We start from the raw sequence: 57,671 nt of genomic DNA on the forward strand, positions 1-57,671 counted from the left end.
GCCTCTGTGCTAAACGGCTTAACTTATGTGGGCTTAATTATGAGTTCGGTTCGGGTTATGCCACAAACCTATAAAACACTGCGAACAGGGAATATTAGTAACCTGAGTGCGCGCTATTTTAGTTTGCAATTTATAGCAGGTATCTGTGGTTTGTTTGCAGAGCTAGCCATGCCAGTGCAAAGTACTTCGCATATATTAATGTTTATTATGATATTGCTAACTAATGCGCTGCAATTTGCGTGTATGCAGTATTATCGCGTACGTCCTGTGTTGGCATAAAATTATAGTGACCGTTAATTTCATTTGTGGCACTTTGAGTGACCAATAAATAAAAAGTGCCCACTATGAAATTAACTATCCATCAAATCGATGCGTTCAGCAGTGAACTGTTTAAAGGTAATTATGCTGCCGTGATCCCATTGGAGTCTTGGCTTAGTGATGATCTTATGCTGAATATAGCTTCGGAAAACAATGTGTCTGAAACCGCTTTTACTTGTCAGTCGGCAGATGGAAGCTTTTCGATACGTTGGTTTTCGCCATTAATGGAGATTGATTTTTGCGGCCATGCTACTTTAGCGGCGGCCTATGTGCTTTGTGAGCAACATAGTATATCGCAGGTGTGCTTTAGCGGAGAGGCGGTGGGCAAACTGATTGTTAATAAAAATAACGATGGCAGCTTTGCTATGACCTTTCCTAAACAAGCCCCTGAAGAGGTTCAGCTCATCCCTGATGCTCTATTAGCTGGCCTGTCTATACAACCTGTTAAAGTGCTGAAAAACCGCCAAGCTTATTTTGCTATTTATGATAATGAGCAGCAGGTTGTAGATCTGAAAACAACCAATGAACAACTAAAAAAATTAGCCCCATTAGATGTGGTTGCAACAGCACCGAGTGTTGAGTATGACTTTATTTCTCGTTATTTTTGGCCTGCCAGTGGGGGTGATGAAGACTTTGTAACCGGCTCAATTCATACTGGGCTTGCCCCTTATTGGGCAGGGCAGTTTGGAAAAAATTCTCTCAGTGCTTATCAAGCCTCACAACGAGGTGGGAAGCTACACTGTGAAGTGGGCAATACAACAGTGACATTAACGGGTCATGCCGTAAGGTACCTTAAAGGCACTATTTACCTTTGAGTTAGTGTAAAAAAGGCCACGTATGACGTGGCCTTGGTTTACTCAGTGTTATTTATGCTTCTAGCGCTTTGCTAATTAAGCGGTCGATATATTTTTTATGTGCTTTGGTTGCGGTATCAGCGCCCCATGCAACCTTTTTATCGGCTATTTGAGTTAGCTGATATAGCGCGGCTGTTTTCGCTAAGTTATCGTATTTACTTGCTTTTTCTAGGCCTGCAATCGCAATTAACTGATTAACATATTCAATCTGTAAATTATGACTGACTGAATTAGCGGTTTTACTATCAACAAAGATACTTGCAGTTAAATCCTCCATAAATTGCATAAGGCTGTATTCATTACCATATAAAGCAGTATCTGAAATACGCAGTAACACAGCAGGATGTAGTAGTTGCGCTAGTACACTCTTTTGCATACCTAAAATCATTTTATGCGGTTTAGGGTCTTCGTTTTTACCGTAATGATTAAACCCACGACGCTGCTGCTGCATAAAGTTATACAATGGCTGCATGCTTTGCAGTACATTTGGAGCAAACACATACTCAGCTAAAATAGCCATTGCTTGGGTTTGACGCTCAAGTGGTACCGGTGTAAAAGGCTTTGCTGCATTTTCATCGCCCACGACGGCACGCTCTACATACACGCCACCAATTTGACGAGATACCACGCCTGCTTGTGCACGATACTGGCCAAATAGGCTGTTAGCTGAAGTAACAAGCTGTTGGTAAGACTCACCTTTTACTGTAGCTTTGTCTTTAAGTTCTGAAAAGAGTGTATTGATCAGTGCCATTCTATCTGCGCCGTAAGCTGCAGGGTTAGACGACAAGTCACCTATCATCACGCGAGGGTCTATGTGGCGGCCAGGGGCACGCATGTCGTCGGCATCGTTACCAAAGGAAAGCGCATGTTCGCTTGAGCGAGCGAGTATTTTATCAAGGCGAGCTTGCTCTGCAGCTTCATCTTTAAGCGCTGCGCTGTAGCCGTAATTTATTGCCCAATCATCGTATGGACCTGGTTTAGTTTGGAAAATATCGCCTTGAGTCACACCCGTTGGCGCTATATTTGCTGGCGCATAGTCCATTACCGAGCCGGTAACTATGCCTTGGGTTTTACTTTTGTCGTGAACTTCTTTCTCATCCCACAAAATAGAAGACTTCATGTTGTGATTAAGGCCTAGAGTATGCCCTACTTCATGTAAAACCAGCTGAGTTAAGCCTTGGCGTAACATTTGGGTATCTTCAATATCAGCGCCATTTGCTAAGCCCTTGGCCATTATTAGGCTTTGCTGTAATTCATGACCTAAAGAGCAATTGAGTTCTGAATAGTTGGTTGGCTGTGTATGGCTCATCGTGCCTTGAGTATACAGTGTGTCGTATATCCAGCGGTTTTTCATAAATACAAACTCAAGCATAATGTCTGAGCCTAAAATTTCACCGGTTAACGGGTTCGCTAATGCTGGCCCATACCCACCAAACGGTGGTTTGGGTGATGAAGTCCAACGTAGTACGTTATAGTTAATATCGCCGGCATCCCAATCGGCATCGTCAGGTTGTATTTTTACTTCGAGCGCATTTTTAAAGCCTGCTTTTTCAAATGAGGTGTTCCAAGCAAGTACGGCATCACGCACGGTGTCACGCCATTCAACCGGTGTGGTGTTTTCTATCCACCAGGTAATCGGTTTTACTGGTTCTGAAAGTGCAGCGTTTGGATCTTTCTTTTGTAAATCCCAGCGCTTAATGACATCTTGGTATGGCGCCCAGTCGGTTGACGTCATTTTATCAAACTGATTGGTGAAATAACCAATACGTGCATCATCAAAGCGAGGTTGGTAATTGTTTTTTGGTAAAGCCACAAATGAATGTTGTACTTTTACCGACACACTTCGGGGGTCGCTTATCGCACCTGAACCTCGAACGGTTGGGCTGCTATTGGTAAAAACATAATCAACAACCACATCTAGGTTGTTAGGGTATGGGCGCTGTTTGATGATGCGTGATTTTTTATCGTCTAATTTACCTACTTTAAAACGCTTTTTAGCATTTTTATCGTTCGGGTTAGGCGTAGGAGACACTTTATGTAGCGCTTCACTTAAAAAAAGCTTATTTACATTAAAGGCTATTTTACCTTCTTCTTGTTTTTCTATTTTTATACTTGCAAGCACGGCTTCGCTGATATTAGCTTCACTGGCTTTGGCAAGTGCGCTATTTTCGTTAAATAAGTAGCGAGGGGTTTTACTAATAATATCAATACGATCAAAGTATTTTCTAAATTCAATCAGCTTTGTTTCACGATACGACCCACGAAAATGACCCGCATCAGTTACACCATCAATGGTATGCGCAAAGTACACAAAGGGCGTATCGAGCTGTGACTCATTTATCACCATTAAGTGATCGCCGGTTTTTTCATCTTGGTAAAGATTAAAAATACCCGCAAATTCGGTTTGCCCTTTAATCATTTCAGTTAATGTTTGTGGTTTCTTTTCTTCTTTTTTTTCTGCTGCAACAGCATAGCTGCCACTAAGCGCTATACTCAGCGCCAAGGTAAGTGTGGTTAATTTCATCGTTTAGTCTTTTTTAGTTGTTAATGTAATTTTACTGTACGGTGTGTCATGCTTTTTCGCACAGTATGATTAATAAATACTAACCTAAAGTGATTAGCTTTATGATTTATAATGGTAAAAGATTGTAACAATACATTTATAAAGCGGCTTAACAGTGCTTTTGACTTACCTTTTATTTGCTGAAGAAGACCTTATTTATACCTTTTTGTAACAGTTGCTTACAAATGTCACGTTAATGTTTCATTAAGCTTTGGTATCATAGTGCTAATAGTAATTTGGGAGAAATAAACAGATGCAAGGTAATGTACTTAGATGGGCTTTTCCATTTGTAGCACTGGCATTAGGTGTTGCTGGTTTTGTTGCAATTAATGCGATTGCAAAAGAGTCAGACAAAAAAGAAGTCATAGACACTCGACCAACGGTGCAAGTTGAAGCCGTTTCCGCTAACGATCATCAAGTTATCATTAATAGTTATGGTGAAGTGCAGCCACTAGAAAATACCCAACTTTCAGCGCAAGTGTCAGGTGAAGTTGTCAGCTGGCATCCAAGCTTTGTGGCGGGTGGTGTTGTGGGTCGCGGCGAAACCTTATTTACTATTGAAAAAGATAACTACGAGGCTGCGGTATTGCAAGCTGAAGCTGAACTTGCCCGCGCTCAAGCGATGTTAATTGAAGAGCAAGCGCAAGCCAAAGTCGCAGAAGACGAAGCAAAACGTTTCCCAAATAAAGCACGTACAGATTTATTTTTACGCAAACCACAAGTGCTGAGTGCGCAAGCATCAGTTAAGTCGGCGCAAGCAGCATTAAAAAGAGCCCAACGCGATTTAGACAATTGTGAAATCACCGCACCTTACGATGCATTAGTGGTTAGTCGGAATGTGGGGGTTGGCCAGTTTGTTAGTATGGGCGCTCAAGTTGCTGAGCTGAATAATATTGAAACCGCTGAAGTGATTATTCCGATCGCTGGCTTTGACAGTGTGTTTTTACCTGAGCGCGTTAAAGGGGTAACGGCAACCGTTATCAAAACAGGATTCAATGGGTTTACTCGCCAAGCAGTAATAGACCGCGATTTAGGGATTGTTGATAACGCGACTCGCATGAGCAGTTTAGTGGTAAGAATTGAAGATCCTTACGGACTGACTAATCAGCAGCCTGCAATTAAATTTGGCACTTATGTACAAGTAAACTTTGCCGGCACTATGCTCAATAATATTTATCGTTTACCGCAAGAGTTAGTAAATAACCAAACCGTGTGGATAGTTAATGATGAGCAACAGTTAGAGCCGCGTAAAGTAAAAGTGATTCGTGAAGAAGGCGAATATTTTTATATTAGCGATGGCTTACAAGCCAACGATAAGCTCGTTACCACCTTACCGGAATACCCTCAAAAAGGCATGGCAGTAAAAATAGCCGGTTTAACAGAGACTAAAAATACAGATGCAGCAGAAAATGCATCCACTGAAAAACTTTAAGGTAGGGTGAGTTATGAATAACACAGAACAGCCCAATACAACCAAACAAACAGGGTTAATTGCTTATTTTGCTAACAACTCTGTTGCTGCCAATTTAATGATGTTTTTTATTATTGTAATGGGGCTTATAAGCTACTTTACCATTCAGCGACAAATGTTCCCTAATATAGAAGTTAACTATATTACTGTAAATGCAAACTACCCGGGGGCGTCGCCACAAGAAATTGAAGAAAGTATCTTAATAAAAATTGAAGAGTCGCTAAAAGATATAACTGAGATAAAAAAAGGGGTATATCGCGCTTTTCGTAATGGGGGTTCTGCCAGCCTTGAAATTAATACTGACGCAGAGCTTACCGACGTTCTCGATAAGGTAAAACTGCGAGTAGATGGTATCGCGACTTTTCCTGCAGGAATGGAGCCGGTTACCATTAGCCAAATAGAGTTTCGCCAAGATGTAATTGGCATGACGCTCGTTGCCGACCTACCGCTAAATGAGCTTAAGCCAATCGCAAATCAGGTTGAAGATGAACTCTTGCAGTTATCGAATGTATCTTTAGTGGTAAACGATGTGCCACTGGATGAAATTGCCATAGAAATAGAACCCGATACATTGCGCCAATATAATTTAACCTTATCGGATGTAGCGAACGCGGTACGTCGTTATTCGGCTAACTTTTCAGCCGGACAATTAAAAACTGATGCGGGTGTTATTTCGGTTCGAGTAGAAAATCAGTTTTATTCTGGTGAAGAGTTTAGGCAAATTCCGGTAAAAATTGGCGCCAATGGTGCCAAAGTGTTGCTACAAGATATTGCTATAATCAAAGATCAGTTCGTTGAAGGTGAGCGTTACTTTAAATTTAATGGCGAAAACGCGGTTTATTTATCGGTAAAAGCCACCGAAGATCAAAACATTATTCCGGTGGCCGATTCGGTTAAAGCGTATATTGATAAAAAAAATAAAGAACTGCCATTGGGTGTACGTATAGAGCCGCTAATGGACTTTACTTACTATCTAAATGCACGCTTAGACATGATGAAAGCTAATTTGCTGCAAGGTGCAATTTTAGTCGCTATTATGCTTTCGTTATTTTTACGTTTTAAGCTCGCACTGTGGGTAATGATTGGTTTACCAGTGTGCTTTTTAGGTGCGATGATGCTGATGCCGTTATTTGGTATCACAATTAATATTGTGTCTTTATTTGCCTTTATTATGGTGCTGGGGATTGTGGTGGACGATGCCATTGTCATAGGTGAAAGTGCCTACACCGAAATAGAAAAAAAAGGCGGCGGTGTTGTTAATGTGGTTAATGGCGCTAAACGAGTGGCAACCCCTGCCACCTTTGGTGTACTAACAACCATTGCGGTATTTGCGCCGTTTACGCTTTCAAGCGGCCCTGAAAGTTCCTTTTTTATAGGTATTTCAGTGGTGGTGATTTTATGTTTAATATTTAGCTTGATTGAATCTAAGCTGATATTACCGGCGCACATTGCGCATACTCACTTTTCTCCTATTAACCCTGACGGTTGGCGAGCACGCTTTAATAAGCGCTTTTTTGGCTTTGTAAATGGGCCGTATAGGCAGTTTATTGTTAATTGTATAAAGTGGCGTTGGACGGTGCTGTTTAGTTTTATTGCGCTACTAATTTTCACCTTTGCGTTAATATCGTCAAATCAGGTGAGAATGATCCCATCGCCTAAAGTGCCGCATGACTTCCCGCAAATTAATGTTGAGATGAACGATAACGTATCAGACATCCAAACTATTAATGCTATTCGCCAAATCGAAGCCATGGTGCTTGAAATAGATAAGCAAACCGAGCGCGAAGAAGGGCAAAAGATGATTCGCGATGTATTGGTATTTAACCAAGGTCGTACAGAGGCGCAGTTATTAGCGCCATTGGTTGATGAAGATTTACGCCCTTATAATGCCTTTGAGCTTTCGCGCCGCTGGCGTGAAGCGATGCCTAATATTGCGGGCGTTAAATCGTTAACTATTCAGGATGATGTTGGCGGTGGAGGTGGCGGCGGTAACGGTGAGTTTGGTTACTTACTGTATGGCTCTGATATCGATACATTGAATGAAGCAGGGCGTCGCTTTATTGGATTATTGCAGCAGCAAGAAGGCTTATTTGATATAAGCTCTACCATTGACCCTGCTAGCAAAGAAGTACAAATGAGCTTAAAACCAGTCGCCTTTGACTTAGGGTTAGATTTGGCCTCAATTGCAAATCAAGTCGGTGCCAGTTTTTATGGTGGCGAGGCGCAACGTGTTATTCGTCGCGGTGAAGAAGTACGGGTGATGGTACGTTACCCTAAGCTTACTCGCGAAGCGTTTTCATCGCTTAAACACGCGGTTATCACTACGCCCCAAGGCAAAGAAGTATTGCTAGGAGATGTGGTTGAGCTAACTGAAACCCCTGGTATTAGTTATATTCGTCGTGAAGGCGGTTATCGCACTGTTTATGTGTATGGCAACATTGATGAGGAAGTGATTGAGCCAGGCGAAGTGGTTAAGCAAGTAAAAGAAAATTTACTACCACAACTGTTGGACGAATACCCAAGTGTTAAGTCAGAACTAGGTGGCGCAATTGAAGAACAACAGGCGCAAGCTAATGAGCAACTGCTATTTTTTGCTGGTGGTATGATTTTAGTTTATATACTACTTGCCGTACCGTTAAAAAGTTACTCACAACCTCTCATTGTAATGTCGGTTATTCCATTTAGTTTAACGGGGGCAATATGGGGTCATTTTTGGTTTGGTTTAGATATTAGCTTAATGTCGGGCTTTGGTTTAATTGCTGCTGCAGGGGTGGTTATTAACGACTCCTTAGTGATGACTGATTTTATTAATCAGGCGCGTCGTGCTGGTATCAGTATAAAAGATGCGGTTATTGAAGCAGGCTGTGCACGCTTTAGGCCCATATTACTTACCTCAATTACGACCTTTGCAGGGGTATTGCCGATTATGTTTGAAACCAGTTTACAAGCCAAATTTGTAATACCTATGGCGGTAGCTCTGGGCTTTGCGGTTATGTTTGCAACACTGATCACCCTTATTTTGGTGCCGTGTTTGTATATTATTTTAACCGACATAGGCGCGCTATTTAAGCGCCCGTTCGCAAGTAAAAAAGCGAGCGTAAGTTAACATCACCCAGATCATGTAGCTGAAAAAAGCCAACCGTTTATAAAGCGGTTGGCTTTTTTGTTTTATGCTCATTAGTGCAAACTTTAGTATTGTTTTTAAACTCTGGTTACATTCTTTTGTTTGATTATTGCAACATTGCGAATTACAATCAGTCGGTATTGGTATTACACAATGGTTTTTAACCTAATACTTTAGTTAACGCATATTAGCTCATGAGCTAGTTTGCCTGTTGAAAGCCATATGATATGGGCGACGTTTGACTCTTTAAGGTGTTGCAGTGTTTATACATTCATCATTAACATGTGGAGAATGGTTAACTATTGGCTGTCTTGGGCTCGATCAGTATAGCCAGCTCTTTGTTGGTGATACGGTTAGTGTGAGCTTTTACGATGAGCATGGCGAATTAACTCAGCTAGCGTTTGATTATGAAATACTCTCTCCAGAGCAGGGCGAACCGCATGCTTGGAGTTTGCTGGTGGTTGAGCATATTAATATGCATATTCCGCTTGTGTGCGCTGGTAGAATGACAGAGCAAGGATTGGTGGTTGCGTACCGACATAACAAAATATTTGCACTTGAAAGTAGTGGTATTTGTAGCGCGGTGGTTCACTTTAATCGCGCTGAAAAAAATAAAAAATTAATCACAGTCAATAGCCTTGGATACGACGCGGTTTATCCTCAAAATGGCGATATGTACAGTGCGGGCACCAAAGTATTACAGCCAAAAACAGGGCATATATACCAGTGTAAGGCATGGCCATTTAGTGAGTTTTGCCGTGTGAATGAGAATAGCGCTATGTTTGAGCCAGGCGTTGGTGAAAGCTGGGCGATGGCTTGGCAGCAAATACAGTAAATCAACTTCCCTTAGGTATAACGACAACAATAAAAATTCTCGTAGTTTTTAGTTATCGAATTTATACCGCTTTAGCCCACTCAACTATGAGTGGGCTTTTTTATTTTTATGATAAACTGACCGCCATTGTTATTTTTTAAGCGGTTTTTTTGTGTCTTCTTCTGATTATTCTTTAAGCTTATTACCTAATTTCCCTGTTGCTAAAAAGCAAGCTCATGCGCTGACTACTCATGCTAAAACACGCAGTGATGATTATTATTGGATGCGCGATGATGAGCGAAAAAATGCCGATATACTCGCACATTTAGCGCAAGAAAATACCTATTGTGATGCACAATTAGCTGCCATTAAGCCACTACAAAATACATTATTTGACGAGCTTAAAGGTCGTATTGTAAAAGACGATAACACTGTACCGGTAAAAGACGGCCAGTATTGGTATCACTCAGAGGTTCGCGGAGATGATGAATATGCGCGTCATTATCGCAGCCGCAGTATGGCAATGGTTGATAAAGAACTACTACTTGATGTTAATGAACTTGCCAATGGCTATGAATTTTATGAGTTAGGGGAAGTGGCACTGAGCCCCAACGAGCAATTAATGGCTTACTCTGAAGATACCGACGGCAGACGTATATACACAGTACGGTTTAAAGATTTAAGCAGCAATAAAATGCTCGACGATGTACTTGAGATTACCGAGGGGCAAGTGGTTTGGGCGAACGACAATAAAACCGTATTTTATGTAAAAAAGGATTTAAAAACCTTATTGGGTTATCAAGTTTTTAGACATGAACTAGGGACTGAGCAACACCAAGATGTACTGGTATACGAAGAGCAAGACAGCAGCTTTTTTATGGGCTTAGGTAAAAGCCGTGATGAAAGCTTAATTATTATTGATTTGGCGAGCACAGAAACTAACGACATGTGGGTGCTTGATGCCAATCAACCGCAAGGTGAGTTTACCGCTTTAATGCCGCGCGAAGAGGGGCATGAATTTGATATCGATAAGCTTGGTGATATTTTTTATATAGTAACTAACTGGCAGGCCAAAAACTTTAGATTAATGACCGCAACAAGCGACACCATTGCTGATAAAAACCAGTGGCAAACACATACCCCTCATCGTGAAACTGTATTATTAGAAGGCGTTGAACTATTTAACGACTTTTTAGTGCTTAGCGAGCGCGAACAAGGCCAAGCACGCTTTGTTGTGGTTAATAAAAACGGCGAGCGAATGAACCTTGAGTTTGATGATCCTTGTTATTACGCCGCTATTGCGATGAACCCAGAGCCAAGTGTAACCCATGCACGCATTTACTATTCAAGCTTAACAACGCCAGGTTCGCTCTATAATGTTGATTTAACCACAGGCGAAAAAACCTTACTTAAACAACAAAAAGTACTCGGTGATTTTAACGCAGAAGACTACCAGTCAGAGCGGCTTATGGTAAGCGCTCGAGATGGAGTAAAAGTACCCGTGTCGTTGGTATATCGTAAAGATAGCTTTAACAAAGATGGCTCAAATCCGTTGTTTCAATATGGTTATGGCGCGTATGGGATCACCATAGATCCTAGTTTTTCGAGTACATCACTGAGTTTACTAGACCGTGGCTTTGTGTATGCGATTGCGCATGTGCGTGGAAGCGAAATGCTAGGACGTTCATGGTACGAACATGGTAAAAAACAGCATAAACAAAATAGCTTTAATGACTTTATAGATGTAACCAAAGCGCTCACTGAGCAAGGATATGGCAACAAAAGTAAAGTGTTTGCCTCTGGTGGCAGTGCTGGGGGGTTATTAATGGGAGCTGTGGTAAATCAAGCGCCTGAGCTTTACTGTGGAGTGGGCTGCCATGTGCCATTTTTAGATGTACTCACCACAATGTTAGATGAAAGCATTCCGCTTACAACAAATGAGTATGATGAATGGGGTAACCCAAATGACCCCCATTTTTACGACATTATTGAAGCGTATTCACCGTACGACAATATTAGTGCGCAACACTACCCCAATATACTGGTGACAACCGGTTTGCACGACTCACAAGTACAGTATTGGGAACCAATGAAATGGGTGGCTAAAATGCGTGAATATAAAACCGATGATAATATTTTAGTGTTTAAAACCGACATGGATGCAGGACATGGTGGGGCATCGGGTCGCTTTAAGAGCTTAGAGGAAAAAGCGCTAGAAATGGCCTTTTTTATCGCTTTGTCATAGCCCGTAAATGATTTTTACAAAAAAGCCTCAGTAATAACTGAGGCTTTCTATTTTTTAAAATAACTTAATCTAGGTAGGCTTTTAACATCCACACTAGTTTTTCTTGCTCTTTAATGTAGTCACTCATTAATGACGCGGTACCTTCATCATCAGCTTCAGCGGCTTGTGCAAGAATATCGCGCTGCATTTTAATTAAGCTGCTGTATCCGGCAAGTAAGTTCTCTACTGCGGTTACGCCATCGCTGATCCCTTTTGCTTCTTTAATTTCACTTACTTCTAAGTAATCTGAAAATGCATGTAGCGGTGCACCATCAAGCGTTAAAATACGTTCTGCGATTTCATCTACTTTTAACAGTAGTAAGTTATAAATTTCTTCAAACTTTAAATGTAATTCAAAAAAGTTTCGGCCTTTAATATTCCAGTGAAAACCACGCGCATTCATATATTGAATTTGATAGCTGCTTAAAAGCGTATTCAGTGACTTAATAATATCTTCACTTTTTGTACTGTTTAAACCAATTGCATTTACTTGCGACATACATTGCTCCTTAAAGAACCGTTTTATGAATTTGTTTACACCTTGCTCAATACAGTCAGTATTACCTAAGATGGTGTATTAATAAAATCGTTTATACATATTGGTGTCATAGCTAAAAGCTATCACCGTAGCTCGACTTTTTAAATAAGTTAGCTAACGCTGTTCAATAGATATGGGTTGTGTTTATAAAAATACTACCTTGAGCAGCGAAATTGTTTATTTTGTGAGTACAAAATATGATCTAAAACAAGCTTTTGACAGGCGCAGCGCACACTTATTTTATTTATTGATGTAGGTCAAAAAACGCTCATAAGTAAAGCGCATAATCACTATAACCCAACTTGATAGGGATCACTTTATTGAGTTAAGGGGCTACTTGATTAGATGCGGAGAGAAATTATGGAAGCTAAAACACGTAAAGAAAATAAAGCTGAACTCATCGTTATTGGTATTGCTTTGCTAGGGTTTGTATTAGGGTTAGTTGCGCACTTAGCGGGTGCAAGTTTTGCAAACTCTGATGCCTTTGGCTATATTGCTGCACCAATGCCCTTAGTGCTAGGTATTATATTTTTGATCAGCTACAAAGTGGCGGCTGCAGCCGAGGACTAAATGTCCTCATTCAAGCGCTCAAGAATATAATTAACGACTTGGCGTGAGTAAATCATACTGGTATGGCTTAAGTGAAATACCTTATGTTCGGCCATACCCTTTAGCTTGGTTTCATCTAGTAATACGGTGCCATCAGAGCGGCTGCCTTTTACAATGAGTGGCATTAAGCCAATCGGTAAGTCGCCGGCAATGCTATATAGCTTGGCTTTAAAAGGCCAATCACCATTCTTAGAGAGTAAAAACTCAACGCTATTTTTTAATAATAGCTCGAACCCTTTTTGCTGCATTTTTTCAGCAATATGGCTGCCAGTATGTGGCGTTCCTAAGGTGATTACCTTTTCAACATGATGACTTGGCGCTGAGTTTGCCTCTAAATAGGCGCGAGCAACTAAGCCCCCCATAGAGTGACACACTAAAGCAGAAGGCTCGTTGCCAATAAATTCATCTATTTGCGAAAAAATAGCATCCCGATTAGGGTCACGCGTATTGTAGGTTAGGTTTAAAACTTTCACCCCCGACTCCTCCAAGCGTGAGCACAACGGGCGCATCACCAAGCCAGACATATATAAGCCATGTAAAACAATAACGTGTTTAACTTTCATACGCCCCCTAATACCAATTTTATTAAAAACATGATCATTCTAGCGTATTAAATAATCCGCTACCTACGTTAAAAATTATTTATATAGAACAACTATATGTCACAATTTTCGCCTTGTTACCGACTTATTTATTTGTCGCTATAATAGATAACTAATTTAATGTAATCAGGGTCTGTTGACCTTTCAAGGTTGAATTTGCAGCAGTGTGTTTGGTATTTAGGCAAGGCAGAGCCTATGTGGTGTGGTTATTCCCCATAAATAGGCGATAACGCAGCATCAATGCCAAACATCCGTTGCCCTTCGGGTTCTGCCTAGGAGCGATTTACTCTTTGTTACTCGGTTTTTACTTAGCCCACTAGGTTACAAACCTCGCGCCGCGATTAAACCGCTCCTAGTTTGAACAAATTGTAATCCGCAAAGGTCAACAAACCCTAGTATAACTACCGCAATTACATTAATTGCTGAGGTTTTATCTCAATGTTAGTGGTGTCGGTATTAACCCAAACTTCACCATCTTGAATGGTAATTGCCAATTTAATATTACGATCAATCAACGCAGCTAATAGCTGAGTAGCAGCATAATCAAGACTAAAAATGCTTAAGTTTTTAAACTCATACAATTTAGGCTGATGCTTTTGCCACCAAATAGCTTGGTTATTCTCGCCATAGGTATATAAAATTACTTTTTTAGCTTTATTACAGGCTTTTTTAAGGCGCTTTTCATCTGGTAACCCCAGCTCAATCCACAGCTCTATTTCTTCACTGTAATTGACATGCCAAAGCTCCGGCTCATCATCAGCGCTTAACCCTTTGGTAAACTCTAAACCATCACAGCTATTAAGTGCAAAAGCGAGTAAGCGGATCATCAACCGCTGACCTGTTTCTGATGGGTGTTGTGCCAAGGTCAGGTTAAAGTCTTGGTATACGTGACGGTCCATATCGCTAAGCGATAACTGCGCCTTCATGATGGTAGATTTGAGAGCCATAGTGTCTTATATGAAAAAATTTGCGTCAGTATAGCGCAATTAAATGAATTGCCAGTTAAAATAGCTACAAATTATATGTTAGGAGTTAAAAATGGCTATCCAGTGGTTCCCTGGGCACATGAATAAAGCCCGAAATGAAATTAAAGAAATAATGCCACAAATGGATGTGATCATTGAAGTGCTAGATGCGCGCATTCCTTACAGTAGCGAAAACCCGATGGTGGCTACCTTACGAGAAGGTAAGCCGGTCATCAAAATTCTCAATAAAGCCGATTTAGCTGATCCTAAAATGACGCAAACCTGGAAAGACTATTTTGAGCAAGAAAATGGCGTAAAAGCCATTGCGTTTGGTAACGATAAAGCCGCAGAAGTGCATCGAATTAATGAGCTGTGTAAAAAGTTAGTGCCGCATAAAGTCGGTGCCGATAAGCAAATTAAAGCCATGATCATGGGTATTCCTAACGTAGGTAAATCAACACTCATTAATGTGCTTGCTGGGCGTATAGTGGCTAAAACGGGTAACGAGCCCGCAGTTACTAAGGCGCAGCAACGTATTAAACTTGATGATGGCATTATGCTTTACGATACGCCAGGGATGCTGTGGCCAAAAGTAGAGAACGAAAACTCAGGTTATCGTTTAGGCGCAACCGGTGCGATACGTGATACCGCTATTGAGTACGAAGAAGTGGCAAGTTACACCGCTGAGTATTTATTGCATGCTTATCCTGAGCTTTTAAAAGCGCGCTATAAATTAGATGAACTGCCAGAAAGCGATTGGGAGTTTGTTGAAATGGCGGGTAAAAAGCGCGGCTGTATTCGCGGTGGTAACCAAATCGATACGTATAAAATGTCGGAAATTCTAATTAATGAATTACGAGATGGCATTATTGGTCGTATTACCATGGAAACACCTGCCATGCGTGAAGAAGAAGAAATAATGGTGGCTGAATTGCGCGCGGCAGCAGAGGCGAAAAAGCAAGCCAAAGAAGAAGAGAAAAAACAACGCCGAGCACGTGCACGAAAAAACCGTCGTTAATTTATAAAAGCGCAGGTTAAGGCCTTACGCACTAAATTACAGACATAAAAAAAGCCCGTAAGGGCTTTTTTAGTTTCATATCTACCGTCACCGATATGAGCAATGTAGCAAGTAAATGAGTAGGGCGGAAACAGGTCATAAACAGCAAGGGGCGTTGTGGTTTATAACAGGTTTCCATAGCTGTTAACGTGCGCCACACGTTGTTTCAGGGTCGAGAAACAAATGAACTTTTCCGTCACAAGAAGTATGCTTCGTCTTGTTGATAGTGATTATCAATTAGATTTAAATAACTGTCAATACCTAAATGCAAATAATTCTTATTTTACCTTTTTGTTCATTTATAGCACTAAAGTAAGGGCTGCTTTTTGCTACACATCCCCTTATGCTAAGTTAAGTATTATAAAAATAATAACAAGAACAAAAATATGTTTTCAATTTGGTTTATTAGCCTTATTGCTGTGGTGTATCTAGGGATATTATTTGCAGTTGCGGGCTGGGCGGATAGGCGTAAGGTACTTCCTTTCAAAGGTTTAACCTACGGGCTGTCATTGGGTGTTTATTGTACCTCATGGGCTTTTTACGGCACCACAGCACAAGCGGCTAGTAATGGCTGGTGGTTGGCACCTACCTATGCGGGCACGATTATATTATTTATTTTTGGCTGGCAGCTGTATTGTCGTATTGCGCATATTTGTCGACAGCAAAAGCTTACCTCTATGGCTGACTTTATTGCTACTCGCTATGGGCAGTCGTCGAGTTTGTCAGGGCTTATCTCACTTATTTCAGTGATAGCAATTGTACCGTATATTTCTTTACAACTTAGTGCGACCGCACAAAGTATTAATTTACTCACCGACCGAGCCCCCACTCAAAGTAACCAAGTATGGGCAGACAGTACGTTTTATATTACGTTATTGCTGGCTTTATTTGCTATTTTATTTGGCGCTCGCAGGCTTAAGCCCAGTGAGCATAACCCCGGGTTAATTGCCAGTATCGCCTTTGAATCAATTGTTAAGTTACTTGCCTTTATTGCGGTGGGCTTGTATGTGTGTTTTTCTATATTTGATAGCCCTATAGCTCTGTATGAACAGGCGCAAGCGCTAAACATACCAACACACGTTGCCGCGACTCAAAGCCCCGTTTATGTCTATGTTGCACATACCTTGTTGGGGATACTAGCAACGTTATGTTTGCCGCGTCAGTTTCATATGAGCTTTATTGAAAACAATAACAATAATGAGCTGGCAACTGCTCGCTGGTTATTTCCGTTGTATTTATTACTGATCAACTTATTTATTTTACCTATAGCTTACGCTGGGCTGGTTTATTTTAGTGATAGTAGCGTTGGTCAAGATACCTTCGTATTAGCGCTGCCAATGGCGACAGATAATAGCGGGGTAACCTTACTGGCCTTTTTAGGTGGCTTTTCAGCGGCCACAAGTATGGTGATTGTGTCGGCAATTGTGCTGTCGGTGATGATCACTAATGATTTTATTAATCAGTTTATTTTGCGTCGCTCACAGTTAACGTCAAGCAGCCGAGGATTGGATAAAAACAACTTATTGCATGCGCGTAAAATTGTAATTGTACTTATTTTATTACTCAGCTATTTCACTCATAGAGTGCTGGCAGAAACCACCACTCTTGCAACCGTTGGGCTTATGTCGTTTACCTTGGTTGCACAATTTGCTCCTGCGATGATTATTGGTTTATGGTGGCGCCACGCATCGTGTCGTGGTGCACAGCTCGGTATTTTAAGTGGCTTTGTAATTTGGGGTTACACTTTACTGCTACCTAATTTAGCCAGTGGTTTTGGCAGCCAAAGTAGTTGGTTAATAGAAGGGCCATGGCAAGTTGCTTGGTTAGCGCCCACTAATTTACTTTCATTGAATTTAGAAAGTATTAGCCAATCATTACTGTTGTCGTTAGGGGTTAATACGTTAGTGTATTTGCTTGTACCACTATTTAGTCGTGCAACGCTTGCTGAGCGCCTGCAAAGCAATAAGTTCATATCTCAATTAAACGACTCGCGATTAAACACCACATTACAGCCACTCAATTATGAAGATTTAGGGGCATTATTACAGCGTTTTGCTGAAAAAGACGCGAGCCATTCTTTAGTGCAGCAGTATTTTCCGCATGACAAAAGCCAATGGAAACGGATTGCTAATGTTGAGCTTGAGTTATTAGTTGAGCGTGAAATGTCAGCGGTTATTGGTGGTGCATCAGCACGGCTAATTTTAGATGTAGCGAAAAATGAGCAGCGCCAGCCTTTAGAGCAAGTTGCTGAGTTTGTCGATGAAGCTAGCCAAGTGCTTAAATTTAATCGTGATTTACTGCAATCTACCATTGAAAACATTCAACAAGGGATTAGCGTAGTTGATAGTGAGTTGCGTTTGGTGGCATGGAATCAAGGCTATAAGCACATGTTTAATTACCCCGATAGTGCTTTGTATATAGGTCGACCCGTTGCCGATATTATTCGCTTTAACGCTGAGCGAGGCTTATTTCGTGGTGAGGATATTAATACAGAAGTCGATAAGCGTTTAGCTTATTTAAAACAAGGCAGTGCGTATAAATATCAACGCGCACATAGTGATGGCAGAGTATTTGAAATGCAAGGAAATCCCTTGCCTGGTGGCGGGTTTGTAACGACCTACACCGACATAAGTGAGTTTGTAAAACAACAAAAAGCACTCACCGAAGCGAATGTTAGTCTTGAAGAAAAAGTGGCTACGCGCACTGCAGCATTAACACAGGCTAACCAAGCGCTTTCTAAAGCTAAGCAAGTAGCAGAGCAGGCAACAGTAAGTAAAACGCGTTTTTTTGCCGCGGCGAGTCACGATTTATTGCAGCCATTTAATGCCGCAAGTTTATTTTGTTCGCTAATGAACGAAAAAGCCCAAGATACTGAGCTTAAAGATCTAGCTATGAATATTAAAAATTCCTTAGCAAGTGCAGAAGAGCTACTTTCGAGTATTTTAGAGTTAACTAAACTCGATTCAGGTTCGTTTAAAGTACAGTTAACGGAATTTAATGTGAGTAGTTTAATAGAGCCACTGCGTAATGATTATTTAGCACTAGCTCAAGAAAAAGGCCTCAGTTTTATCGTTGAGTCGTGCGATGCGCGAATTTATACCGACAAAGCATTACTTAAGCGTGTACTAAGAAACTTACTTAGTAATGCTATACGCTACACAGAGTATGGTGAAGTACGTTTAAAAGTTTTACTTGATGAACATCATGTATCGTTTGTGATTGAAGATACAGGCATAGGCATTGCTACCAGTGATCAGCAGAGTATTTATCAAGAATTTAAGCAGCTGGGCGATAAACCTAACGCCGAGGGATTAGGATTGGGGCTTTCTATCACCAAACGTATTTGTGATTTATTAAATATTCCTTTGGTAATGGGCTCTCAGCTTAATAAAGGCACTCAATTTACTTTAACCATGCCATGCAAACCTAGTTTAAAAACACCAGCCACTGCGCATGTACCTGCCAATTCAGAAACTGAATTGGGTCGTTTATGTATTTGGCTTGTGGATAACGATCGTAATGTACTTGAAGCGCTAAAACAGTTGCTAGAAAACTGGGGCTGTGAAATTGCCACCGCCACTAACTTAATTGAACTTGAGCAACTCAAAGCAGAAAATACACTACCACAACTACTTATTGTTGATTATCAATTGGATGATGGTGTAACGGGGCTTGAGGTGATTGAACAAGCAGGATTAATGACGTTGCCTGCCATTGTTAATACTGCAAACCACGATGAGCAAATACGCGAGCGCGTACTCGATGCAGGTTATCCTTTATTGTACAAACCACTTAAAGCACCGGCATTAAAAAGAATGATAAAACGACTGACTTTACTTTAAGGCAAGTGGGTTAATAACACACCAGAGCCTTGTTTTTCATGATTTTTAGCTATGTTTGAATCACTAATTGCGGGTGAAAGGCATGACTTGCTAATTATTATCGATTAATTAAACTTACTCGATAACATATCACAGGTTTGCTGATAATGTTGCCAGTAGCCAATACTCTTACTATTGAGTGGTTGGCGAATTTGCACTTTGCTAGCAGTAGCCGAGGCGCTGTTGCTTTTATAAAACGCTAAGCAGCTGGGCTGCCATTGTAAATTACAAAAATTAAATAATGTTTGAGTTTGCAAGGTGGCATCTGTTACTAGCTCTTCATAGTGTTGAATCATTACATTATTAGGATACTTTTTCTGAAAGTGGTTGATAAGTAACTTATAATCTTGATAAAAATGAGCAATATCTTGTAAGTCATAGCTGTAATGATGAAATGCACTGTGCGGGCTATATAGCTGCCTGTAATTTGCAATACAGCTATCCACAGGATCGCGCAGCATACAGACTATTTTTGCCTCTGGAAACGCAGCTAAAATAAAATCAATAAAGTAAAAATTAAAGGGTTGCTTGTCACAGCTTCTAGGTGAAGTCATCATGCTTTCGCAGCGCGATTGGTAGCCATTTAAGGGGTTATCAAGCTTAAGCTTTTGAAATGCCTGCTCAATCATACGGATATCTAAAACATGTTTTGACGCCGCAGTGCTTTGTAGTAACTGTGCAATGTCATTTAGCTCCCCAAGGCCGGTCACCTCGGTACTTTGATTAATAATTTTTTCTACTAATGTGGTACCAGAGCGAGGCATACCCATGACAAATATGGGTGAGAAGTCAGCGTTTTTTGCTGTTAATTGAATCTTTTCACTTAATGCTATTAATTGTTGGCAAAATATTTGGTGTTTGCTGGCTTCATAGTTTATCTGATGTTTTATAGCCAATTTACTATCACGAAAGTAACTAAAAGCTTGTTCATAATCACCAATATGTTCGTGATTTAGTGCCAAACTGTGATAAATCATTTGCTGTTCTGTTGCAGTTAAGCTACTACTAAGTCGTTTTTTTAGCTCGGTAATGTGTGTTTTTGCTTCAGTTGAGGTATTTAGTTCTGCAAGAGAGTAATGTGCTTGTAAGTAACTTGGCTCGCGTTTTATAAGCGCTAATAATAGCGTTTTTGCGTGATCTAATTGGCCATTTATTTTATAGGCAATGGCTAAGTTGTAATTAATTTTGGGGTGTATAGGTGCGGCTTCATAAGCTATTTTTTGCCATGCTAAAGCATGTTTATAGTCACCAAGTCGAGTCGCTATATTAGCTAAGGTATCCCACTCTAGAGGCCCATAACCTTGATACTTGATAGCTTCCTGATAGTAACTGGTCGCCATTGTTACGTCACCCTTTAGTATCATTAGCTTAGATAAATGCAGCACATATAAAGGATGGTTATTGATTGTTAAGGCTTTTTCTATCAGTTGTATGGCTTTGTAGTTGTCGCCTGCAGCAATATTCACTTCGGCTAGTAGGTAATAGCAAAAATGGTCTGTCGCATCGTACTGTAATTGCTTAACTAGCAGTTGGTGAGCGGCGGATAACTGGTTATTGTTTATTGCTGTAAATACCTGTGTTTTTAACTGATGTTGATGTGCTGTTAGCATAAATAACCTTAACGAGAGGTAATAATAAAGCCTTGCTGATTATCAACAAGGCTTTTAACTATCGCTCAGTTTTATAGTTCAAAGTTATAAGTAAACTTCATACCAATAGTGCGAGGCGTTGTTGTATAGTGAGCGTATACGCGTTGTAATTCAGGTAACGCTTTATTAGCGCCAGAGGTCGACATACCAGCCCATGACTTATCACGGCGTACCGAAGTAAAAGCATACTTATCGAACAGGTTGTCGATATATAATGTAGCTGACCACATATCACCTGTTAACTTAGCTGATAAGTTGCTTAATGAATAGCCAGCTAATGTCTCACCATCGTCTCTTAAGCCCACTTTGGTAATCATATCGCTTTGTGCAGTCATACCGTAGTTAACGCTCAGTAGTTTATCGTCGAGCACATCTTGCTCATAACGAAGGCCGAATGAAAACTGATGCTCAGGGGCGCCGGGTAATCGATCCCCATTCATAGCGCCAATGCCAATACCAAATAAATCTGGTGCATCTTCAGTTAGTTCTGCTTTTGCATAAGCGTAAGTCGCGTAAGCTGTCCAGTGATCGCCAATGATTGCACGAGATGAAATTTCTACGCCTTTTGAGTTTGCTGAGCCTGCATTTGATGTAATAAGCTCTTGGCCATTAACAGTAGAGCTACCGACTTGGGCGTCATTCCAGTCAACATTAAAGAGTGCAGCATTAAAGTGCAATCGATTTCTGAGCCAGGTTGATTTAAAGCCAAGTTCATAGTTTACCGTGGTATCAGCCTTATAGTCTTCTTCACTTGGAAGAGCACAAACAATTTGCTGTTCTGGTAACACATCTGGACACGGCGCAATACCATTACCGCCACCAATTCGAAACCCTTCACTGACAGTAAAGTAAGCGAGTACACCAGAATCAAACGTATAGTTTGCATTAAACTTAAATAGATTACCGTTATCATTGGCGCTAACATTTTCCATCTCAATTTGGTCAAGAGACGAGAAATTGCCAGAATAAAGTGGTGTAGCTGACCCTGCATTGGTGGAGATATCATATTCATATAAACGCGCGCCCAAAGTGATATCAAACTGATCAGTAAAGCTATAGCCAGCCTCACCAAATAATGCTTTTTCTGTTATTTCTGAATTACTAAGGGCGATATATTCTAGATCTTTTTGTACGTTCGCAATACCACCGCCCCAAAAGTCAGTTAAGCCTGGGGTATATTCGCGGTCATCTGATAAGTTTTCTTGCTTATTATAGTAGCCGCCTACAATCCAACTTAATGGGCCCTCTGAAGCCGATACTAAACGCAATTCTTGAGTGAAGTTATCTTGATCTGAAGTATCTAAAGTTTGACCAACAAATGCAGGAAAATCAGCGTAACCAGTCCAAATATCATAAAGTAAGTCGGTTTGATCTCGCTGCCCAGACTGCTCATAGCTTGACCAACCAGAGGCTGATACAAGTTCAGCAAAGCCTAAATCAGCTTTGATTTCTAAGCTAAGTAAATCGTTTTCTTGCTCGCCCGGTTCAAGCACGCGAGCTGCGTTTTCATATTTACCTACAGTACCTTGAAGTGCGCTGCTATTTGCTAATGCGCCATATTGTGACGTTGAGTTGCCGCCATTTTCTTGTTTTTGATAAAAGTAATTGAGTGTTGCATCAATTGATGAGTTTGGCTGCCAACGAACAGAAAAGCGTCCCGTAGTGATTTGCTCATCGTTAACGTCATTAACGCGTTGTAAGTTTTCATCAATATCATCTTGGTTTGTAAAATCTGGATTAGGGTTTGAGACCCCTGGGTTTCGTACTACGTATTTATAATCAATATAACCAGGTCTGTCATAATGATTAACGCTGGCACGAACGGCTAATACGTCATCGATAAGCGGGGTATTAAATACCAGACCAAACTCACCCCCAGTATCATCGCTTTCATTAATTGCGAATAAATCGCCACTCACGCTACCTTCAGTAATGTCTAATTGTGGTTGCTTTAATAAATAGCGTATAGCACCACCTAAAGTACCAGCACCATATAAGGTACCTTGCGGGCCAATTAATACTTCGACTCGATCAATATCAGTCAAGCGAAGATTAATATTAAGCGGTATTTCACCAACATAAGTAGCTACAGTGCCCCCATCAGAGCCGCGATCTGACGAGTTAGTATTTAAACCTCGAACAATAATTGGAGAGCCTTCACGACCACCTTGATCTGAAACTGTTAGGCCTGGGACCCAACGAGCTACATCTTCTAAATCACCAATGTTTTGATCCTTTATGACATCACTATTAAGCGCTGTAATATTTAAAGGAGCCTCTTGAATTGAACCTGAGCGACGTGTAGCAGTAACCTCAATCTGTTCAATTTCTTTATCAACTTTAGGCTTTTCTTCTGCTGAGGCATGATAAGAGGTGATTAATTGAGTTGTAATTGCGCAAGCAAGAATTTTTCTTTTAAACTTTTTCATTTTGACCCTGTGAATGTTTGTTTGATTATTGTTTTATACCAAGAAAGCATGTTAATGAAGTGTAATCAAGTGCGGTGAGTGCGGCTTTAAAATCAATATTCATTAATCTAGGGAGGTTATTCATTAAAAAGGTTTTTTCGGTGTTTTTTAGTTTTTTATTGCATAAAAATATCAACATGAAATTTTTTAAATTTGGTTTGTTTTTTGCAATTTTACATCATTTGTTAACTTTTTGGTTGGCGCGTTTGGTGGGCAGTACAGTCCGCATATGAGCCAGCTAGTTGCCAGTGCTAATGTATGTATTAATAATTTCAGCTAGACAGCCTTAAAAAAGATTATAAAGAAATACTTAAAGTGTATTAATTTATATTAGCTCGCCTCTAACTTACCAACTTGAGATAGCTGATTAAACAAAATGCCTGCTTGGGTACGGTTATACACATTCAGCTTTCGCAAAATGGCCGATACATGTTGTTTTATGGTGGTTTCTTGAATCGACATTTCAAAGGCAATTTGTTTGTTCAAGAGCCCGTCGGCTATCATCGCGAGTACACGGTATTGCTGTGGAGTGAGTTTTTCTAGGTTGCGGGCAAAATTGCTCTGTTCGTCATTAACAACCACATCAGTTAAGTCAATATCTGTTGGCAACCAAGAGTCTCCATTGAGTACATGTTCAATGGCTTCACTGATCACATCAAGGGATGATGACTTTGGAATATAGCCTGCAGCACCTAAGCTCATGGCTTGTTTTATGATAGTGGGGGTTTCGTTAGCCGATACCATAATAATTAATATATCAGGGTATTGATTTCTTAGTTGCGAGAGCGCTTGTAAACCATTGGCGCCAGGAATTGTTAAATCTAAAAATATCAGCTCTATCTCGGGGTGTGATTTTAATAAGCTAAATAACCCATCGATATCGCTGGTTTCTTTTATATATTGTTCTGGTACTGAAGTCGCTGCTGCTTGACGTAGCGCACTTCTGAATAAAGGGTGGTCATCAGCAATTATGGTATTCACAGCACAAGCCATTTCAAATAGTCTCCAATGCATTAAGTTATATGTGATTTTGCGATGTGAAACAAGGTTTGTCTGTGGGGATATACAGACAAACCTTAACGCTTAAATTAAATTTTAAAAACGATAGCCCACAGTGAGTGATATTGTGCGGGGGTCACCGTAATAACCAATTAAGGTATTATCGCCACCAAGACCCGGTGTGTATTTGCTGGTATCAGTTGGATCTGACGGGTCGGGTGCTACAAACTGGTAACCTCCAATCATGTATTCTTCATCGGTTAAGTTTTTACCATAAATACCCGCAGTCCAATGGCCATCTGCGCTATACCAAGTAACACCAATATTTAATAATCCGTAGGCGTCTTGTGTTAAGAGGCTATCTTCTTCGAACAGTGCGTAATCACCTCGGTGATAATAATTACCGTTTATAACGAAGTCGCCCATTTCTGTGTATAAACGATAGGTAGCGCCCAAGTTAAAAGTTAGATCTGGGGTGTTTGAAACACTAAAACGGTCTGATTTATCAAATGTTTCACCGGTATCAGGATTGGTATCAATTACATTTTCAAAACTACTGTCGATGTAACCTATTGACGCGTCAATAGTTAGTGCATCGTTTGCAACATAGCTAAGTTCTAATTCAACGCCATCAGACTTAGACTCGCCAATATTACCTAAGCGCTGGTTTAAATCGGCGGCGCTGTCACCGGGTAATACCGATATGTATTGACGGTCTTTATGATCAAGTGTGAATACAGTTAAATTTGCGCGTAAATTATCATTCCATTCGCTTTTCATGCCTAACTCAATAGAGTCAACCACTTCGGGCCTTGCTGCAGGTTCTGCTGTTGTAGCTCGTGGATTAAATGTCCCTGACTTAAACCCTTGCGAGTAACTAGCAAAAAACATGATGTCGTTATTATATTGATATTCAACACCCGCACGAGGCGTAAAGCGTGACCAATCTTCGCTGTCATCTAGTACCGTAGGCACGAGTTGTCCTTCTGGGCGAACATAACCCGGGATCCAACCTGATTCAGGGTAAACAATGTCAAAAATAAGACCATTATTTACAATCGCTTCTTTGCTGTCTTTGGTATAGCGAGCGCCAAGTGTCATTGACCATTTTTCATCAAAGTCGTAGCTTCCTTGTATATAAGCCGCTTTACTGGTGGAATTGCTGCAACCGCTTACTTCACGCGTAAGCCCTGGGGCACCTAAACTTTGACCAAGCACACCTAATATTGCTTCAAACTGGCCACACGATTCGCCATCATAGTAATAAAGCCCTGAGACCATTTTATAGTTATCGCCATTGTGATTTAGCTGCAACTCATGCGTGGTTTGTTCATCGTCATAAATGGCTGGAACATCAAAAATAGGTAAAGAGGTATTATCAAAGTCGATGTTAGTTGGTGAATAGCTCTCTCTTGTTGCTGCAACGTATTTAATACTCGTGTTTGCACTCATATCCCAACGAGCAGTTAAGCTCATACCTTCAAGCTCTACTTTGTTCCATGTAGGTAAACTAGTATAAGAGTCATACACGCTATCGGGTACAGGCGCATTCGTTAATAAGCTTGGAAGTAAGCGATACCCGCCTTTCGCGTTGGAGTCATCATCAGTTTTATCCCACGCGAAACGAAAGAATAAGTCATCCGTAGGGGTGTACTCTAACGTAACCCGTGCTGCGGTAACATCTTTGTTATAGTTTTCGCGGTCTTGATTATCAAGCGCTGACGTTAAAAATTCACCATAGCCATCACGGTTCAATGTGGCAAAACCAAAACCAACATAGAGTTTTTCGTCAATAAGCGGGAGCTGCCCAGTGACTTTTAAATCTTTTTGGCTGTAGCTGCCTACGGTGCCTTGAATATTTAGCGTTGCATCTCCGCTCATTTCTTTGGTGACATACTTTACTGCACCACCAATAGTGTTTTTGCCATATAGCGTACCTTGTGGGCCACGTAACACCTCAATTTGTTGTACATCAAGTAAGTCGAGCACGGCACCTTGCGGGCGGGCGATGTATACATCATCAATGTAAATACCTACGCCAGGTTCATAGCCCCAAAGCGGGTCTTGCTGACCTACACCGCGAATAAACGCAGTGATGGTAGAGTTAGTGCCTCGGCTTGATTGTAGCGTAGTGTTGGGTGAAAACTGCTGTACTTCAGTCATTACGCTGATGCCGTTTTCTGCTAATTCCTGTGCGCCAATTGAGGTCACCGCAACCGGAACTTCTTGTAAGTTTTCAACGGTTTTGCGAGCGGTTACTTCTATTCGCTCTAACTCTGCTTTTTTTACTTTAGGCGCTTGTTCAGCTGCCACACTTGTTGCACTTAATAAGGCGAGTGAAACAGCGAGTGTAACGGGTGTGATATTTTGTTTGAGCTTTATCATTGGTGTGTTCCTGTTGTTATTAGTTGATTATTTGTTTGCTCATGTCACCTGCACTTAATGTAGAAGATAGTGTTAAAAAATGAATTAGTACCATAGTGCTATAAAAGCTTAACACCTTGACTTATATGATTTTTATGTAAGTTTTATAACGTATAGTACCTTAGTGCTATGTCTTTATTTGCGCTGAGCGATAAAACTAACAACAGTTACTGCGATGTCACCTCATCTGGGTAATAACAATAATTATAGGAATGTCTATGCTGAGCATGATAGGGCTGTTAGGCGGTTTAATACTGCTAATAATTTTAACTTTGCGCGGGGTCAATTTATTTATTGCCGCGCCAATATGTGCATTGTTGGTGGCACTAACAAGCGGGATGGCTATATTCCCGGTGACTGCCGACAGTAATTTTATTAACGCGTACATGGATGGCTTTGCTGGATTTTTAAGTGCATGGTTTTTTATGTTTTTACTGGGCTCGTTGTTCGGTAAGTTTATGGAAGATACTGGTGCAGCAGATAGTGTAGCCAGTTACATTGTTGGCAAGTTAGGTATGAAGCATGCGGTGCTGGCGGTGGTGATTGCTTGTGCCGTGCTGACTTATGGCGGAGTCAGTGTATTTATTGTGGCGTTTTCGGTTTACCCGATGGCGCTCAGTTTATTTAAAGATGCCGATTTGCCGCGGCGCTTTATACCCGCAACATTAGCGTTTGGCTCAGTGACATTCACTATGACCTCTGCGGGCTCGCCTGAAATTCAAAATTGGATACCCGTAAAGCATTTAGGTACCTCACCCTATGCGGCATGGGAAGTAAGCTTAGTAGTGGCCATTTTTATGGCAACAGTCGGTTACTTTTGGCTAAATAAAATGATTAAAAAGGCGGTTGCCAAAGGTGAGCGTTTTGATGCTAGAGAAGACGACCCAATTATTTTAGAGCGTGAACGCCCTCATCCAATCACCGGCGTAATTCCTTTGCTGGTGGTGCTACTCTTATCATTTATGTTGCATGATGTTTTACAACAAACCGCACTAATTGTGGCGTTGCTTGGTGGTGTTTTAAGTATTGTGGTCATCAATTATAAGTATTTTCATAACATGGCAAATGCCATCAATATGGGGACCACTGGCGCCTTAGTTGCTATAGGTAACACTGCTGCTGTAGTAGGGTTTGGCGCAGTGGCTAAAGTATCACCGGCGTTTATAGCTGCTGTTGATGCTATGACTCATATGCCAGGTAATGAGTTGGTGGGGGCTGCTGTTGCCGTGAGCGTAATAGCCGGATTAACGGGTTCAGCATCCGGCGGGCAAGCGATTGCACTACCGCTTGTGGCTCCTGGATATTTGGATATGGGGGTTAATCCAGAGCAATTACACAGAGTGGTTGCTATTAGTTCTGGTGCATTAGACAGCCTGCCACATAATGGTTACGTGGTCACAACTATACGTGCCATTTGTAAAGAAACACATCAACGCGCTTATTGGCCATTAGCCGCATTGACGGTGGTTATCCCATTGGTTGGGGTGGCTCTTGCGCTGAGCTTATTCATCACTTTTTAAGGAATTGCAATGAAAACAATATTAATAATAGGGTTGCTGTTTTTATTTAGTAGTACGGTGTCTGGCGCTGATAAAGCAGAGCCGTTACTAGTAGAAAAGCAACATTTCAGCACAGAAAACTTCACAACGGTTTCTGGCACAACGTTGCCACAGGTTGATATTGGTTGGGAAAGTTATGGTGAGCTTAACAAAGCCAAAGATAATGTAATCTTGATCACTCATTATTTTTCAGGAACCTCTCATGCAGCAGGTAAATATTCAGCCGACGACGCCGTAGCAGGCTACTGGGATGCGTTAATTGGCCCAGGAAAAGCCATAGATACTAACAAGTATTTTGTGATCAGCTCTGACACCTTAGTCAATGCTAATTGGCATGACCCACACGTAATCACTACGGGGCCTGCATCAATTAACCCTGCGACAGGTAAGCCTTATGGCTTGGATTTTCCAGTGGTCACTATTAGTGATTTTGTTAACGTACAAAAACGCTTATTAGAGAGTTTGGGTATTACTAAATTACATGCCGTGATGGGCGCATCTATGGGCTCTTTTCAGGCGTTAGAGTGGGCAACGCGTTATCCAGATCAGGTTGAACGCCTAATCCATGTTATTGGTGCAGCAACCATGGATGCATGGACTGTCGCTGCGCTTGAAAAATGGGCTCTACCCATTCGTTTAGATAAAAACTGGCAGCAAGGTAATTACTACGACAAGGAGCGCCCATTAGATGGACTTGCCGCAACCATGCTAAATATTACCCAAGATGCGATGCATCCAATTATTTATAACGCTAGCTTCCCTGACTTTAACGTACTTGATGAAGGCGCGTTAAAAGACATTCGTACCTTGCCTAAGTTAAACCAAGTACTAGCACAGCGTGCAATGGCGCGTGCAAAAACCCAAGATGCAAATCATGTGCTGTATTTGGTACGGGCATCGCAACTATTTACTGCCGGTATGGAAGGCAACTTAAGCGCAGCACTTAAAAAAATTAGCGCTAAAACACTGTTATTGCCTGCAACCAATGATTTACTGCTACGCCCTGAAAATATGCGCACTGTATATGAGTCAATGAAGTCGCTTGGGAAAGAGGTTCAGCTTTCTGAAATTGAAGGCGGCTGGGGGCATCTCGATGGAATTTTTTCAATCTCGCCTAAAGCGCAGCTGATCAGTGAATTTTTAGAGGAGTAGCAGTATGAGTAAAAACGTATTAATCACCGGCGCGGCTAGTGGTATAGGGCTACACATTGCTGAGCAGCTAGCCCGAGCTGGGCATAGCATTATTGTGACCGACCTTAATGAACAGGTAGCTCAACAGGCAGCACAAAAAATAGTTAATCAGGGCGGTACTGCTCGGGGCTATGCATTGAATGTGGCAGATAGCCAAGCGATTGAAGATTTTTTTAGCACTTTTACGCAACCTGTGGATGTATTAATTAATAATGCAGGAATACAGCATGTAGCTAAATTAGAAGACTTTCCTGCAGATAAGTGGCTGCTTTTACAGCAAGTGATGTTGGTAGGTCCCGCAATGATGAGTAAAGCGGTACTGCCACGCATGCGTGAGCAAGATTTTGGCCGCATCATTAATATAGGTTCTATTCACGCCATGGTGGCCTCTAAGTATAAATCTGCTTATATCGCCGCGAAGCATGGCTTAATTGGCTTTGCTAAAACCATGGCATTAGAAACAGGTGATGCCAATATTACTATTAATACAGTGTGCCCAGCGTATGTAAAAACGCCATTAGTGGAGCAGCAAATTGCCGCACAAGCCAAAGAGCATGGTATTTCTGAGCAGCAAGTAATTGACACCATTATGCTGGCACCCATGCCGAAAAAGGCATTTATCGGCTTAGACGAAATCTTGCATACCGTGAGTTTTTTAATGGCAGATGCTGCACGCAACATTACCGCTCAAGCAATCGCCATTGATGGCGGTTGGACTGCACAATAAGGGGGAGCCAATGGCAGGTTTTGATAAAGTAGTAACAAGCTACAGTGACGCTATGACTGGGCTTGAAGATGGCATGACCGTGATTGCTGGTGGTTTTGGTTTGTGTGGTATTCCTGAAGGCTTGATTGCACAAATTAAACGTCAAGGGACACGTAATTTAACCGTAGTATCTAATAATTGTGGTGTTGATGGTTTTGGGCTTGGATTACTACTTGAAGATAAACAAATTAGTAAAATGGTCGCTTCTTACGTCGGTGAAAACGCACTTTTCGAGCAACAATTACTTAGTGGCGAGTTAGATGTTGAACTAACGCCACAAGGGACGCTAGCCGAAAAAATGCGCGCAGGCGGCGCCGGAATTCCAGCGTTTTATACCGCAACGGGTGTCGGTACGCCTGTGGCTGAAGGTAAAGAAACCCGTTCAATCAAGGGGCGCGAATATTTATTAGAGCCCAGTATAATCGGTGACTTTGCCATTGTTAAAGCATGGAAAGCGGATCGCTACGGTAATTGTATTTATCGTCATACAGCGATGAACTTTAATCCTATGGCAGCCACCGCTGGTAAAATTACCGTATTAGAGGTTGAAGAAATTGTCGAGCCCGGAGAGCTTGAGCCAAGCCAAATTCATACGCCAGGTATTTATATCGATCGCGTTATTAAAGGTGAGTTTGAAAAGCGTATTGAAAAAACCACTACTCGAGCGGCAAAGTCCTAAGGAGCACATAATGGCATTAACACGAGAGCAAATAGCAAAACGCGTGGCAATGGAATTACAAGATGGCTACTACGTTAACTTAGGAATAGGGATACCTACATTGGTGGCCAATTATGTGCCTAAGGGCATTGAGGTAATGCTGCAATCAGAAAATGGGTTACTGGGCATGGGGCCCTATCCTACCGCTGAAAATGTAGATGCCGATATGATCAACGCAGGAAAAGAAACAGTAACCGCAGCTACGGGTGCCGCTATTTTTAGCTCTGCTGAGAGCTTTGCCATGATCCGCGGTGGGCATGTTGATTTAACCGTGCTGGGTGCGTTTGAAGTGGACCAAAGCGGCAACATTGCCAGTTGGATGATCCCTAATAAATTGGTCAAAGGTATGGGCGGGGCGATGGATTTAGTGGCGGGGGCAAAAAACATTATTTGCACTATGACCCATGCTAATAAACACGGTGAATCAAAGCTACTGAATGAATGCAACCTACCGTTAACCGGTGTTGGTTGTATCAATAAAGTAATTACTGATTTGGCTCTATTAGAAATAAAAGATGGCGCTTTTCATTTATTAGAATGTGCACCCGGTGTGACTATTGATGAAATCAAAGCCAAAACTGCGGGTAATTTAGTTATTAGCGACAAAGTCAAAACTATGAGTTTTGAGTGATTTTACTAACGATTTGCATGGGGCAAAATAATTGTATTTGCTTCATGCCATTACTCAGTTGCGCTTTTGATGTTCAACAATGACGCTGATAAAGACTTAAGTCGTTAAAATACAGTTTATAATATGCCTCTTTTAAGCCCATCTCATACCTCAAAATATCTTTAAAGCAAGTTTTTTATAAATTGATTGCATTTTAAGCGACTTCTATGGTGATGTTCGCTTTAAGTAATGCTATACTCCCGCCGAATAATTTATCGACTTTATTAAGAGTAAAATTAATGGCAGATTTATCGAAGTACAGAAACATTGGTATTTTCGCGCACGTTGATGCGGGTAAAACCACAACTACTGAGCGTATCCTAAAGCTTACAGGTACTATCCACAAAACAGGTGAGGTTCATGATGGTGAATCGACTACCGATTTCATGGATCAAGAAGCTGAGCGCGGTATTACTATCCAGTCTGCGGCAGTAAGCTGTTTCTGGAAAGATCACCGTTTTAACGTTATCGATACTCCTGGACACGTTGACTTCACCGTTGAAGTTTACCGTTCACTTAAAGTATTAGATGGCGGTGTGGGTGTATTCTGTGGTTCTGGTGGTGTTGAGCCACAATCAGAAACTAACTGGCGCTACGCGAATGAGTCAGGTGTTGCACGTATCATCTTCGTAAACAAATTAGACCGTATGGGTGCTGATTTTTTCCGTGTAACAGCGCAAGTACAAAAAGTACTTGGTGCTACTCCACTTATCATGACTTTACCAATCGGTATCGAAGATGAGTTCTGTGGTGTTGTTGATGTTTTAAACAAAAAAGCATACATCTGGGATGAGACAGGTCTTCCAGAAAACTACACTATTGAAGACGTTCCTGCAGACATGGTAGAGAAAACTGATGAATACCATGAAATGCTTATCGAAACTGCTGTAGAGCAAGACGATGACCTAATGGAAGCGTACATGGAAGGTGAAATCCCTTCAATCGAAGACATCAAGCGTTGTATCCGTAAAGGTACTCGTGACCTTGCGTTCTTCCCTACATTCTGTGGTTCTGCATTCAAAAACAAAGGTATGCAACTTGTACTTGACGCAGTAGTAGATTACCTACCTGCTCCTACAGAAGTTGATCCTCAACCTCTTATGGATGAAGAAGGTAACGAAAACGGCGAGCATGCAATCGTATCTGCTGACGAACCTTTCAAAGCGTTAGCATTTAAGATCATGGATGACCGTTTCGGTGCATTAACATTCGTACGTATCTACTCTGGTGTGCTTAACAAGGGTGACACTATCCTTAATGCATTTACTGGTAAAACTGAGCGTGTTGGCCGTATGGTTGAGATGCAAGCAGATGAGCGTAAAGAGCTTACTTCAGCGCAAGCGGGCGATATCATCGCTATCGTTGGTATGAAGAACGTGCAAACTGGTCACACTCTTTGTGATCCTAAGCACCCAGTAACACTTGAGCCAATGGTATTCCCAACTCCAGTAATCTCGATTGCTGTACAGCCTAAAGATAAAGGCGGTAATGAGAAAATGGGTGTTGCTATCGGTAAAATGGTTGCAGAAGATCCATCTTTCCAAGTTGAAACTGATGAAGATTCAGGTGAAACTATCCTTAAAGGTATGGGTGAGCTTCACTTAGATATCAAAGTAGATATCCTTAAGCGTACTTACGGTGTAGACCTTATCGTTGGTCAACCACAGGTTGCTTACCGTGAAACTATCACTCGTGAAATCGAAGATAGCTACACGCATAAGAAACAATCTGGTGGTTCTGGTCAATTCGGTAAAATCGATTACCGTATCAAGCCTGGCGAAGTGGGTTCTGGTTTCACGTTCACATCTTCAGTTGTTGGTGGTAACGTACCTAAAGAATTCTGGCCTGCAGTTGAGAAAGGCTTTAAGTCAATGATGAACGAAGGTGTTCTAGCTGGCTTCCCAGTACTTGACGTTGAAGTTGAACTTTTCGACGGTGGCTTCCACGCCGTGGATTCATCAGCAATCGCATTCGAAATCGCAGCTAAAGGCGCTTTCCGTCAGTCTATCCCTAAAGCGGGTGCACAACTTCTTGAGCCAATCATGAAAGTTGACGTGTTCACGCCAGAAGATCACGTAGGTGACGTAATCGGTGACCTTAACCGTCGTCGTGGTATGTTAAGCGACCAAGAAGCTGGTTTAACTGGCGTTCGCATTAAAGCAGACGTACCGTTATCAGAAATGTTCGGTTACATCGGTTCACTACGTACAATGACATCAGGTCGTGGTCAGTTCTCTATGGAGTTCTCACACTACGCACCATGTCCACAAAACGTAGCTGACACAGTAATCGCTGCAGAAAAAGAGAAAAAAGCAGCTAAGTAATTAGCACTTTAACTCTTTAAAAAAACCCGTACTTGTTGCGGGTTTTTTATTGTCTGAAGGTTATTAAGCTCGAAAATTAAAACGTGCGGTCATAAAAAAGGAGCAACAGTTAGTTGCTCCTTTTTTATTTATTATGACTATACCAATCTTCAAAATAGCTGACTTAATTAAGCGAATTGGTATTAATTTAGCTTATTAGCTGTTTTTGTAATGAGTGCTTTAAACTTCTTACGATGTGATTCACTACTAAAGCTCTGAATAGGCATGGTTACTTTATGTTCTTGTGGTAACAGCGGTATTGCTGTTGAATAACGCCCTGCAGGTGGAACGGTTATCTCTTTGAGGTGTACTTTAAGTGCCGCTAATGTTGCATCATTATCGACTTCACTCGGGCAGAGAAAAATCCCCCATTGTCTGAGCTTAACGCCTAGCTTGATACTACTTGAATAGCGCACAATAGGTGCAGCGAGTATGAGCCCTAATAAAATAGGAGATAACCACCAAAAAAAGACTGGCGTAAAGTAATAAGCAACGCTACCCCATACAATGGCAATCAGCGAAGAAAGCAATGTATAACTAAACGCTTCTTTCCATGGCACCATTCTGCCTTCACGCGGTTGAGCGTCCCATTTTACTTTTTTACCTAAAAATACACAGACTACAAAATATGCATGAAAAACCATCATTAATGGTGCCACAATAATGGCAAACACGGTTTCAATTATAGACCCTAAAGTAAGTTTTAATGCACCACCAAAGCGCTGCTTACGGTGTACTAAGGTAACAATCACGCCCATGAGTTTAGGCAATAATAAAATAATGATAGTTAGGTAAAGTAATGAGTCAATGAGTTCTGTTTTGGCTATTTGCCAAGTTGGAAATAGTTGATAGGCGCGATTAAAATAGACATCGCTATTTAAAGCGCGTGTTACCGCATCTATGGTACTTAACGCCAGCATAGATAACCAAATGAGTGATGATATATACGCGGTTGCACCCAGTAAAAAATGCAGCTTACTCATTAGCTTTAATTTTGCTGATGATAATAAGCCAAGGTGTTGAATATTACCTTGAACCCAGCGTCTATCGCGTACAGCATAATCTAATATGTTGCTCGGAACTTCCTCGTAACTGCCTTCAATATCGGCAAGTAATAATACGTCCCAATTCGCGCTATGTAATAAAGAGGCTTCCACAAAATCATGACTTAAAATTTCACCACCAAAAGGCGCTTTACCTTTTAGTGTTGGCAAGCCACAGCAATCAATAAATGCTTTGACGCGAATAATGGCATTATGGCCCCAGTAATTGGCTTTGTCGGTCTGCCAAAAAGCAGAGCCGGTAGCTAACATTGGACTATAAAGAATCGAAGCGAACTGTAAAAAGCGTCCAAAAAAGGTATCTTGGCGCACAGGAATAGGGATAGTCTGAATCAATCCCGCTTGTGGATTATTTAGCATACTGGTAGTGAGCTCTAGCATGCATTGACCCGTCATTACACTATCGGCATCCAATACAATCATATGCTCGTATTGGCTACCCCAGCGCTCACAAAAGTCGGTTAAGTTACCTACTTTACGATGTTTGTTATCTTCACGGCGACGATAAAATACCTGCTTTGCAGTATCACCTAAGCGCTCACGTAACGCATGCCATGCACTTAATTCATTACTAGCAATAGCTGTATCTTGTGTATCGCTTAGTAAATAAAAATCAAAGTGTTTTAATTGCCCAGTTGCTTTTAATGATTGTAAACTGACTTCAAAGCCTGCAATCACTCTGTGCGTATCTTCGTTATATATAGGCATAACCACAGCTGTTTTTTGCTGTGATAGTGCTTCACTGTTAATAGAGACCGGCTTTATTTTTTTAAGTGTGAGTGGATCTATCCGAAATAGCTGCAGTATAAAACCAATACAACCACTACAAAATGCGGTGACTATCCACGCAAAAGTAATAGAAAATAAAGCAAGAAGTGCATACTCAAGCAAGGTCATGCCATTTGAGTTTAAAATTTCAAACATAATTGAAATGCCATAGCCTGAAAGACCAATAGCAGCGATAGCAAATAACCACACACGAAGTGTTTTAAAAGGCATCGGCGTGCCTGTGCTTTGTTTACTTGATGTCATTTGGATACCAAACATAGCTCCATACCTCGCTCACTTCTTTATTACGTAGCTTTAGCGATAAACGCATATCTACAGGATCACTACCTTGGGGAGCGACTTTAAAAGCAACACGCCAACCTAATGATTTTGGTAATTTTTGCACTGTAATATCGCGGGCTTCACCGGTAGTCAGCTGAAGATCTGCGCTAAGTGCTAATTTTGCTGATAACTGATTGATATCAGGGCCGGTAAAGTCAACAGTAAATTGACGATGGCTTTTTGGCGGTGGATTATCTTCACCAGGTAATGCGGCACTACCAATACGCGTTCTAGCTACTTTGGCTAAATTATTTTGGCTTAGATAATCATTAAACGTCGTCATCTTATAGCTAAACTTTAATGCCTCTCCTGCTTTGAACGGCTTTTCAGGAACCCAATAACTTACAATATTATCGTTTGTTTCAGTATCTGTTGGAATTTCTACTAGCTCAACACGGCCATTACCCCATTCACCTTGTGGTTCTATCCAAAGGCTAGGGCGGTCATGGTAATGCGCTTCGATATCAAAGTAGTTATTGAAGTCACGGTCACGTTGCACAAGGCCAAAGCCTTTTGGATTCTCATATGAAAAAGAGGTTACACTGAGTTGGGATGGATTATTAAGCGGACGCCATACCCAATTACTCTCTTGTGACTGCGTGAGCAAACCATCTGAATCATGTACTTCAGGGCGGTAATCATCAAAAAACTTAGTGCTATTTTCACCGTGATAAAACATGCTCGTTAATGGCGCTATACCTAGCTTTTTAACATCTTTACGCGCAAAAATTTGCATGTCGACGTTAACTCGTGTCTGTGTGTTTGGGTCTATTTCAAACTTGTAGGCTCCCGCTACCGATGGGCTATCGAGTAAAGCAAAAATAGTAATATTAGTTTGCTCTGGTGTTGGTTTTACTAACCAAAACTCTTTGAATGAAGGAAACTCTTCACCAGATGTTTGTGCGGTATCAATTGCCAATCCGCGTGCTGATAAGCCATAAACTTGATTAGGTCCAACTAGGCGAAAATAAGAAGCGCCCTGAAACACCATAATTTCATCTTTATAGTCATCGTTATTTAGTGGGTAGTGCAATCTAAAACCAGCATGCCCTAACTGTGTACCTTCAACACTTTTCGCTATTTCATCTTTTAGGTGTGCTGCTGTTCCATCATATTGATAAAAGTCTGTGCTAAATGGGAGACGGCTAAGCTTGGCATCTTGATCAACGATATTGATTTTGACTGGGGTTTTATATAAAAAACCTGGGTGAAACAGTTGCAGCTCATAAAGCCCTTCATCTTTCCATACCGATTGATCGTGTTTGAAGCGGATTGAGCGGTAGTCTTGATAATCAATACTATTGAGCGCTTCTATTTGTATGTTTTTTGGTGCAATGTAATCTTGCTCAGCAAGCTTTTTAGCACGCGCACTTATCACATCAAATAAGCTGCCTTGTGGTATTGCCGCTTCTAATGAGGTTGCTGCAATGGCGTTGTTCGTTCCCCACAGTGAAAAAACTATCAACATCCCTACCAAAGGTTTAAAAGCCCTTTGACAAGTTGATATAAGGTGAATGCGTTCTTTCATTTTGAATCCTTTATAAAAATATATTTACAGCGAGAGTAACGTCTGTCTCAATGGTTTTTATATGGGTTAGCAGGACTGGGCAATTATCGTTTTAGCGCAGGTGTAGTAACGCAGCTTCACACTTTGTATTTATTAAACAATAAATGAAAGGTGTGAAATTTGATAAAGGCCATATCAAGGTTTGCATAGATAGTAAGCAATGTTTGCTGAAGCTTGTCTGAATTACATTTGTATAAAAAATAAAAAAGCCGCGAAAGCGGCTTTTGAGTAACTATATAGATATTTTAGGTCACAATACCTAATTGTTAACCGACTAATTAAGCTTAATCAGCATACTTTGTTGCTTTGTACGTTAATTTAACATTACCAAAAGGAATGGCGCCGTTTACACGCACTCGCCACTTACCTTCTTTAGGGTTGGTAAATGAACAGCTTTCACTATTACCGAAGCTTATTGAGGCGCAATCTTTTCTGAAAAGAGTCGGGTTTCTTTTATGGCGTACAAATAAGTTTGCATCACCCCAGCCACCGTCAAGGCTAACCGTTAGCTCGTCATAACCTTGTGGGATTTCAAAGCTGTAGCTTTTCCACCAAAACCACCCGCCAATATTATTAATTTCGCCAATAATTACTTCAGGTTCTGGCTCAGGTGGCGCGATAATGGTCGAGCGAATATCGACAATAACAGGGTCATGATCTGACGCTCTGTAAGGACCTTGAGCATATAAGGTTGATTGTTGTGCGTCAGATTTAAACTCAACGTTATAATCAAGCGAGATAGGCTCATCGGCATTAATGTGCCAATCGGTTGCACTGACTACTTTATTTAATAAGCTTGGACTGACTAGGGCGTGATCTAAACTACCCGCTCGGCCAGAAAAGCTATAAGAGTAACCTAAAGTGTTGCCATCTAGCTCAGCAACCACATTTTTAAGGCCTTTATCAGCAAATGCACGGATAGGATCTTCCATTGCATAGGCGTTCATGTCACCAACAAGAATGATATCTTCATCATCAACCCCTGTTGGTTTGCTATTTAACCAATCAGCAAATGCATTGGCGCCAGCAGTTCGAATTTCGTTCCAACATGCTTGGCCGTCATTTTGATCAGCGTTTCCACCAGTTGCACTTCCACAACCACCTTTAGATTTTAAGTGAGCAACGGCAACAGTAAAGACTTCTTCTGTCTCTAAAGACTTAAAGCTTTGCGCAATAGGTGCGCGATTGCTGTAGTCAAAAGGCGCGTCAGTTGTAATCGCTGCTGTTCCTACTTGCTGTACTTTATCAGCACGATAAATAAGCGCGGTAGTAATAGCGTCGGTGCCGATTTTATCAACGCCAAAGTCCACAAATGCATATTGATTTTGACTGTCGGCATCATTAAGTGCATTTACTAAGCTTGCAACTGCGCTAAATTCGCCAAAGCCGTCATTTTCAATTTCCATTAAGCCAATCACATCAGCTTGCATAGCACTGATAGCACTAACTAGTTTGGCCTGCTGACGAATTAATTCTACTTCTGAGTCAGCGCCTCGGCTAGTTGGGAAACCGCCGCCTTGGCCGTCGCCATTAAAGTAGTTAAGTACGTTAAAGCTGGCAACACGTAAATCAGCGTCAGGGTTTAACTCTGGTGCATCGGTACGCGGATTCGTTGCTATAAACTGAGGTGTGACCGTTGGGTGAATACGGTAAGTGCTAAAACTGTACGCTAGGGCGCCAGTAACGGTATTTACTGTATCGCCAGTACGCAGCGTATTCTCTGCCGATAATCCAGGTACAGGGTAAGCAATATGGTCGCGATTTTGACGAGTTGAGCCATCATCTACGAGTATTTTTTTAGTTAGATTTTGCGCTTCAACCGCATTTGCTGCCTCACCAGGAAGTGCAACTTGTGTCCCTTGATATAAACGTTCGGTGGCAAGCTCTAATTCACCGTAACGACCTAAACCATAGTTATTCGTGACAACTAATGGCTGCTCTAGGGTCACCAACATACCTTCAAATGCTTCTAACTCACTTTGATCGATAACGGGTAAAGTGATTTTAGTCGGATAAGCTGAAAGGCCGGTATCACAAATAGCAACTTGGCTAACATTACCAATTTGGGTGGCATCAAAGTACTCTTCAACAGTACCTTGTACGCGAACATGGTCGCCAACATTAACATCAGTATTGGTAAAGTAAACAAATACACCTTCAGAAGTAAGGGGATTTGCATCTTCATCACTATTAAGTGAATTTACAAAAAAGCCTTTGAGCTGATCATCTGCTTGGAAATCAGCTGTCACAACGCCTTCAAATTCAACCACAGTGTTAACCAGTGGACTGCTTGCGCCTTCACCTTGAATACTGCTAATTAATGTTTTATCAGCGCCACATAGTAAAGGATCTTCAGGTTCTGGCTCAGGATCTGGATTAGGTGAAGAATTCCCTGCAAAGATACCTAGATCACTAAAATCATCTTGATCAAATTGCAGCCATAGCTCACTTGGATTAAAAGCGCCATCGGCATCAGTGCGTCCGTTTAATTGAGTTTCTTTACGGCGCAGTGTTTTATTTTGCGTTTGTACGCCACCTTCAGACCAAAATGAACCTGGATCTACGCCGCGTTGACCAAAGCTGTCAATAACGGTTGAGCCTTGCGTAAGTACCAGTGCGTCATCACCATTAAAGTTAGTGACGGCGCTGAGTTGATCTGCTTTTTCTTTTAATTCAACTGAAGCATTACCATTAACAATGACATACGTGCTATTAGCAGCAAGTTCACCGGTTAAATCGAGCGTATTGTTTGCCTCTGTATTGCCATTTGAATAGAGACTTAGGGTGTAGCCATCCAATGACAGTGGGGTTGTCGAATTATTAAATAGTTCTACTGCTTTATTATAGCTACTGCCCTCTACGTATTCTGATATAACGAGGTTAGCGGTAGCGGGTGCACTGAGGCTTGCTAACACAAGCGCCAATGGCGTTATTTTTGTTTTCAACATTATTATTTTTTCCCGTGTTTTTGTTTCCCCAAATGGGACGCTTAGTGTAATGAAAAATGATTACAAATAGAATACAGAATGTTAACAATATTAAGTTTTGTTATTTTTTGAGGTTGAACGTACAGTTGTGTGTTTGGTTTTAGGTAAGGCAGAGCCTGTGTAGTGTGATTACTATCTATAAAAATAGGGGGTAACGCTGCATAAATGCCAACTATGTGTTGTTCTTAAACATAAAAAAAGGGCAATAAAGCCCTTTTATATCAATATGCTTTTATTACTTATTTAAATAGCGGGCTGCCTGCTTTGCAAAGTAAGTCAGAATGCCATCAGCACCTGCACGTTTAAATGCTAATAGAGACTCCATAATAGTGGCTTCCTCACTCAGCCAGCCGTTATCAATAGCGGCTTTATGCATCGCGTACTCACCACTTACCTGATAAGCAAATGTTGGTACACCAAATTCATCTTTAACGCGGCGTACAATGTCTAAATAAGGCATACCTGGCTTAACCATTACCATATCGGCGCCTTCTTGCAAATCAAGAGCCACTTCGCGAATAGCTTCATCAGAGTTGGCAGGATCCATTTGGTAAGTTTTTTTATCAGCGCCTTTTAAGTTTCCTGCTGAACCGACAGCATCTCTAAATGGGCCATAGTAGCTTGATGCATACTTTGCTGAATAGGCCATAATGCGAGTGTGAATAAAGCCATCGGCTTCAAGGGCTTCACGAATTGCACCAATACGCCCGTCCATCATGTCCGATGGGGCAACAACATCAGCACCTGCATGTGCGTGTGATAGCGCCTGCTTCACCAAAATTTCAGTAGTGACGTCATTAATCACATAACCTGCATCATCAATAATGCCGTCTTGACCATGCACAGTAAATGGATCAAGTGCAACATCGGTGATCACGCCAAGCTCTGGAAAGGTTTCTTTTAATGCACGTACAGTTCTTTGTGCTAAGCCATCATCGTTATACGCTTCTTCAGCGAGTAGAGATTTTTTATCTGCAGGGGTAACAGGGAAAATAGCGAGCGCAGGGACGCCTAAATCAACTAATTCTTTAGCTTCTTCTAGCAGTAAATCAATTGATAAACGTTCAATGCCGGGCATCGATTCAATGCTTTCACGACGGTTTTTACCTTCAAGCACAAAAACAGGATAAATAAGATCATTAACACTCAGCTGGTTTTCAGCCATAAGGCGACGAGAGAAATCATTACGGCGCATTCTACGCATGCGAGTATATGGGAAAAGGTCTAGTCCAGATTGGGCCATAAGTTATACGCTCCTACTGTGAGATTGGAAAATTAACCACTTGATTGCGGCCATGTTGTTTTGCTAGATAGAGTGCCTTATCGGCACGCTCAGTAAATGTTTCAGGGTTATGAACATCATCGGCAATATGAGTATAAACACCGGCACTAATGGTGTATTTAATCGTAGTACCTGCAACACTGACAGTGTTTTTTTCTATTGCGCACCGTATTTGCTCGGCAATAGCTAACGCACCTTGATTATTAGTATTGGGTAGCAGGACGACAAATTCTTCACCACCATAACGCGCCACTTCATCAAGAGGACGTTTTAATTGTTGTTTAATAACATCACAGACTGCTCGAATTACCTGATCGCCGGTTAAGTGGCCATACGTATCGTTGATTGCTTTAAACTTATCTATATCAAGCATAATGATGCTCAAGGGTGTTTGCTCACGGCGTGAACGGCGAATTTCCATGATTATTTTTTTATCAAAAAAGCGTCTATTTTTTACCCCTGTTAGAGCATCTTCCATATTGAGTTGTTCAAGCTCGCGGTTTTTATCTTCAAGTTCCCTAAGTGTGACTTGTAACTCAAAGGTGCGCTCATCAACTTGGTTTTCAAGTTCATGACGAGTGCGCTCTTGTAATTCAATCCGCTCATTTAAGAGCGCATCTTGCGCTGCACTTTTTGCAATCAACGCCTGTTGCGTTGTGACTTGCTCATCGCGTTGTAATATAAATAATTTTATGACGGTGTAGCTTAAGCAAAATGAGCAGCTTAATGAGGCTGCGAAGGTGAGTATTAAGCTGGATCTAGTGACGGTATACAGGCCTGTTAACGCAACGGAAAAATGAATGACTACAATTAAAAAGAACCCGAGTGCCATAAATAGAGATTTATTGGGGCTCGTGGGGTTTTTTCGTAGGTAAAATAATGTTGTGACAACATGATAACTTAAAATGACAGGAATGCTTAAAATAGCAAACAAAGCCACGCTTGGAGTAGGCAGCAACCCTATAAGTACAATAACCAATGCATATAAGGTGGTAATTATTGTTTGCCCTTTAACTAAGTTGGATTTAATGGGTATGCAAACATGGCGCTGTAAAGGAAGAAACAATACCGTGATCAGCATTAGCAAAATAGGCAGCATTAACTGTTGCAAGGCTGCTATGCTTGGGGGGGCATAACGAAACCCAAACCCGCCTAAATATGCTAAAAATAGGCTAAGCATCAGTGTAATCACACCGGCATAGGCAAAATAATGTTTACGTGAAAAAGCAAATAAAACCAAGCTACTGATAGCCAAAGAAAAAATAAATCCAATCAGTAATCCATAGTGCAAGTTAAGCATACTTTTATGGGCTAATAATGTATCTTGTTGCCATAAGGTGAGGGGGACGCGAAGCCCGATTCCCGCATTATTATTAACGTTAAGATAAACGGTGGTTTCGCTGTTAGCGGGAAGTGTTAATTTAACCAGCAAAGACTCACTTTTAATCGCTCTATTAGATAAAGGAAGAGCATCACCAAGATGTTCCGATTTTAGTTGCTTCTCACCCATAAAGTGGTACAGGTATACATTGTTTAGAAGTGGGTTATCTAACGATAAAATTGGCTCTGTTGGCTTATTAAGATAATTATTTAGTTGAAATTGAATCCACACAGGGCGAGTTTCAAGACCTAAATTAAGCGGTTTATTATTAAGTGACTGCCATTGTTGTAAGTTGCTTTGTTGTGCATCTTCTAGTGAGTTGGGGGTAAACGAATAATGAATCGACTCTATTTTTTTTGAGCTAAATTCGCTATTTATATCAATTGCAGTTGCAGGGAAACAGGATGTAAAAAACACCATGATGAATGCCAGCAAGGTGCTAAAGATGCGCATTATTTTTTCTCTAATCCAAATAAGCGATTAAAGTTTTCACGAGTATGTTTTGCCACTTCAGATGCCGGAATGCCATAAAGTTGAGCAAGCGTGTCACACACATAATGCAGCAATGCTGGCTCGTTTCGTCTTGATTTTGGCTTTGGTTTAACAGTTCGAGGAATTAAAAATGGCGAATCGGTTTCTATTAATAAACGTTCAATAGGAATACTCGGTATAAGTTGTTGTAACTCCTCGCCACGTCTTTCGTCACATACCCAGCCGGTAATACCAATATAAAGTCCTAAGTTTAAGTAACCTGAGAGTGCTTGTGCATTACCTGTAAAGCAGTGCAGTACACCGCGAACAGTAAATTCTTTTAAAATAGTGAGCATATCCTCACTGGCATCACGTTCATGCAAATAAACAGGCAAGTTGAGTTTTTCAGCTAATGCAAGCTGACGACGCAAAACAGCACGTTGTATATCTCTAGGGGAAAAGTCGCGATTGTAATCTAGTCCGCATTCACCTATGGCAATAACCTGCTCATTTTGAGCGAGCTGAGTAAGTTGTTGCTCAAGCTCAGGGGTTGCTGTTTTAGCGTCATGAGGGTGAATACCAGCGGTAGCATATTGATTATAGTGCGCAGCAAGTGCTAATGATTCTTCACTGGAGGTTATATCACAGCCAATAATCAGCATCTGGTTTACGCCCGCATCTTTTGCTCTGGCGAGCACCTCTTGATGCTGACCATCAAATTGATGATTAGTTAAATTTACGCCAGCATCAATTAACGTGTATTGCATTACTGAGTACGTTTTACACGAATTGAACGGTTTTGATCTGCTTTTTTAAGTAAAAAAGAGTTGAATACGCCACGGCTAATAATAACAGTATCGCCTTCGTCTAATCTTAAGCTATCTGAACCAATTTGACGCCATTGCTGGTTATTTTCTAAGGTAATGATTAGCTCACCATAAGGTGCTTTTTTAACAGATGAAATCTTTGACGTAATAGACTCTTCACCATTTTCCGCAATTTCTTTATGCTCTAAACCAAACTCTTTTGCTTTAGTGGCCACAGGCGCTGTTGCAGCGGGAGCCTCAGCTTTTACATTTGTTTGTGCCGATTTGCTTAGCTGGCTTTGTGCTGGTTGTGTTAATGACTTTCCGGCAATGGTGTTGTCGTAGCATAGTAAACGATTAAAGTCGTTTTCAATAAAACTACAGGCTTGCAAAGCTTGCTCATTAATAGGAGTAGCGGCTAAAACCGGTACGCTGACTAAAGCGAGTAAAGAAAGTAAATGCTTGTTCATATTATTCCTCAGATTCTTGTTGTGGTTTTGCGGTATAAAATTTAGCTAAAATTAAACCAAGCTCAAATAAAAGCAGCATAGGTAGTGCCAATAGGGTTTGTGAGAGCACATCAGGTGGCGTTAAAAACATTGCCACTACAAATACGCCAACCACTATATAGGGACGCTTTTCTTTTAGACTTTGTGTGGTTGTTGCACCGCTCCAGCAGAGCAACATAATTGCAACTGGGATTTCAAATGCGATCCCAAAAGCAAAAAACAGCTTGAGCACAAAGCCTAAATAACTACTTATATCGGGCGCAAGCGTCATCATTTGCGGCCCTACACTGGTGAAAAACCCTAAAATTATAGGTAGCACCACAAAGTAACAAAAAGCAATGCCACTATAAAATAAGATAATACTGGAAGCCAATATGGGCATCAGCATTTTCTTTTCATGTTGATATAAACCCGGGGCTATAAACCCCCAAATTTGATGCAAAATCCAAGGAATGGCAGCAAATAAAGCAACAAACAACGTCAGCTTAAAAGGGGCAAAAAACGGTGCAGTAACATCCGTTGCAATCATAGTGGCTGTACTAGGTAAATGAGCAACTAACGGAGCAGCTACAAAGGTATAAATATCGTTTGCAAAGTAAATTAAGCCAATAAAAATCACTAAAATACTTAATAACGATTTAATTAGCCGGTCACGCAATTCAATTAAATGAGCGACAAACCCTGATTTTACTTCCTCAGTCATTGTGTTTTATACCGTGTATTAAGTGCATGAAAAAAAGAGAGTGCTATGTTCACTTTGAGTCATCTGTTTGTTGGCTATTTGATGCTGGCGTTTGATTTTTTTTATAGCTATGGGTGACTGATTGCGCCGCTTGTTGTAGCTCAGAAACAGAGTTTTGTAGGTCAGGACTTAAATCTTTAAGGCCTTGTTGCTCTGCTTTTTTTAGATTTTCGTGTAGTTCATGCACACGAAGCTCCTCGCTCACCTCCGCTTTTACGGAATTGGCCATTGCTTTAGCTGTTTTAACCCAACGGCTCACAGTTCTAATAGCGACAGGTAAACGCTCAGGACCAAGCACCACCAAACCGACAATAAATACAACAACAAGCTCCCACATTCCCATGCTGGTTAAACCTTGTCGTTGTCTTTAGTTTTGCTAGTTGTACTTGAATCGATAGGTGTTGATTCTGCTGATTTTTCAATGTGTTCTGTTTTATTTTCGCTGGCTTGTTTTTCAGCGCTTTGCTCATCCGACATCGCTTTTTTAAAACCTTTAACTGCGCCGCCTAAATCACCACCGATACCGCGTAGCTTTTTGGTACCAAATAAAAGTACAATGATTGCAAGTACAATTAATAGCTGCCAAATACTAATACCACCAAACCCCATGGTTTTCTCCTGCTTTTAAAGCCGTTAATATTAAGATTAAATGCTGATTATACGCCCACAGCGGTAAATAGCACTTAGTTTATGCGCGGCGCCAAGCCGCTATAAAGCCAACTACAGCACAGCCTAAGACAACGCCAGCGGCCATTAAGTTGTGTTGTAAATAAAATAATGCTGAAACAATCATCGCTGCACTACTAAAAAGTCCTAAAACCAAGGGCTTATGTGAAACCGTTGATGTTGGAGGTTGTGCGTGCGGTGCTCGTTTTAAATTTTGATAAATTAAATCAGGCAACTCGGGCATTTTTTCTGCCCAAAACGGTAAGTTTGCATACATTTGCTTTAGTACAGAAAGCGGGCCAACCTGTTGTTTTACCCAGTCTTCTAAAAACGGTTTTGCGGTTTTCCACAAATCTAGTTGTGGATAAAGCTGGCGACCTAAGCCTTCAACATACAACAAGGTTTTTTGTAATAATACGAGTTGTGGTTGAACCTGCATATTAAAACGACGTGCAGTATTAAATAAATTAACCAGTACATGGCCAAATGATATTTCAGCAAGTGGTTTATTAAAAATGGGCTCGCAAACGGTACGAATAGCAAATTCAAACTCTTCAATGCTGGTATCGGGCGGCACCCACCCTGAATCAACATGTAGCTGAGCTACTTGGCGGTAGTCACGATTAAAAAAGGCAATAAAGTTTTCAGCTAAATAACGTTTATCTTCTTTGTTAAGTGTTCCCACAATGCCGCAATCTATGCCAATATATTTAGGATTGTGCGGGTTTTCGCGCGACACAAAAATATTGCCAGGGTGCATATCTGCATGAAAAAAACTATCGCGGAATACTTGGGTAAAAAACACTTCCACTCCGCGCTCAGCTAGTAATTTCATATTGGTATTTTGTGCCATCAGTGCTTCAGTATCTGACACCGGAATTCCGTAAATTCGCTCCATAACCAGCACATTATTGCGGCTGTAGTCACTGTATACTGTTGGAATATATAGCGATTCTGAGCCTTCAAAATTACGTTTTAATTGAATGCCGTTAGCACCCTCACGCATTAAGTCGAGTTCATCGAGTAATGTTTTTTTATACTCTTTAACCACTTCTACAGGGCGTAAGCGTTTCGCTTCATTAATTAACTTACCAACAACTTTAGCTAATTTTTCCATTAAGGCTAAGTCGGCGTTGATTTGTTGCTCAATATTAGGGCGAATAACTTTAATAACAACATCTTGCGATTCGCCCTGCGCGTCAACGAGGGTGGCAGTATGCACTTGAGCAATTGAGGCCGATGCCAAGGGGGTTTGTGAAAACTCGCTAAATAGCTGGCTAATATCATCTATTTCTAATGCTTTTTCGATGATCTTTTGCGCTAATTCACCTTCAAAAGGTTCTACCTGATCTTGTAAAAATGCTAACTCTAGCGCGATATCGTGGGGTAACAAGTCACGACGGGTTGAGAGCATTTGGCCAAACTTTATCCACACCGGGCCAAGTTGTTGCAGCGCTAAACGAAGTCTTAAGCCCGGGGGTTTATTTTTGTGTTGGTTGCGCAACCAAAACAAACTTCCTCGTGCAAGTTTAGCAAACCAAGGTACTTTGTGTTTTGGAATAAGCTCATCGAGTCCGTAGCTAAGCAGGGTTTTAGTTATGTAATACAGTCGGGCAGTTGACACAAAAAATCCTTAGCGCGTTAAAGTGCTTTAATTAGGGCGTTAATGCGTTGCTCAATGGCAGCAACTTGGCTTTTTAGTGCTCTATTTTGTTGTTTAAATTGCGCAAGCTCTAATGGGTGAATTGTAATTGCCAATTCATCTTGGAACAGGCTAATCAAGGTGCTATCGAGCTGTGATTTTGCTTTTTTACCTTGCTGCTTAAACGACTGAAAGTGCAAATAAAGTTGCTGTGCAGGTGCATCCCCAACATACTTTGCTAGTTGCTCTGGCCAATCAATGTCTAAACTTGAAAAGGCGGAGCTATAATTTTGAGCTATGTTTAAATCCCCTTGCAAATCAAGTTTGTCTTGACGTATAAGCTGGGTAAGCATGGCTGGATTTTTAAGAGCTAACAAGGTGTTTATATTGGCACTGATCATACAGTCAGCGTCAGCATGTACTAATGCAGTGTAAAGATGTAGCTGCTGATTGGCATAAGTAATGGCTATTTTTTGCTGCCAATCTCTAACTTCAACTAATAAACGCTGATGTTCTACCGCTTTTAGCTTATCGACTAAGCTCGGGTCGAGTTTAAGCGCTTGATTTAATACTTGTTCAATAAGCGAAAGCACAAAGCTCGGTAGCATAAAAAAACTGCTTTCAGCCGATTGTTCTTTATTGTTTTCTTCAAGCGCCATAAATTACTTACCTTAGTATTTAAACCCACGGTGAAGTGCAACAATGCCGCCTGTAAGGTTTTGATAAGTCGCTTGTTCAAATCCTGCTTCGACCATCATCGCTTTTAGCGTTTCTTGATCTGGGTGCATACGAATTGACTCAGCTAAATATTGGTATGATTCACTGTCGTTAGCAACCAACTTACCCATAGTAGGTAAAATGTTGAAAGAGTAAAAATCATACGCTTTGCTCAACAATTCTTGCTCTGGTTTTGAAAACTCAAGAATGAGTAAACGACCACCTGGCTTTAAAATACGATACATAGAGCGCAGCGCTTTATTTTGATCCGTCACATTACGTAAACCAAAAGCAATCGTAATTAAATCAAAGCTATTATCAGGGAAAGGCAAGGCTTCGGCATTCATTTGTACGTAATCAATGTTGCCTACAAGGCCTAAGTTATGCAGCTTTTCGCGGCCTACTTTTAACATTGAAGAGTTTATATCACCTAAAACAACCTGACCGGTTTCGCCAACAAGCTGGCTAAATTTTGCAGTTAAATCGCCAGTACCACCGGCTAAATCTAATACATGATGACCTTTACGAATACCTGAGCTGGCAATTGTTTGACGTTTCCATAAACGATGAATACCAAAAGACATGAGATCATTCATAACATCGTACTTTGTCGCAACAGAATGAAATACATCAGCAACCATAGAAGCTTTTTCGGTTTCGGCAACAGTTTTATAGCCAAAATGCGTGGTCTTTTCAGGGTTCTCGTTCATGATTAATCTCTATCGTGGTAATAAAGACTAGTGTACTTGATTGTGCACCAAGGGTGCAATTTGAATATGATTTATCAGTTAATTTTATTGTTTGAACAGTGTACTGGGTTATTGAGAAGAGCGTGACTTAAAAGCTGCGTTTGAGGCACTTTTAACCAGCTGGTTAAAGTCGCCTTGTTGTTGCTCAGTGATCCCTAGAGAGAGAGAAATAGGGGGTAATTTTAGGTCGCTTTTTGAACTAATAAAACGTAGCTTTTCAACTCCGCTTATCACTTTTTGTGCAATAAGGTTAGCGGTTTCGGGTTCTATGTTAGCAAGTAAAACGATGAATTGATCTTTTGCAGAGCGCCCAGCTAAGCCACTTTGCGAAACATATTTTTGCACTTGCTTAGCCACTTTATTTAAAATCACTTCGCCAATGGCATCGCCAAAATTATTAATAAAATGCTCTAAATTATCAATTTGAATGGCAATAGCTGAGATTGATTTGTCTTGTTTTAACCATAACTGTGTTTGTTTGGTTAAATAATGGCGTTTGTATAAGCCAGTTTGTGGGTCAATCACATGTTGTTTGCGTAAGGTATTAAGTTGTTTTTTAGTTGCTTCGTGTAGTTTTTTGGCCTGACTTAGTTGGTGTTTAAATTGTGCTTGTTGCGTTAATAAAAGCTGAGTTTGTTCATTAAGCCTTTCTAAAGCAATACGGCTGTTGGCAATATTATTTTCATCTAGAGAGTGCATACAGTCATTAACATGACCTGCAAAGTCGTTTAGCTTTTTTTCGGTCTGTTGAGCATTTTGCGATAGTGAATTGATCACGCCATTGACGTTTTCAATCATTGCTACTTCGGTTTTATGCCCTTGATTTAAATATTCAAAATAGAGTTGTTCAATAAACAGCTCATCAATATTTTGATGGGCATCTATGGCATCATCAATGGCATTATTAAGCGCAAAATGGATTTTACTAATGTATGTATACACAACTTGAAAATTTAAGGGGGTAGGAGGCAAAACATGATGCTCTAAAAACATACATACTTTTGTCATTTTTTCTTGTGCTAAAGCCATGGAATCATGGAACATCATTTGCAATTACCAACCAAATACGCATAAATGCTGATTTATAAAACTCGTCCAATGAGGCAATTTGCTTCCAAGCAACGATACAATAATCATTATATCCGTTATTTAAAAGTAAAATGAGTCGGAGTTGGCTAAAATAGCACTATAATTTCAATAACCGTTGTTTTTCTGAGCAATTACTCTAATTGTTAAGTATTAACTTAAGTTAATACAATGTCTCACGGGCGTATATTTTGCGCAGTTGGTCGTATATCTATTTGCTATTTATCTAGGCTACGATAGGTTTATCACATCTGTAATATTACTAAGATCACTCACTATGAATTTATCTCTTTCAAAACAAATGCGTCTTTCCTTATTAAGTGTCACTTTAGTGTGCTCACTAAGCGCGTGTCAGCTCACCGCAATTAATGCGGATCAACAATTTACGCAAGCGGCTGAAAATATCGTACAGCATCGCCAAAATGTTAGCCCGTATAGTAACCCCGAAGGAGTTGATGGCTACTTATTACCTAATTTGTCAGCTGAATTTTTAGCGCAGCAATATCAAAAAAACACCCAGTTATTAGCAGATTTAGATGCCATAGATGTAAGTAAGCTCAGTGATGAAAACCAAATTAACTACAGTATTATTCGAGCGCAAGTGCAAAATAGTGTTGATGAATATGTATTTAATACGCACTACATGCCTTTAACGTCAGAATATGGATTCCATTCAAGCCTATCGTTTATTGTTAATAGCTCTGATTATAAAACCGCACAAGATTATCAACACTATTTAAAGCGATTACAGCAAGTTCCGCGCTTTTTTGAGCAAAATATGGCATGGATGCGCAAAGGATTAGAGGTTGGTTTAACTCAACCCAAAGCGGTGTTAATTGGTTATCAAGACTCGATTACTGCTTACATTGTTGATGACGTCACACAATCTGAATTTTATAAGCCATTTTTAAACAATACCGCGGGTTTAAGTGATAGTGAATTTGCAGATTTGCAACAACAAGCTAAAGCAATTATCAGTAGCCAAGTTATTAATGCCTACAAAGATTACTTAACTTTTTTTAATAACGAATACTTACCAGGCGCACGTAGTGATATTGGTATTTCGTCAACACCAAATGGTGAGGCCTTTTATGCAAATCGTGCTAAATATTACACCACCACACAAATGACCCCAAAAGAAATACATGAGCTGGGTTTAGCGGAGGTTGCGCGCATTCGTAGTGAAATGGAAGCGGTTATTAAAGAAGTAGGTTTTAAAGGCACGTTTGCAGAATTTATCCACTTTTTACGAACAGATCCGCAGTTTTACGCCACAACGCCTGAGCAATTATTAAAAGAGGCCGCGTATATTGCAAAAAAAATGGATGCGCAGTTGCCTAAATTATTTCATACCTTACCGCGCAAACCTTATGGCGTAGCGCCGGTGCCTGCCAATATTGCTCCTAAGTACACTACTGGGCGCTATTCGGGTTCGAGCCGTGATGATCAAGCCGGCTTTTATTGGGTGAATACCTACGCTTTAGATAAACGACCACTCTACGCTTTAGAAGCATTAACTTTGCACGAAGCTGTTCCGGGTCATCATTTACAAATATCACTCAATGCAGAACTTGAAAGCTTACCTAGCTATCGCCGTGATGCGTATTTATCAGCGTTTGGTGAGGGCTGGGGACTGTATTCAGAGTACTTAGGCGTTGAAGCGGGTTTTTATCAAGACCCGTACAGCAACTTTGGTCGTTTAACCTACGAAATGTGGCGTGCTGCACGTTTAGTGGTTGATACGGGTATGCACATGTACGGCTGGAGTCGTGAGCGTGCAATGAATTTTATGGCCGATAATACGGCGCTTTCATTACACAATGTAAAAACAGAAACCGATCGTTATATTTCATGGCCTGCACAAGCGTTGTCATACAAAATTGGTGAGTTAACAATTAAACGTCTGCGTGCAGAGGCCGAGCAAGCATTAGGTCAGCAGTTTGATATTCGTGAGTTTCATCATCAAATATTGCGCCATGGTTCAGTGCCTTTGTCGGTGCTTGAGCAGCAAATACGTTTGTATATACAAGCAGAATTAGCAAAAACAGATAGCTAAAAGCGCATTATTTTGAAACTATAAAAGTGTGGTGTTATTTAATGACATCACGCTTTTTTAGCATTTAAGGATAAGTAATGAGTCAATTTATAATGTTCAGTATCGATGTGTTTGCCAGCTTATTTATTGTTGTATTTGGATTGCTGGTTATATTAATTGCTATTTTTTATGTTCGAGATGTTACCCAAACAAAGCATGCTATTAGGCGTAATTATCCTGTAATTGGACGTTTTCGCTACTTTTTTGAACGCCAAGGTGAGTTTTTTCGTCAGTATTTTTTTGCTCTCGACCGTGAAGAAATGCCCTTTAATCGCGCCGAACGCAGTTGGGTATATCGGGCTGCTAAAGATGTTGATCATACGGCTGCTTTTGGTTCAACCCAAAGCTTAGAAACGACAGGCACCGTAATGTTTATGAACTGCGCATTTCCTACCTTAGATGAAGAAGCCCTAGCGCCTAGCAACGTAACGCTTGGGCCTTATTGTAAATTTCCTTACACCACAAATTCGTTATTTAATATATCGGGCATGAGCTTTGGCGCGTTATCCAGTCCTGCTGTTCGTGCACTCTCAAAGGGGGCAAAATTAGCCGGTTGTTGGATGAACACGGGAGAAGGCGGACTTAGTCCGTATCACTTAGAAGGTGGTGCCGATATCGTGTTTCAAATTGGTACGGCTAAATATGGTGTACGCGACGAGCAGGGAAATTTAAGCACAGAAAAACTAAAAGCCGTTGCTGCACACCCAGCAGTTAAAATGTTTGAGCTGAAAATGAGCCAAGGTGCCAAGCCAGGTAAAGGCGGTATGTTACCTGGGCGAAAAGTGAATGCTGAAATTGCTAAAATAAGAGGCATACCTGAGGGGCAGGATTCAATTAGCCCAAATGGGCACCCAGAAATAAAAAATCCAAACGATATTTTAGACATGCTCACCACGATAAGAAGTACAACCGGTAAACCGACAGGCTTTAAAGCGGTAATTGGTGAACATGCTTGGTTAGAAAGTTTATTTGCCGAGATAAATCATCGTGGTATTGAGTCTGCACCCGACTTCATTACCATTGATAGTGCTGATGGTGGTACCGGCGCTGCGCCTCAGTCTTTACTCGATTCGGTGGGGTTACCGCTAAAAGAAAGTCTTCCTTTAGTTATTCAGTTACTAAAAAAGCATGGCCTTAGAGAGCGAGTTAAAATTATTGTCTCTGGCAAATTAATTGTGCCCTCAAAAGTTGCGTGGGCATTAGCACTAGGTGCCGACTTTGTTGTGTCTGCACGTGGACATATGTTTGCACTAGGCTGCATTCAGGCTATGCAATGTAATAAAGATACCTGCCCCACAGGAATTACTACGCATAATGAACGTTTACAGCGTGGTTTAAATGTTGAGGATAAAGCTCAGCGGGTCGCAAATTATAATAAATACATTCATTACGGTGCGGGGCTTATTGCACATTCTTGTGGCGTTACCAGTGCTCGCGAATTAAAACGCAAACATGTGCGTATAGTGCAAGAGAGCGGTCTTTCTGAGCCACTAGATAAAATGTACGAGCACTATCATTAAATATAGCTTAAAAGGCGCTTAAAGCGCCTTTTTTAATAAAATAAAGACTTAGTTTAGGGTCAAACAGACCCTAATTTAAATGGCTTATTAGCAAGCTGAAAAACGCGTCTTTAGTATCGCAAGTGTGGGCATTTAAAATCAATTGCTCACCCAGTGCTAATGTTTGTTTTTGTACGTTTAACCGTGCGGCCTCATCGGTAATGCCTTCTATATCAATTACATTAGCAAGGCCTATAGTGCGTCTAATTAGCTCTATGCCACAGTAGCCAATAGCATCTTGTAAAACATGTTTCATAAAATACTCTGCGTAGCCTGAAGCTTTAAGTGTCTCATCAGTTGTTTGCTTATTTATGAGCTCAAACCACTGTTGTTCAAATGTGGCGTAGCATTCAACCAATGTACTTAATAAATGGGTTTGATAATTACGACGTGCTACAAAGTCGTCAATGCGACCGTGCTGAGCACAGTAATTTAGTAGTAAGTTACCGATAAAAGATCCAATATCAAAGCCAATAGGGCCAAAAAAGCCAAACTCAGGGTCGATCATTTTAGTGGTAGTTTGATTAACAAAAATACTTCCGCTGTGCATATCGCCATGCAACAAGGTTTGTGGGTTCGATAAAAAGTTAGCTTTTAGCTTTGCTACTTCAAGTTTTAATGCCCCATTTTTACGAATAGCCTCAACTTCAGTTTGTAATTGTGCCGGATAGTTGTTGCGTTCATGCTCTGTGTACGGATCGCTAAAAAATAAATCTTCAGTAATTTGGCACAATTCAGGGTTAGTAAATTGGCTAATACGTGCTTTTTTATCTTGCGCTAATAAATAAAAGTCAGAGTTATAAAAGCCCGTTTGGCTTAAATACACAGCTACGTGGTGAGCAAGGTTTGGAAATTGTTCAGCATTATTTTGCGCTGTTCGCAAAATTTGCATATCACCTAAATCTTCTAAAATGGTCAGGGCTAAGTCTTTATTGTAATGTAAAACAGTAACCGTATGCGCAGGGCAAATAGTCCCATGATTAAGTAAAACTTCTGCCTCAATTCGTGCCCTATCAAGTGTTAATGGCCACGACTCACCAACACAACGCGCATACGGTAAAGCTTGCTTTAATATAATACAGTTGTTTTGCTCATCCGTAATTCTAAATACTAAGTTGAGATTACCGTCACCAAATTCATAAGCGGTAAGCGCTTGCCCCGGCTTAAAAAAGTCGTATTGATTAGATTCAATTAACGAATTGATGTAATTAATAGCGTGCTGTGCATTAAAAGCAACATAGTTAGTCATGGTTTTATTCTCAATAAAGATGCATTTAAGCATTCTATACCTTTAAATGTTTAGATGTCTACAAGTCTAACTTGAGAGTTCTTCAAAGTGGTGTAAAATAACCCTACGCACTTCTAATCTTTTGAGCCTTATGCAAAATTTAATCGCAAGCAGTTTAAAATATGAAAATAGTACGCTGAGCGTACTTGATCAATATTTGCTTCCTCATCAACAAGTGTGGCATGAATGCCACACTGTAGAGACCATGAAAGAGCTGATCATCAGCTTAAAAGTGCGTGGTGCGCCACTTATAGGCTTAGGGGCCAGTTTATTAATTGCTTATTTAGCTGAGCAAGGTATGACTAGAGACGCGCTTGCAACCGCCATAAATGAGCTAGAAGCCACTCGCCCAACAGCGGTTAACTTAATGCATTGTATGGCGGCGTTGCGCCAAGCGCTTAAACAAACTGATTATGTTGCCAGTATTGTTGCAACGGCTGAGCAGTTATTTGTTGAAGACATTGAGCTATGTGAACGCATGGCAACGCGTGGGGCTAAGCTAATAAATAGCGGCGACAATATATTAACTCACTGTAATACAGGCGCTTTAGCCACTGCGGGCATAGGTACTGCATTGGGTGTTATTTATAAAGCACAACAAGTCCATGGCAATGTCCATGTGTGGGTGGATGAAACGCGCCCCTTACTACAAGGTGGGCGTTTAACTGCGTTTGAATTGGAGCGTTGGCAAATACCTTACACGCTAATTTGCGATAACATGGCGGCCAGTTTAATGGCTGCAGGTAAGGTAGATAAAATTGTTGTAGGGGCTGATCGTATTGCTGCTAATGGCGACTTTGCCAATAAAGTCGGTACTTATAATTTAGCGGTGCTTGCGCATTTTCATAATATTCCATTTTATGTGGTGGCACCGGTTACTACGCTTGATGTAAAGACTGCCCAAGGTAGCGATATAGAAATAGAGCAACGTAATCCACAAGAAGTGCGTGGTGTTAGTGGTAGTTTTGGCGAGGCATTGTGGGCTCCCACTAATGCTAATGTATATAACCCCGCATTTGATGTAACACCCGCAAAGTTGGTTACTGGGTGGGTGTTAGATACCGGTGTTTATAACCAGAGTCAGGTGGAAAATGGCGTGCTCTTAAAGCTGAAGTAATTTTGCGATGCGTTTGGTCCACGTTATGTTTATTAGTGTGGACCAGGGTTTTGAATGATTAACTTACGGTAATAATGGAAATTGCTCTGCAATCGGTGATTCCGTGCTTTGTGCTACCCAACCTTGTGTATTGTTAAATAGACGAATAGCGGTAAATTCTGGGTCGCTACCCATATCAAACCAATGAGGTGTCAGTTCAGGTACTGAGATCAAATCGCCTTGTTGGCAAAGTACTTGGTACACTTTACTGCCAATGTGTAAGCAAAATAACCCTTGGCCTTTGACAAAAAAGCGTACTTCGTCTTCGCTGTGAGTGTGTTCAAATAAAAATTTTTTGCGCAATTCTGCAGCATCAGGGTTGCCTTTAGCTAGTGATATAACGTCAACAGTTTGATAGCCGCCTTGCTGTTTTAAGCGTTCAATATCGCCGCTGTAGGCAGTTAAAATATCATTATTGCTGGTGCTTTCAGTGATCTCGGTATTTGCCTGCCATTGCTCAAAACGCACATTAACCTTAGCAAGTTCAGTGGCAATATTTTGAACATCGTTACTGGTCAGCAGTGCATTAGTGGCGTCAGAATCTGCAAAAATAGTGAGTTGGCTCATGCTAAATGCTCCGCTTTAAATTGACTAAAATCGTTAATGTAGCTGTGCTTTGATGAGCTTTCTTGCCCATCGCGAATTAAATGTAAGGTTTTAAGCCCAGCGGTTTTTGCAGCATCAAGCTCTGCAACTACATCACTTAAAAACAATACTTCGTCTGGGTTAAAAGGCAATTGCGTTATTATGTTTTCATAGGCGCTTGGCGCTTGTTTGGCGCCTACTTTGGTGTCAAAGTAATCACTAAATAGTGGGCGAATATCGCCAAAGTCAGAATACTGAAAAATTAAATGCTGTGCTTTCACAGAGCCCGACGAATAAACGTATAACTGTTGGCCAGCTTGCTTTT

43 protein-coding genes (2 of these 43 cut by a window edge) are annotated in these 57,671 nt (G+C 40.9%); 18 read left to right on the top strand and 25 right to left on the bottom strand.

From position 1 onward, the window contains the following. Positions 1-279 carry the 3' end of a PQ-loop domain-containing transporter gene (locus N523_RS0107425; protein WP_016899022.1) on the top strand. The gene continues 336 nt to the left of window position 1, outside the view, so the window shows 279 of its 615 coding nt (coding positions 337-615); its start codon lies beyond the left edge, outside the window; the stop codon is at positions 277-279. 65 nt (positions 280-344) lie between these two features. Continuing rightward, positions 345-1,133, top strand: coding sequence for a PhzF family phenazine biosynthesis protein (locus N523_RS0107430; protein ID WP_028834709.1), 789 nt, complete (start codon positions 345-347; stop codon positions 1,131-1,133). 52 nt (positions 1,134-1,185) lie between these two features. Here the strand turns inward: N523_RS0107430 and N523_RS0107435 are convergent, their stop codons facing one another. Beyond that, positions 1,186-3,696, bottom strand: a complete 2,511-nt coding sequence (locus N523_RS0107435) for a zinc-dependent metalloprotease (protein WP_028834708.1) — start codon at positions 3,694-3,696, stop codon at positions 1,186-1,188. Positions 3,697-3,988: 292 nt separating this feature from the next. Here N523_RS0107435 and N523_RS0107440 point away from each other — a divergent pair, with 292 nt between their 5' ends. The 4 genes from N523_RS0107440 to N523_RS0107455 all read left to right on the top strand — a co-directional run bounded on the left by N523_RS0107440 (position 3,989) and on the right by N523_RS0107455 (position 11,389). Continuing rightward, the gene (locus tag N523_RS0107440) at positions 3,989-5,167 is read left to right on the top strand and encodes an efflux RND transporter periplasmic adaptor subunit (protein WP_028834707.1); all 1,179 of its coding nucleotides are present in this window, start codon (positions 3,989-3,991) and stop codon (positions 5,165-5,167) included. 13 nt (positions 5,168-5,180) lie between these two features. Further along, entirely contained in the window at positions 5,181-8,312 is a 3,132-nt protein-coding gene (locus tag N523_RS0107445) for an efflux RND transporter permease subunit (protein ID WP_028834706.1), read from the top strand. Positions 8,313-8,589: 277 nt separating this feature from the next. Beyond that, positions 8,590-9,165, top strand: a complete 576-nt coding sequence (locus N523_RS0107450; RefSeq protein WP_013466224.1) for a hypothetical protein — start codon at positions 8,590-8,592, stop codon at positions 9,163-9,165. 151 nt (positions 9,166-9,316) lie between these two features. Then, positions 9,317-11,389: a S9 family peptidase gene (locus N523_RS0107455; protein ID WP_028834705.1), complete on the top strand. Its 2,073-nt coding sequence runs from the start codon at positions 9,317-9,319 to the stop codon at positions 11,387-11,389. A gap of 64 nt (positions 11,390-11,453) precedes the next feature. On the opposite strand, the gene N523_RS0107460 is transcribed toward N523_RS0107455, so the two are convergent. Further along, the gene (locus N523_RS0107460; protein WP_008112861.1) at positions 11,454-11,927 is read right to left on the bottom strand and encodes a Dps family protein; all 474 of its coding nucleotides are present in this window, start codon (positions 11,925-11,927) and stop codon (positions 11,454-11,456) included. A 399-nt stretch (positions 11,928-12,326) separates the two neighbouring features. Between N523_RS0107460 and N523_RS0107465 the strand changes: the two genes are divergently transcribed. Beyond that, complete coding sequence (locus tag N523_RS0107465; RefSeq protein ID WP_016899028.1) at positions 12,327-12,536, top strand: hypothetical protein; 210 nt, start codon at positions 12,327-12,329, stop codon at positions 12,534-12,536. On the opposite strand, the gene N523_RS0107470 is transcribed toward N523_RS0107465, so the two are convergent. Further along, positions 12,533-13,138: a PGAP1-like alpha/beta domain-containing protein gene (locus N523_RS0107470; RefSeq protein WP_028834704.1), complete on the bottom strand. Its 606-nt coding sequence runs from the start codon at positions 13,136-13,138 to the stop codon at positions 12,533-12,535. The genes N523_RS0107465 and N523_RS0107470 overlap by 4 nt on opposite strands. A gap of 449 nt (positions 13,139-13,587) precedes the next feature. Beyond that, positions 13,588-14,124, bottom strand: a complete 537-nt coding sequence (locus N523_RS0107475) for a YaeQ family protein (RefSeq protein ID WP_028834703.1) — start codon at positions 14,122-14,124, stop codon at positions 13,588-13,590. A gap of 91 nt (positions 14,125-14,215) precedes the next feature. On the opposite strand from N523_RS0107475, the gene ylqF reads away from it, so the two are divergent. Together ylqF and N523_RS0107485 are read left to right on the top strand one after the other, a co-directional pair. Then, the gene (ylqF, locus tag N523_RS0107480) at positions 14,216-15,160 is read left to right on the top strand and encodes a ribosome biogenesis GTPase YlqF (RefSeq protein WP_013466219.1); all 945 of its coding nucleotides are present in this window, start codon (positions 14,216-14,218) and stop codon (positions 15,158-15,160) included. 425 nt (positions 15,161-15,585) lie between these two features. Further along, positions 15,586-19,041, top strand: coding sequence for a PAS domain-containing hybrid sensor histidine kinase/response regulator (locus N523_RS0107485; protein ID WP_028834702.1), 3,456 nt, complete (start codon positions 15,586-15,588; stop codon positions 19,039-19,041). 104 nt (positions 19,042-19,145) lie between these two features. On the opposite strand, the gene N523_RS0107490 is transcribed toward N523_RS0107485, so the two are convergent. The 4 genes from N523_RS0107490 to N523_RS0107510 form a co-directional block, all read right to left on the bottom strand. Further along, the gene (locus N523_RS0107490) at positions 19,146-20,690 is read right to left on the bottom strand and encodes a tetratricopeptide repeat-containing sulfotransferase family protein (protein ID WP_028834701.1); all 1,545 of its coding nucleotides are present in this window, start codon (positions 20,688-20,690) and stop codon (positions 19,146-19,148) included. 71 nt (positions 20,691-20,761) lie between these two features. Beyond that, positions 20,762-23,158, bottom strand: a complete 2,397-nt coding sequence (locus N523_RS0107495; protein WP_016899050.1) for a TonB-dependent receptor — start codon at positions 23,156-23,158, stop codon at positions 20,762-20,764. Positions 23,159-23,527: 369 nt separating this feature from the next. After that, the gene (locus tag N523_RS0107505) at positions 23,528-24,190 is read right to left on the bottom strand and encodes a response regulator transcription factor (protein WP_010392247.1); all 663 of its coding nucleotides are present in this window, start codon (positions 24,188-24,190) and stop codon (positions 23,528-23,530) included. 102 nt (positions 24,191-24,292) lie between these two features. Further along, positions 24,293-26,581, bottom strand: coding sequence for a TonB-dependent receptor (locus N523_RS0107510; RefSeq protein WP_028834700.1), 2,289 nt, complete (start codon positions 26,579-26,581; stop codon positions 24,293-24,295). A 257-nt stretch (positions 26,582-26,838) separates the two neighbouring features. Here N523_RS0107510 and N523_RS0107515 point away from each other — a divergent pair, with 257 nt between their 5' ends. From N523_RS0107515 to fusA, 6 genes are all read left to right on the top strand, one after another. After that, on the top strand, positions 26,839-28,140 hold the full coding sequence (locus N523_RS0107515) for a GntP family permease (RefSeq protein ID WP_028834699.1): 1,302 nt from the start codon (positions 26,839-26,841) through the stop codon (positions 28,138-28,140). Between the two features lie 9 nt (positions 28,141-28,149). Next, the gene (locus tag N523_RS0107520; RefSeq protein ID WP_028834698.1) at positions 28,150-29,331 is read left to right on the top strand and encodes an E22 family MetX-like putative esterase; all 1,182 of its coding nucleotides are present in this window, start codon (positions 28,150-28,152) and stop codon (positions 29,329-29,331) included. A 4-nt stretch (positions 29,332-29,335) separates the two neighbouring features. Beyond that, complete coding sequence (locus N523_RS0107525) at positions 29,336-30,097, top strand: 3-hydroxybutyrate dehydrogenase (protein ID WP_028834697.1); 762 nt, start codon at positions 29,336-29,338, stop codon at positions 30,095-30,097. Positions 30,098-30,107: 10 nt separating this feature from the next. Beyond that, positions 30,108-30,815 (top strand): CoA transferase subunit A, encoded by a 708-nt coding sequence (locus N523_RS0107530; protein ID WP_024602247.1) that lies wholly within the window; start codon positions 30,108-30,110, stop codon positions 30,813-30,815. Positions 30,816-30,825: 10 nt separating this feature from the next. Next, on the top strand, positions 30,826-31,485 hold the full coding sequence (locus tag N523_RS0107535; protein ID WP_028834696.1) for a 3-oxoacid CoA-transferase subunit B: 660 nt from the start codon (positions 30,826-30,828) through the stop codon (positions 31,483-31,485). A 278-nt stretch (positions 31,486-31,763) separates the two neighbouring features. Then, entirely contained in the window at positions 31,764-33,848 is a 2,085-nt protein-coding gene (gene fusA, locus N523_RS0107540; RefSeq protein ID WP_013466210.1) for an elongation factor G, read from the top strand. A gap of 182 nt (positions 33,849-34,030) precedes the next feature. On the opposite strand, the gene mdoH is transcribed toward fusA, so the two are convergent. The 14 genes from mdoH to N523_RS0107610 all read right to left on the bottom strand — a co-directional run bounded on the left by mdoH (position 34,031) and on the right by N523_RS0107610 (position 50,606). Next, positions 34,031-35,995, bottom strand: coding sequence for a glucans biosynthesis glucosyltransferase MdoH (gene mdoH / locus N523_RS0107545; protein ID WP_028834695.1), 1,965 nt, complete (start codon positions 35,993-35,995; stop codon positions 34,031-34,033). After that, positions 35,967-37,586, bottom strand: a complete 1,620-nt coding sequence (locus N523_RS0107550; RefSeq protein WP_028834694.1) for a glucan biosynthesis protein G — start codon at positions 37,584-37,586, stop codon at positions 35,967-35,969. Before N523_RS0107550 ends, mdoH begins: the two co-directional genes overlap by 29 nt. A 323-nt stretch (positions 37,587-37,909) precedes the next feature. Next, positions 37,910-40,573 (bottom strand): ExeM/NucH family extracellular endonuclease, encoded by a 2,664-nt coding sequence (locus tag N523_RS0107555; RefSeq protein WP_028834693.1) that lies wholly within the window; start codon positions 40,571-40,573, stop codon positions 37,910-37,912. A 274-nt stretch (positions 40,574-40,847) separates the two neighbouring features. Continuing rightward, positions 40,848-41,855 carry a porphobilinogen synthase gene (hemB, locus tag N523_RS0107560; protein WP_008108557.1) on the bottom strand — a complete coding sequence of 336 codons (1,008 nt, stop codon included), beginning with the start codon at positions 41,853-41,855 and terminating at the stop codon, positions 40,848-40,850. Between the two features lie 13 nt (positions 41,856-41,868). Further along, positions 41,869-43,728, bottom strand: a complete 1,860-nt coding sequence (locus N523_RS0107565) for a sensor domain-containing diguanylate cyclase (protein ID WP_028834692.1) — start codon at positions 43,726-43,728, stop codon at positions 41,869-41,871. Beyond that, positions 43,728-44,513, bottom strand: a complete 786-nt coding sequence (locus N523_RS0107570) for a TatD family hydrolase (RefSeq protein ID WP_016899061.1) — start codon at positions 44,511-44,513, stop codon at positions 43,728-43,730. Before N523_RS0107570 ends, N523_RS0107565 begins: the two co-directional genes overlap by 1 nt. Next, the gene (locus tag N523_RS0107575) at positions 44,513-45,022 is read right to left on the bottom strand and encodes a hypothetical protein (RefSeq protein ID WP_028834691.1); all 510 of its coding nucleotides are present in this window, start codon (positions 45,020-45,022) and stop codon (positions 44,513-44,515) included. Before N523_RS0107575 ends, N523_RS0107570 begins: the two co-directional genes overlap by 1 nt. A gap of 1 nt (position 45,023) precedes the next feature. After that, positions 45,024-45,764, bottom strand: a complete 741-nt coding sequence (tatC, locus tag N523_RS0107580) for a twin-arginine translocase subunit TatC (RefSeq protein WP_028834690.1) — start codon at positions 45,762-45,764, stop codon at positions 45,024-45,026. Between the two features lie 49 nt (positions 45,765-45,813). After that, positions 45,814-46,146: a Sec-independent protein translocase protein TatB gene (gene tatB / locus N523_RS0107585; RefSeq protein WP_028834689.1), complete on the bottom strand. Its 333-nt coding sequence runs from the start codon at positions 46,144-46,146 to the stop codon at positions 45,814-45,816. Positions 46,147-46,151: 5 nt separating this feature from the next. Then, positions 46,152-46,412 carry a Sec-independent protein translocase subunit TatA gene (gene tatA, locus N523_RS0107590; protein WP_013466200.1) on the bottom strand — a complete coding sequence of 87 codons (261 nt, stop codon included), beginning with the start codon at positions 46,410-46,412 and terminating at the stop codon, positions 46,152-46,154. Positions 46,413-46,491: 79 nt separating this feature from the next. Then, positions 46,492-48,093, bottom strand: coding sequence for a ubiquinone biosynthesis regulatory protein kinase UbiB (gene ubiB, locus N523_RS0107595; protein ID WP_028834688.1), 1,602 nt, complete (start codon positions 48,091-48,093; stop codon positions 46,492-46,494). Between the two features lie 17 nt (positions 48,094-48,110). Continuing rightward, positions 48,111-48,770, bottom strand: a complete 660-nt coding sequence (locus tag N523_RS0107600; protein ID WP_028834687.1) for a ubiquinone biosynthesis accessory factor UbiJ — start codon at positions 48,768-48,770, stop codon at positions 48,111-48,113. Positions 48,771-48,782: 12 nt separating this feature from the next. Continuing rightward, complete coding sequence (gene ubiE / locus N523_RS0107605) at positions 48,783-49,538, bottom strand: bifunctional demethylmenaquinone methyltransferase/2-methoxy-6-polyprenyl-1,4-benzoquinol methylase UbiE (RefSeq protein ID WP_008108541.1); 756 nt, start codon at positions 49,536-49,538, stop codon at positions 48,783-48,785. Between the two features lie 108 nt (positions 49,539-49,646). After that, a complete protein-coding gene (locus N523_RS0107610) occupies positions 49,647-50,606 on the bottom strand; it encodes a GGDEF domain-containing protein (protein ID WP_016899066.1) in 960 nt (319 codons plus the stop codon). Between the two features lie 334 nt (positions 50,607-50,940). Between N523_RS0107610 and N523_RS0107615 the strand changes: the two genes are divergently transcribed. Both N523_RS0107615 and N523_RS0107620 read left to right on the top strand, forming a co-directional pair. Next, on the top strand, positions 50,941-52,719 hold the full coding sequence (locus tag N523_RS0107615) for a DUF885 domain-containing protein (RefSeq protein ID WP_013466196.1): 1,779 nt from the start codon (positions 50,941-50,943) through the stop codon (positions 52,717-52,719). Positions 52,720-52,796: 77 nt separating this feature from the next. Next, positions 52,797-54,278: an FMN-binding glutamate synthase family protein gene (locus N523_RS0107620; RefSeq protein WP_016899068.1), complete on the top strand. Its 1,482-nt coding sequence runs from the start codon at positions 52,797-52,799 to the stop codon at positions 54,276-54,278. 70 nt (positions 54,279-54,348) lie between these two features. Here N523_RS0107620 and mtnK read toward each other — a convergent pair whose 3' ends face one another. Further along, entirely contained in the window at positions 54,349-55,566 is a 1,218-nt protein-coding gene (gene mtnK, locus N523_RS0107625) for an S-methyl-5-thioribose kinase (protein ID WP_028834686.1), read from the bottom strand. A 130-nt stretch (positions 55,567-55,696) separates the two neighbouring features. Here mtnK and mtnA point away from each other — a divergent pair, with 130 nt between their 5' ends. Further along, on the top strand, positions 55,697-56,722 hold the full coding sequence (mtnA, locus tag N523_RS0107630) for an S-methyl-5-thioribose-1-phosphate isomerase (protein WP_028834685.1): 1,026 nt from the start codon (positions 55,697-55,699) through the stop codon (positions 56,720-56,722). Between the two features lie 63 nt (positions 56,723-56,785). Here the strand turns inward: mtnA and N523_RS0107635 are convergent, their stop codons facing one another. Both N523_RS0107635 and mtnC read right to left on the bottom strand, forming a co-directional pair. After that, positions 56,786-57,328 (bottom strand): 1,2-dihydroxy-3-keto-5-methylthiopentene dioxygenase, encoded by a 543-nt coding sequence (locus N523_RS0107635; RefSeq protein ID WP_028834684.1) that lies wholly within the window; start codon positions 57,326-57,328, stop codon positions 56,786-56,788. Then, positions 57,325-57,671, bottom strand: the 3' portion of a protein-coding gene (gene mtnC / locus N523_RS0107640; protein WP_028834683.1) for an acireductone synthase. Its footprint extends 340 nt past the window's final position; 347 of the gene's 687 nt are visible here — the last part of the coding sequence; its start codon lies off the right edge, out of view — the gene reads right to left on this strand; the stop codon is at positions 57,325-57,327. Before mtnC ends, N523_RS0107635 begins: the two co-directional genes overlap by 4 nt.

The organism is Pseudoalteromonas sp. 23_GOM-1509m (assembly GCF_000518425.1).
Lineage (GTDB): Bacteria > Pseudomonadota > Gammaproteobacteria > Enterobacterales > Alteromonadaceae > Pseudoalteromonas > Pseudoalteromonas tetraodonis.

Bases quoted from the DNA above. Each gene is read 5' to 3' on its own strand.
- N523_RS0107485 (WP_028834702.1), top strand. From the start codon at position 15,586: ATGTTTTCAATTTGGTTTATTAGCCTTATTGCTGTGGTGTATCTAGGG.
- N523_RS0107525 (WP_028834697.1), top strand. From the start codon at position 29,336: ATGAGTAAAAACGTATTAATCACCGGCGCGGCTAGTGGTATAGGGCTA.
- N523_RS0107615 (WP_013466196.1), top strand. From the start codon at position 50,941: ATGAATTTATCTCTTTCAAAACAAATGCGTCTTTCCTTATTAAGTGTC.
- mtnK (WP_028834686.1), bottom strand. From the start codon at position 55,566: ATGACTAACTATGTTGCTTTTAATGCACAGCACGCTATTAATTACATC.
- N523_RS0107510 (WP_028834700.1), bottom strand. From the start codon at position 26,581: ATGATAAAGCTCAAACAAAATATCACACCCGTTACACTCGCTGTTTCA.
- N523_RS0107550 (WP_028834694.1), bottom strand. From the start codon at position 37,586: ATGAAAGAACGCATTCACCTTATATCAACTTGTCAAAGGGCTTTTAAA.
- N523_RS0107520 (WP_028834698.1), top strand. From the start codon at position 28,150: ATGAAAACAATATTAATAATAGGGTTGCTGTTTTTATTTAGTAGTACG.
- N523_RS0107440 (WP_028834707.1), top strand. From the start codon at position 3,989: ATGCAAGGTAATGTACTTAGATGGGCTTTTCCATTTGTAGCACTGGCA.
- ubiE (WP_008108541.1), bottom strand. From the start codon at position 49,538: ATGAACGAGAACCCTGAAAAGACCACGCATTTTGGCTATAAAACTGTT.
- mtnA (WP_028834685.1), top strand. From the start codon at position 55,697: ATGCAAAATTTAATCGCAAGCAGTTTAAAATATGAAAATAGTACGCTG.
- N523_RS0107495 (WP_016899050.1), bottom strand. From the start codon at position 23,158: ATGAAAAAGTTTAAAAGAAAAATTCTTGCTTGCGCAATTACAACTCAA.
- N523_RS0107430 (WP_028834709.1), top strand. From the start codon at position 345: ATGAAATTAACTATCCATCAAATCGATGCGTTCAGCAGTGAACTGTTT.
- N523_RS0107445 (WP_028834706.1), top strand. From the start codon at position 5,181: ATGAATAACACAGAACAGCCCAATACAACCAAACAAACAGGGTTAATT.
- fusA (WP_013466210.1), top strand. From the start codon at position 31,764: ATGGCAGATTTATCGAAGTACAGAAACATTGGTATTTTCGCGCACGTT.
- N523_RS0107435 (WP_028834708.1), bottom strand. From the start codon at position 3,696: ATGAAATTAACCACACTTACCTTGGCGCTGAGTATAGCGCTTAGTGGC.
- N523_RS0107620 (WP_016899068.1), top strand. From the start codon at position 52,797: ATGAGTCAATTTATAATGTTCAGTATCGATGTGTTTGCCAGCTTATTT.
- mdoH (WP_028834695.1), bottom strand. From the start codon at position 35,995: ATGTTTGGTATCCAAATGACATCAAGTAAACAAAGCACAGGCACGCCG.
- tatC (WP_028834690.1), bottom strand. From the start codon at position 45,764: ATGACTGAGGAAGTAAAATCAGGGTTTGTCGCTCATTTAATTGAATTG.
- tatB (WP_028834689.1), bottom strand. From the start codon at position 46,146: ATGGGAATGTGGGAGCTTGTTGTTGTATTTATTGTCGGTTTGGTGGTG.
- N523_RS0107635 (WP_028834684.1), bottom strand. From the start codon at position 57,328: ATGAGCCAACTCACTATTTTTGCAGATTCTGACGCCACTAATGCACTG.
- N523_RS0107465 (WP_016899028.1), top strand. From the start codon at position 12,327: ATGGAAGCTAAAACACGTAAAGAAAATAAAGCTGAACTCATCGTTATT.
- N523_RS0107460 (WP_008112861.1), bottom strand. From the start codon at position 11,927: ATGTCGCAAGTAAATGCAATTGGTTTAAACAGTACAAAAAGTGAAGAT.
- hemB (WP_008108557.1), bottom strand. From the start codon at position 41,855: ATGGCCCAATCTGGACTAGACCTTTTCCCATATACTCGCATGCGTAGA.
- tatA (WP_013466200.1), bottom strand. From the start codon at position 46,412: ATGGGGTTTGGTGGTATTAGTATTTGGCAGCTATTAATTGTACTTGCA.
- N523_RS0107555 (WP_028834693.1), bottom strand. From the start codon at position 40,573: ATGTTGAAAACAAAAATAACGCCATTGGCGCTTGTGTTAGCAAGCCTC.
- N523_RS0107535 (WP_028834696.1), top strand. From the start codon at position 30,826: ATGGCATTAACACGAGAGCAAATAGCAAAACGCGTGGCAATGGAATTA.
- N523_RS0107530 (WP_024602247.1), top strand. From the start codon at position 30,108: ATGGCAGGTTTTGATAAAGTAGTAACAAGCTACAGTGACGCTATGACT.
- N523_RS0107570 (WP_016899061.1), bottom strand. From the start codon at position 44,513: ATGCAATACACGTTAATTGATGCTGGCGTAAATTTAACTAATCATCAA.
- N523_RS0107610 (WP_016899066.1), bottom strand. From the start codon at position 50,606: ATGGCTTTAGCACAAGAAAAAATGACAAAAGTATGTATGTTTTTAGAG.
- N523_RS0107565 (WP_028834692.1), bottom strand. From the start codon at position 43,728: ATGCGCATCTTTAGCACCTTGCTGGCATTCATCATGGTGTTTTTTACA.
- N523_RS0107475 (WP_028834703.1), bottom strand. From the start codon at position 14,124: ATGGCTCTCAAATCTACCATCATGAAGGCGCAGTTATCGCTTAGCGAT.
- N523_RS0107505 (WP_010392247.1), bottom strand. From the start codon at position 24,190: ATGGCTTGTGCTGTGAATACCATAATTGCTGATGACCACCCTTTATTC.
- N523_RS0107575 (WP_028834691.1), bottom strand. From the start codon at position 45,022: ATGAACAAGCATTTACTTTCTTTACTCGCTTTAGTCAGCGTACCGGTT.
- N523_RS0107490 (WP_028834701.1), bottom strand. From the start codon at position 20,690: ATGCTAACAGCACATCAACATCAGTTAAAAACACAGGTATTTACAGCA.
- N523_RS0107600 (WP_028834687.1), bottom strand. From the start codon at position 48,770: ATGGCGCTTGAAGAAAACAATAAAGAACAATCGGCTGAAAGCAGTTTT.
- N523_RS0107470 (WP_028834704.1), bottom strand. From the start codon at position 13,138: ATGAAAGTTAAACACGTTATTGTTTTACATGGCTTATATATGTCTGGC.
- ylqF (WP_013466219.1), top strand. From the start codon at position 14,216: ATGGCTATCCAGTGGTTCCCTGGGCACATGAATAAAGCCCGAAATGAA.
- N523_RS0107515 (WP_028834699.1), top strand. From the start codon at position 26,839: ATGCTGAGCATGATAGGGCTGTTAGGCGGTTTAATACTGCTAATAATT.